Annotated in this window: 40 protein-coding genes and 2 riboswitches; of the genes, 13 read left to right on the forward strand and 27 right to left on the reverse strand. The window is 59.7% G+C overall.

Features of this window, described 5'->3' with window-relative positions; translation table 11 throughout:
* Window positions 1–80 precede the first annotated feature (80 nt).
* Window positions 81–1,424 carry a hypothetical protein gene (locus KI810_RS16225; RefSeq protein WP_214176614.1) on the reverse strand — a complete coding sequence of 448 codons (1,344 nt, stop codon included), beginning with the start codon at window positions 1,422–1,424 and terminating at the stop codon, window positions 81–83.
* Between the two features lie 236 nt (window positions 1,425–1,660).
* Here KI810_RS16225 and KI810_RS16230 point away from each other — a divergent pair, with 236 nt between their 5' ends.
* On the forward strand, window positions 1,661–3,427 hold the full coding sequence (locus KI810_RS16230) for a hypothetical protein (protein ID WP_214176615.1): 1,767 nt from the start codon (window positions 1,661–1,663) through the stop codon (window positions 3,425–3,427).
* 99 nt (window positions 3,428–3,526) lie between these two features.
* On the opposite strand, the gene KI810_RS16235 is transcribed toward KI810_RS16230, so the two are convergent.
* The 10 genes from KI810_RS16235 to trpE form a co-directional block, all read right to left on the reverse strand.
* Complete coding sequence (locus KI810_RS16235; RefSeq protein ID WP_214176616.1) at window positions 3,527–5,437, reverse strand: ABC-F family ATP-binding cassette domain-containing protein; 1,911 nt, start codon at window positions 5,435–5,437, stop codon at window positions 3,527–3,529.
* Window positions 5,437–5,934, reverse strand: coding sequence for an LEA/WHy family protein (locus tag KI810_RS16240; protein ID WP_343213518.1), 498 nt, complete (start codon window positions 5,932–5,934; stop codon window positions 5,437–5,439). The genes KI810_RS16235 and KI810_RS16240 overlap by 1 nt, the downstream gene beginning before the upstream one ends.
* Before the next feature lie 94 nt (window positions 5,935–6,028).
* Window positions 6,029–6,676: a transglycosylase SLT domain-containing protein gene (locus tag KI810_RS16245; RefSeq protein ID WP_214176618.1), complete on the reverse strand. Its 648-nt coding sequence runs from the start codon at window positions 6,674–6,676 to the stop codon at window positions 6,029–6,031.
* Between the two features lie 393 nt (window positions 6,677–7,069).
* Window positions 7,070–8,260 carry a tryptophan synthase subunit beta gene (gene trpB, locus KI810_RS16250; RefSeq protein WP_214176619.1) on the reverse strand — a complete coding sequence of 397 codons (1,191 nt, stop codon included), beginning with the start codon at window positions 8,258–8,260 and terminating at the stop codon, window positions 7,070–7,072.
* Entirely contained in the window at window positions 8,257–8,874 is a 618-nt protein-coding gene (locus KI810_RS16255) for a phosphoribosylanthranilate isomerase (protein ID WP_214176620.1), read from the reverse strand. Before KI810_RS16255 ends, trpB begins: the two co-directional genes overlap by 4 nt.
* Before the next feature lie 5 nt (window positions 8,875–8,879).
* Window positions 8,880–10,235, reverse strand: coding sequence for a TrpB-like pyridoxal phosphate-dependent enzyme (locus KI810_RS16260; protein ID WP_214176621.1), 1,356 nt, complete (start codon window positions 10,233–10,235; stop codon window positions 8,880–8,882).
* Window positions 10,236–10,302: 67 nt separating this feature from the next.
* Window positions 10,303–11,103, reverse strand: a complete 801-nt coding sequence (gene trpC / locus KI810_RS16265) for an indole-3-glycerol phosphate synthase TrpC (RefSeq protein WP_214176622.1) — start codon at window positions 11,101–11,103, stop codon at window positions 10,303–10,305.
* Window positions 11,104–11,166: 63 nt separating this feature from the next.
* Window positions 11,167–12,219 carry an anthranilate phosphoribosyltransferase gene (gene trpD, locus KI810_RS16270; protein WP_214176623.1) on the reverse strand — a complete coding sequence of 351 codons (1,053 nt, stop codon included), beginning with the start codon at window positions 12,217–12,219 and terminating at the stop codon, window positions 11,167–11,169.
* Window positions 12,220–12,273: 54 nt separating this feature from the next.
* On the reverse strand, window positions 12,274–12,846 hold the full coding sequence (locus KI810_RS16275; protein WP_214176624.1) for an anthranilate synthase component II: 573 nt from the start codon (window positions 12,844–12,846) through the stop codon (window positions 12,274–12,276).
* Window positions 12,847–13,022: 176 nt separating this feature from the next.
* Window positions 13,023–14,501, reverse strand: a complete 1,479-nt coding sequence (gene trpE, locus KI810_RS16280; RefSeq protein ID WP_214176625.1) for an anthranilate synthase component I — start codon at window positions 14,499–14,501, stop codon at window positions 13,023–13,025.
* Between the two features lie 267 nt (window positions 14,502–14,768).
* Between trpE and htpG the strand changes: the two genes are divergently transcribed.
* From htpG to KI810_RS16295, 3 genes are all read left to right on the forward strand, one after another.
* Window positions 14,769–16,721: a molecular chaperone HtpG gene (gene htpG / locus KI810_RS16285; protein WP_214176626.1), complete on the forward strand. Its 1,953-nt coding sequence runs from the start codon at window positions 14,769–14,771 to the stop codon at window positions 16,719–16,721.
* A gap of 152 nt (window positions 16,722–16,873) precedes the next feature.
* Window positions 16,874–16,950: riboswitch (cyclic di-GMP riboswitch) on the forward strand.
* 91 nt (window positions 16,951–17,041) lie between these two features.
* On the forward strand, window positions 17,042–17,887 hold the full coding sequence (locus KI810_RS16290) for a hypothetical protein (protein ID WP_214176627.1): 846 nt from the start codon (window positions 17,042–17,044) through the stop codon (window positions 17,885–17,887).
* A 117-nt stretch (window positions 17,888–18,004) separates the two neighbouring features.
* A riboswitch (cyclic di-GMP riboswitch) is annotated at window positions 18,005–18,081 on the forward strand.
* Between the two features lie 97 nt (window positions 18,082–18,178).
* Window positions 18,179–19,846 carry a c-type cytochrome gene (locus KI810_RS16295; RefSeq protein ID WP_246525773.1) on the forward strand — a complete coding sequence of 556 codons (1,668 nt, stop codon included), beginning with the start codon at window positions 18,179–18,181 and terminating at the stop codon, window positions 19,844–19,846.
* Between the two features lie 310 nt (window positions 19,847–20,156).
* Here KI810_RS16295 and KI810_RS16300 read toward each other — a convergent pair whose 3' ends face one another.
* From KI810_RS16300 to KI810_RS16350, 11 genes are all read right to left on the reverse strand, one after another.
* Window positions 20,157–20,663: a rubrerythrin family protein gene (locus KI810_RS16300; RefSeq protein WP_214176628.1), complete on the reverse strand. Its 507-nt coding sequence runs from the start codon at window positions 20,661–20,663 to the stop codon at window positions 20,157–20,159.
* Between the two features lie 42 nt (window positions 20,664–20,705).
* Window positions 20,706–20,900, reverse strand: a complete 195-nt coding sequence (locus KI810_RS16305; protein ID WP_214176629.1) for a GSU3473 family protein — start codon at window positions 20,898–20,900, stop codon at window positions 20,706–20,708.
* A 99-nt stretch (window positions 20,901–20,999) separates the two neighbouring features.
* Entirely contained in the window at window positions 21,000–21,899 is a 900-nt protein-coding gene (locus tag KI810_RS16310; RefSeq protein WP_214176630.1) for a cation diffusion facilitator family transporter, read from the reverse strand.
* A gap of 1 nt (window position 21,900) precedes the next feature.
* Window positions 21,901–23,622, reverse strand: coding sequence for a single-stranded-DNA-specific exonuclease RecJ (recJ, locus tag KI810_RS16315; RefSeq protein WP_214176631.1), 1,722 nt, complete (start codon window positions 23,620–23,622; stop codon window positions 21,901–21,903).
* A 59-nt stretch (window positions 23,623–23,681) separates the two neighbouring features.
* Window positions 23,682–24,242 (reverse strand): tetratricopeptide repeat protein, encoded by a 561-nt coding sequence (locus KI810_RS16320; protein ID WP_214176632.1) that lies wholly within the window; start codon window positions 24,240–24,242, stop codon window positions 23,682–23,684.
* A gap of 15 nt (window positions 24,243–24,257) precedes the next feature.
* On the reverse strand, window positions 24,258–25,169 hold the full coding sequence (secF, locus tag KI810_RS16325) for a protein translocase subunit SecF (RefSeq protein WP_214176633.1): 912 nt from the start codon (window positions 25,167–25,169) through the stop codon (window positions 24,258–24,260).
* Between the two features lie 11 nt (window positions 25,170–25,180).
* Complete coding sequence (secD, locus tag KI810_RS16330; protein WP_214176634.1) at window positions 25,181–26,782, reverse strand: protein translocase subunit SecD; 1,602 nt, start codon at window positions 26,780–26,782, stop codon at window positions 25,181–25,183.
* 123 nt (window positions 26,783–26,905) lie between these two features.
* Window positions 26,906–27,226: a preprotein translocase subunit YajC gene (gene yajC / locus KI810_RS16335; RefSeq protein WP_214176651.1), complete on the reverse strand. Its 321-nt coding sequence runs from the start codon at window positions 27,224–27,226 to the stop codon at window positions 26,906–26,908.
* A gap of 96 nt (window positions 27,227–27,322) precedes the next feature.
* On the reverse strand, window positions 27,323–28,438 hold the full coding sequence (tgt, locus tag KI810_RS16340; protein ID WP_214176635.1) for a tRNA guanosine(34) transglycosylase Tgt: 1,116 nt from the start codon (window positions 28,436–28,438) through the stop codon (window positions 27,323–27,325).
* Between the two features lie 85 nt (window positions 28,439–28,523).
* Window positions 28,524–29,555: a tRNA preQ1(34) S-adenosylmethionine ribosyltransferase-isomerase QueA gene (gene queA, locus KI810_RS16345; protein ID WP_214176636.1), complete on the reverse strand. Its 1,032-nt coding sequence runs from the start codon at window positions 29,553–29,555 to the stop codon at window positions 28,524–28,526.
* 2 nt (window positions 29,556–29,557) lie between these two features.
* A complete protein-coding gene (locus KI810_RS16350; protein WP_246525775.1) occupies window positions 29,558–30,670 on the reverse strand; it encodes a SpoIID/LytB domain-containing protein in 1,113 nt (370 codons plus the stop codon).
* 407 nt (window positions 30,671–31,077) lie between these two features.
* Between KI810_RS16350 and KI810_RS16355 the strand changes: the two genes are divergently transcribed.
* The 6 genes from KI810_RS16355 (at window position 31,078) to KI810_RS16380 (ending at window position 37,201) form a co-directional block, all read left to right on the forward strand.
* The gene (locus KI810_RS16355) at window positions 31,078–33,186 is read left to right on the forward strand and encodes a GAF and HD-GYP domain-containing protein (RefSeq protein WP_214176637.1); all 2,109 of its coding nucleotides are present in this window, start codon (window positions 31,078–31,080) and stop codon (window positions 33,184–33,186) included.
* Window positions 33,187–33,322: 136 nt separating this feature from the next.
* Entirely contained in the window at window positions 33,323–34,285 is a 963-nt protein-coding gene (locus KI810_RS16360; protein WP_214176638.1) for an ABC transporter ATP-binding protein, read from the forward strand.
* Window positions 34,282–35,262 carry an ABC transporter ATP-binding protein gene (locus tag KI810_RS16365; RefSeq protein ID WP_214176639.1) on the forward strand — a complete coding sequence of 327 codons (981 nt, stop codon included), beginning with the start codon at window positions 34,282–34,284 and terminating at the stop codon, window positions 35,260–35,262. The genes KI810_RS16360 and KI810_RS16365 overlap by 4 nt, the downstream gene beginning before the upstream one ends.
* Window positions 35,263–35,335: 73 nt before the next feature.
* Complete coding sequence (locus KI810_RS16370; RefSeq protein ID WP_214176640.1) at window positions 35,336–35,620, forward strand: ArsR/SmtB family transcription factor; 285 nt, start codon at window positions 35,336–35,338, stop codon at window positions 35,618–35,620.
* A 95-nt stretch (window positions 35,621–35,715) separates the two neighbouring features.
* Entirely contained in the window at window positions 35,716–36,891 is a 1,176-nt protein-coding gene (locus tag KI810_RS16375) for a class I SAM-dependent rRNA methyltransferase (protein ID WP_214176641.1), read from the forward strand.
* 25 nt (window positions 36,892–36,916) lie between these two features.
* On the forward strand, window positions 36,917–37,201 hold the full coding sequence (locus KI810_RS16380) for a GIY-YIG nuclease family protein (protein ID WP_214176642.1): 285 nt from the start codon (window positions 36,917–36,919) through the stop codon (window positions 37,199–37,201).
* Here KI810_RS16380 and KI810_RS16385 read toward each other — a convergent pair.
* From KI810_RS16385 to KI810_RS16405, 5 genes are all read right to left on the reverse strand, one after another.
* Window positions 37,177–37,989, reverse strand: coding sequence for a methyltransferase domain-containing protein (locus tag KI810_RS16385; protein ID WP_214176643.1), 813 nt, complete (start codon window positions 37,987–37,989; stop codon window positions 37,177–37,179). The genes KI810_RS16380 and KI810_RS16385 overlap by 25 nt on opposite strands.
* Window positions 37,976–38,797, reverse strand: coding sequence for an alpha/beta fold hydrolase (locus tag KI810_RS16390; RefSeq protein WP_214176644.1), 822 nt, complete (start codon window positions 38,795–38,797; stop codon window positions 37,976–37,978). Before KI810_RS16390 ends, KI810_RS16385 begins: the two co-directional genes overlap by 14 nt.
* Before the next feature lie 18 nt (window positions 38,798–38,815).
* Window positions 38,816–39,988 carry an 8-amino-7-oxononanoate synthase gene (bioF, locus tag KI810_RS16395; RefSeq protein WP_214176645.1) on the reverse strand — a complete coding sequence of 391 codons (1,173 nt, stop codon included), beginning with the start codon at window positions 39,986–39,988 and terminating at the stop codon, window positions 38,816–38,818.
* Window positions 39,989–40,192: 204 nt separating this feature from the next.
* Window positions 40,193–41,794 carry a PilT/PilU family type 4a pilus ATPase gene (locus KI810_RS16400; protein ID WP_214176646.1) on the reverse strand — a complete coding sequence of 534 codons (1,602 nt, stop codon included), beginning with the start codon at window positions 41,792–41,794 and terminating at the stop codon, window positions 40,193–40,195.
* Window positions 41,795–41,864: 70 nt separating this feature from the next.
* Entirely contained in the window at window positions 41,865–43,010 is a 1,146-nt protein-coding gene (locus KI810_RS16405) for a metallophosphoesterase (RefSeq protein WP_214176647.1), read from the reverse strand.
* Window positions 43,011–43,087: 77 nt separating this feature from the next.
* Here KI810_RS16405 and KI810_RS16410 point away from each other — a divergent pair, with 77 nt between their 5' ends.
* From KI810_RS16410 to KI810_RS16420, 3 genes are all read left to right on the forward strand, one after another.
* Window positions 43,088–43,774: a metallophosphoesterase family protein gene (locus KI810_RS16410; RefSeq protein ID WP_343213519.1), complete on the forward strand. Its 687-nt coding sequence runs from the start codon at window positions 43,088–43,090 to the stop codon at window positions 43,772–43,774.
* 149 nt (window positions 43,775–43,923) lie between these two features.
* Entirely contained in the window at window positions 43,924–45,183 is a 1,260-nt protein-coding gene (locus KI810_RS16415; protein WP_214176648.1) for a CxxxxCH/CxxCH domain-containing protein, read from the forward strand.
* Between the two features lie 102 nt (window positions 45,184–45,285).
* Window positions 45,286–46,581: a 4Fe-4S dicluster domain-containing protein gene (locus tag KI810_RS16420; RefSeq protein WP_214176649.1), complete on the forward strand. Its 1,296-nt coding sequence runs from the start codon at window positions 45,286–45,288 to the stop codon at window positions 46,579–46,581.
* Window positions 46,582–46,691: the final 110 nt, after the last annotated feature.

The following is a 46,691-nucleotide window of genomic DNA, read 5'->3' on the forward strand; positions in this document are numbered from 1 at the left end:
GCAACTTTAAATCGTGATAACTTACTGTTTTCAAACATGCTTCTAGCCTATCAGATGATTTCTGATGGTCTAGAGCCTTTTCAAAAACAGAAAGTTGCGCCCAAGAGGGCAATTCTTTTGATTATTGCAGCATCCTCATAGCGATATTCAAGTGAGAGCTTCACATTCTGAATGGGGGTATAGACAATGGCCGGCACATAACTACGCGTTATTCCCTGGCCGTCATCCAGGTATTCATAGCGAAATAGCGCTGCCGCGTTGATCGGCGACCCCATATAATATTCCGCTTCAGAACCGATAACAACAGAATTCCTTTCAGACGCGGTAGAAGTGTAATCGGGGTTTTCATCCCAGCCGTGAACGCCGCTCACCTTGAGTCTCAGGCGTTTGTACTGGAGGTCCATGTCACCGCCGGCGCGATAAAAGCGATTCTTGATGGGCGAGGCAGTGTCATCCGGAGTATTGCGCCCCACATACCCGAAACCGCCGAATGTCACCGCCAGGTAATCAAAGATGCTCTCATTATCCAAGTCCATTTCCGGTTCGTTCCCCAAGAGGTCGGAACCACCGATCTTCAATGAGATGTGACCGTACCCCTCTTTTCTGTCCTGCCCGTCCCGGTCAACAATGCCGCCGGCCACAAACAATCTCTTCCAGAGGATGGCATTGGCTTCGATGGCATCCTGGCTGGATGTCTGGGTAAAGCGGAATGGGTAGAAGCCTGCAACACCATAGCTCAGCGGAGCCAGCGTTGAGGCGGTAGTTATCTTGTTGTTAGATTTCCAGAGATTGAGCTTCGGCTCAAAACGGCCGAATTTTATATTGAACGGGGTATCGAGGACGTTTCTCCATTGGAGAAAAAGTTCGTGCAGCTTGTCGACGTCGGCCTCCCGTTCTGCATGGGAAGTCAGAAAATATGAGGCATAAAAGCCGAACATGTCCCTGAAGGCCCCCCCTGCGTTGAGGGCTAAGGTACGTGTGTCAAAGTCGAACTTGTGATCGTCCCCAGCATCATTATTGAAGACAATATTCTGGGTAGCCCTGAAGGAAACGGGAATAAGTTCGGGAATACCGGCAAGCCAGAGCGCTTCATTCCCCTTGTCCTTCGGCTCCTCTCCTTTTGACTTTTCTCCGCCAGTCGCAGCCTGAGCCTTCAGCTTTGCCAGCAGTTCAGGGTCGCCTACCCCGGCAATGTCATTACCTGCAACCGGCTCCTTAGCTATAGGCTCGGACTTCTTGACATAACTGTTTTTCTGGAATGCCTCACCGTATTCATTGAGTTCAGGATATATGGTATGACATGTGGAACACTCGGTTTTATGCTGGCGGGTGAATGCTGGTATTGCATTGGCATTTTTGACGTTAACCGGTATGAATGCCGCTGCGATGAATAGAAACAAAACGACTTTGATTTGGTTGCGCATATCCCCCCCTGCAACATTAGCAAAAAAACAATTAACCAACAAAGGCATTTAAAGACGCATGTTTCACCCAGAAACGGTCATCCACTTTTACAATATTGCATAGGTTAAGTCAACAACCAGCATACAACTGAAAGAAAAATATTTACTAAAACAGTAAGATACCCTATATTCCACGGGGAATAATCCTGATTAGATGCAATTGTACCGTGAAGTCATTGATTAAAGGAGGCGAATGAATGAGACTTGGTTACCTGTTGCCGCTGTTTTTAGTATTGCTGACGACTTCTCTTTCAGGCTGCGGCAATGACACATCCGTAAGCCAGACAAAATCAAACTTCGCCGCCTCCGAAACCTGCATCACGTGTCATTCCGCCCAAAAGACAGTTTCACCGGTAACCCTCGCCAGCGTCACCGACGAATGGTATTCTTCCCTTCACAACATAAAAAAGGGCGCAAGCTGCATAGACTGTCACGGCAGCGGCAACGGCCACCCAAGCACCTGCGGTAGCTGTCACGGCGGGGCAACGACTGTCGGACTTGAGTTTCACAATCCTGTCGCCGCGGGTCGCTGCTACAACTGTCATGGCGTCGACGCCACTGTCTTCCCTCTCGGAAAGGGGAAAAGACACTTCGACATCTATACCACGAGCAATGCCGTTGGCACCAAAGTTCCCACAGCCACGTACGTGGGAACGCAAAATACCTGCAGCAATTGCCACGCCCCTCACAAGAACGACCTTTTGCCGCAGCACCGTGAGTGGGCAGAGTCCGGCCACGGCAAAGTCGATGCCGACCCATGGATTCACTATACCTTCAACACGCGGAATACGTGTAACAGATGCCACACGACAACGGGCTTCCTCAAATACATAAAAACGGGCAACGACTCCGCCTGGGCAACCAAAGGCGAACAGGAGATGCTGCGTTGCAACGGTTGCCATAGCGATTACCGTTGGGCCCGCATCCCGTCCATTGACTTCAGAACTCCCTACACCCCGTCTCTCCAGGCATCAAGCGGTTTCCCGACCGATATCGGCGACACCAAACTCTGTATCCCTTGCCATGCCGGGTTGAACAGCGGCTACGCCATTGAAACGACTACCGCGGATCTGACCAAAACCAGTTTCGGCACCTTTAATTCACACTATATGGCTGCCGCCGGACTGATGTTTGTCAAAAACGGGTTTACCGGCTTTGCCGACCCGACAGCCATGAGCGGAACGCTTGCCACAAAAAATGGTGTCAGTAACACGCCGGTCACCTATGGAGAGTCCCTGACCTCGAGTGATGACGGCGGCGTACTCACGAGCACGCATCGCAAATTCGGCACTGCAGCCATGAAAACGGACTCACACCCAGGAGGACGCGATCTCGTAACGGGCGGCCCGTGTGTCACCTGCCACCTGTCCGGCAAGCACCATACTCTCAAAATAGATGCCTTCGCATTCAACAATATCTGCGTGAAATGCCACTCTAAGGAAGGCACGACTCTTCTGACTGCCGACAATTTCGGAACGGTATTCATCGAAGAGCAGGCGGCAATTTTCCAAAACGCAATCATGCTTGCACGAACACTACTCCACAATACCTATGGCATCGATTACGACAGCGCCAACTATCCTTACTTTTTCCCTGTCGGGGAAGCTCATGACAGAGATCATGGGTTCACCGACTGGACTCTTACGGGCACCCTGACCGGTTCAGACGCAAAAAAACTTCTGGGAGTCTGCTTCAACATCAATCTGCTCTCCAGAGATCCGGCCGCCTACGCCCATGCCCGCACCTACGCCCGCAGGCTCCTTTATGACTCGATTGACTTCCTCGACGACAGGACGATGAACCATTCGGTCAGTGCAACCATCGCCACAACAGACCCTGCCCACTTCACCAATGGGGGGACATCCGCACTCTCCTCTCCTTCTTTCAACTATCTGGTAAAGTTTAACGGGCCCAAAACTGACGGGACCAATGCTACCTTGGACACAAGCACAGAGCGGCCCTAAACTCCACGAGCTGAACTATGGACCACAAAAAATCCCGCCTCTTTCGAGGCGGGATTTTTTGTAGAGATGAGACATTACACACTCCGTTGTCACTTTTTTTCACCAAGGGAGTTCCTTCTTCATTTCCAGTTCTTCCCACCGTACATACTTTTCTCCCAGTTCCAGCTCGAGCTTCGTATATTCTGCCGAAAGCGCGGCAATGCCCCCTGGTGTCTCGGCGTATGCAATGGGATCAGCCAATTTTGACTCAAGGACACTCTTCTGCTGCTCAAGCTCATCAATCAGCGGTTCCAGTCTTTCCAGTTCGAGGCGCTCCCCATAGGTCAATCCCTTTTTCCCTTTAGAAGACACCAAAGGATTCGTCCTGACCGGTTTACGTTCATCCTTCTGGCTTGTACTTTTTTCCCCCTGACACTGCTCTTTAAGTTCACGATAGTGGGAGTAATTCCCCTCGTAAAACACCACCCGCCCCTCCCCTTCGAAGGCGAGGATGCCGGTGGCCACCTTGTCGAGGAAGAACCGGTCGTGGGTAACCATGAGCACGCAGCCGGGGAAATTGACCAGGGCATCGTCCAGGAGTTGCATGGTCGGTATGTCAAGGTCGTTGGTCGGCTCGTCCAGGATGAGCAGGTTGGCATCCGCCAGCATCAGCCGGGCCAGGATGAGCCGGCTCTTCTCTCCCCCCGACAGGGTCTTTATCTGCCGGCGGCGGTCCGAGGGGGCAAACAGGAAATCCTCCAGATAGCCGATCTTGTGGCGCTTCTCTCCCGCCACCTGGACATAGTCCCCCTCGCCAAGGAAATCGTAGATAGTCTGCTCCGGGTCCAGAACCTCCCGCTGCTGGTCGAAATAGGCGCTGCGGGTCTTTCGGCCGATGACCACTTCCCCCGCGCCAGGGGGCTCTTCACCGAGAATCATCCGGAGCAGGGTGGTCTTCCCGCAGCCATTGGGACCGATGATCCCGACCCGGTCCCCCCGCTTGAGACGGAAGGTGAGATCCTTCACGAGCGTCCGCGCTCCATAGGACTTGCCGACGTCGAGCAGTTCCAGAATGGTACCCCCCAGCCCTTCGTCGCTGGTAAACGCCAGACGCGTCTCCCGGACCGGTGCCACGGCAGCCTGTGACTCGATATCGTGAAACCGGTTGATGCGCGCCTTCTGCTTGGTGGTCCTTGCCTTTGCCCCCCGCTGCATCCAGGCGGTCTCGACCCGCAGGAGATTCAACAACCGTGACTGGCGCTGGGCCGCCTGCTGCAACAGCTCTCCCTTTTTCACCAGGTAGGCGCTGTACCCCCCCTCGTACGGGGTGATACGTCCGTCCTCCAGTTCCAGCATCCGGGCCGCCAGTTTGTCGAGAAAATAGCGGTCGTGGGTAATGAGCAGAACCGCTCCCGGGTAGGATTGAAGGTATTCCTGCAGCCACTGGGTGGTGTCCGCATCCAGGTGGTTGGTCGGCTCATCGAGCAGGAGCAGTTCGGGAGCCTCCAGGAGCAGGCGCGCCAAGGCAACCCTTCGCTTCGTTCCGCCGGAAAGGGTGCCAACGCGGGCTCCGCCATCCTTCAGGCCGAGATGCCCCATAATCTCAGCCACCCGGTGTTCCGTGTTCCAGCCACCGTGGTGCTCCATCCACGATGTCAACTCACCCTGTCGCGCCATCAAACGCTCCAGGTCGGGGGGGTGAGAGGCCAGCCGTCCGGTGAGCTGTTCGTATTCCGCCATGACACGCCGTATGTCAACGAGCCCCGCCTCGACCGCCTCGGCCACCGTCAGTTCCCCATCCAGTTCCGGTTCCTGGGGAAGATACCCGATACTTGCGCCGCGCCGGGTGGCGACAGTTCCTCGTTCCGCCGTATCATGGCCGGCAAGTATCTGCAGGAGGGTCGATTTCCCGCAGCCGTTCGCCCCGATCAGGCCGACCCGCTCATTTTCATCGATGGCAAAGGTGACATCGGCCAGTACCTGGCGCGCTCCGAAACTCTTGGCCACCCCCGTCACGTCGATCACGTTCATCAGCGCACCCCCCCGAGGAAATCGCTGAACTGCCTGATCAGTGCCGAAGGGCGATAGTTGCGGGGGATGGCAAACGTTCCGCTCCGGTCTAGGGGTAATGCAAGCGTCCCGACCGGCATGTTCAGGTCGAGATCGGCCTGGAGCCGGTAGGGAACATGGTCCATGTCGGGGCGACGGTTGAGTATCTCCAGCAGGTCGCCATAGGCAATCTTCACCGGAATACGCACCTCCGTTGTTTTTTCGGGTGCGAAAACCACGGCCTGCCGGGCATCACCCGCAGCCAGGGGAAGGGATGCTATCTGCAGGGTGTAACGGTATCCCCGGAGATCAATCCGGTAGGGATTGGGGTTGGATACGCCAAGGGCCACCTCCAGCATGGCGCCGGCGCCGTCGAGGCCGACCAGGGAAACATCCTTCACCGTCACCTCCGGGTTCTTCACGAACAGTGAACAACCGGTAAGCAACATAAAGGATACGAACAACAGACGTTTCAACACCTGCTCCTTTCGTGTACCACAGAAAAATAGGCGAACCCCCGGGGGCTCGCCTACCATATCACGTTCTGCTCTCACGTTTAACAGATTTCGCCGGTCAGGACGGGGTGTCGACCTTTTGATTCGGCATCTCGGCCCGTTTTTCCCCCTGGCCGGCCAACTCGTCCAGTATCTCCCGGCGGAACTGGCGCCGTTTCACCTCGTAGGCATCGGCGTCAGGGCCGACACCGCAGTAGAGCTTCTTTGCCCGCACCAGGTTCCCCTTGGCCATCGCCATCTTGCTGGCAAGCTCGCGGACCGCCGCCTCGGCGCACTTCTCGTCATTCTCCATGTCGTCGGGGGAATAGCCGTGGCTCTTGGCCCGGTAGGGCATGAGCTGCCAGACGCCAAGAGCCCCTTTCCGGGAAACCGATTTTCCCGAAAGACCGTGTCCGCCGGTCTCCGCGAGGGCGATCTCGGCAATGTCCATCGGCATGAACGGCGTGCCAAGGGTCTTCAGGTAACAGAGTGCGGCGAGCCAGCGGGCCCGCTGCGGATCGGTACGACGGGCAAAGGCGGCGGCGATGGCCGGCACCTGCCGTTGCCGTTCCTCCAGATTGATTCCTTTTTCCATCACTCGGCGAATCTCCCGGTCCAGCTCCGAATCCCCCGCGCTGCTCTGCAACTGGGTCTGGCGCATGTGTGACTGATCACAGGAAACCCCGAGTAGCAGCGTCGCTGCCATGATTATCATTGTTTTTTTCATAAGAGTTTTTGTCGGTTGTCTCAGCTTTGCCGGATGGTTCTGGTAACCCTCAGTGTTTTCGGTAACGTCTCCGGCCTAACCTCCTTTCTTTTGATGTAGAAGCCTCAAACAACTCCGTCCAGCATCGAGACGTGGCTTCTCCATAACATAGCGGTATTACTGCAAAACACACTCCTTCGAAAACCAGCCACATTCATATAAATAAATTCTAACCAAAAAACGCCAAAAGGACCCGTTGGGGCCCTTTTCTTTTCCCTGTTAATCTCGCAGGTTGGTGAACTTTACACTACAACGACGTGCCTGTCAAACATTAAATTATGTTTTGCATTAAAATTCAACAAGTTAGGCCGCTTTTGCATGGCCGTATCGCCGCATTTGCGACCAGGAAGCGGGTTATAATTTGACTCCCATGGCATCGGCCACGGTATGGATATCCTTGTCTCCCCGGCCGGAGAGACAGACCACGATGGTCTGGTCTTTTGACAGAGTGGGGGCCAGCTTGACCACGTGAGCAATGGCGTGGGAGGACTCCAGTGCCGGCAGAATCCCCTCCTCCCGGGTCAGGAGTTGAAACGCCTCCATGGCCTCGTCATCGGTGACCGCTACGTATTCCGCCCGGCCGCTCTCCTTGAGCCAGGCGTGCTCCGGACCGACTCCCGGATAATCGAGACCGGCCGAGATGGAGTGGGCGTGGGCGATCTGGCCGTCACCATCCTGGAGCAGGTAGGTCTTGTTGCCGTGCAGTACACCAACGCTCCCGGCACAGAGGGGTGCGGCGTGCCGGCCGGAAGGGATGCCATAGCCTGCGGCCTCTACGCCGATCATCCGCACCTGGCTATCGTTGAGAAACGGATAGAAAAGTCCGAGAGCATTGCTCCCCCCCCCCACGGCCGCCACCAGGCAATCGGGAAGCCGTCCTTCGGCCTTGGCGTGCTGGCTCTTGGCCTCCCGACCGATGACCGCCTGGAAATCGCGCACCATCATGGGATAGGGATGGGGGCCGGCGACGGTACCGATAACGTAAAACGTCCGCTCAACGTGGGTGACCCAGTTCCTGAGCGCTTCGTTCATGGCGTCCTTGAGGGTGGCGGTGCCGGCGGTGACCGGGGTTACCGTGGCACCAAGCAGTTTCATCCGGAAAACGTTGAGGGACTGGCGGTGTATATCCTCCTCCCCCATGAAGACCTCGCACTCCATGCCGAACAGGGCCGCAATGGTGGCGGTCGCCACGCCATGCTGACCGGCGCCGGTCTCGGCGATAACCCGCCGCTTTCCCATCCTCTTGGCAAGGAGCCCCTGGCCGATGGTGTTGTTCACCTTGTGGGCACCGGTGTGGTTCAGATCCTCCCGCTTGAGGTATATCCGCGCTCCCCCCAGCTTTTCCGTCAGCTTTGCGGCGAAATAGAGGGGATTGGGCCGTCCCACATACTGACGCAGGTAGTAGGCGAACTCCTCCTTGAACTCCTTGTCGTTCTTATAGTGAGCATAGGCCTGCTCCAGTTCGTAGAGGGCCGGCATAAGCGTCTCGGATACGTAGCGGCCGCCGAACTGGCCGAAATGGCCCTGCTTGTCGGGATACTTCAACGTGATGCCTCCTTCGCCCTGCGGATAAATTCCCTCACCCTTGCCGGATCCTTTTTCCCCGGTGAAGTTTCCACCCCGCTCGACACATCCACGGCGAAGGGCTCCACCGCCGCCACCGCTTCGGCGACATTATCGGGAGTGAGCCCGCCGGCGAGGATGACCGGGCCGAAAGACTTCGCCATTTTCGCCACATCCCAATTGAAGGTGAGACCGGTCCCGCCATAGGCTGACGGGGAGTAGGCGTCGAGGAGATGGGCCGAGACACGGTAGTTCCTGATCGGGTCGAGGCTGGCGATCTCCTTGATGCGGAACGCCTTGATGACGCGACGCTCGACCAGACCACAGAATTCGGGGGGTTCGTCGCCGTGGAGCTGGACGATGTCGAGCCCGCACTCCCTGGCCATCGCGTTGATGCGGGCAGCCGCCTCGTTCACGAACAACCCCACCGTCTGCACGAAGGGGTGGAGCGAACGGATGATCTCCGCAGCCTTCTCCGGCGTCACGTAGCGGGGGGACTCGGGATAGAAGACGAACCCGAGGGCATCGGCCCCCGCCTCCACCGCCACGAGCGCATCATCCAGATTCGTTATGCCGCAGATCTTGACCCTGACCATTGTGCTCACAGAGAAACTTTGGGCAGCCGCTCCAGCGCCTCCCTGATCTTCTCCTCCGGATACTCGTAATCCTCCAGGTTTCCCGACAGGTAGGCATCGTAGGCCCCCATGTCCAGCTGGCCATGGCCGGAGAGGCCGAAGAGGATGGTCCGCTCCTTCCCCTCTTCCTTCGCGAGCATCGCCTCGTCAATGGCCGCCCTGACAGCGTGGGAGGACTCGGGCGCGGGGACGATTCCCTCGCTCCGGGCAAAGAGCACTGCCCCTTCGAAGCAGGCATTCTGCTTGTAGCTCTTCGCCTCGATGGCGCCGGCGGCGTAAAGCTGGGAGACCAGCGGCGATTCGCCGTGGTAACGGAGCCCCCCCGCATGGATCCCCGGCGGCATGAAATCGTGCCCCAGGGTGTACATCATGGCAATGGGAGCCATCTTGGCCGTGTCGCCGTAGTCAAAAGCGTAGATTCCCTTGGTGAGGGTCGGGCAGGAAGCGGGCTCCACCGCAAGGCAGCGAACCTGCTTTCCCGTGGCCCGGTCGGCGATGAAGGGGAAGGCAAGACCGGCAAAGTTGGAACCGCCGCCGCAGCAGGCAATGACCACGTCCGGATAGTCGCCGGCGATCTTCAGCTGCTCCTTCGCCTCTAGGCCGATGACGGTCTGGTGGAGGCAGACGTGGTTCAGCACGCTCCCCAGGGCGTAGTTGGTATCGTCGTGGGTCGCGGCATCCTCCACCGCCTCGGAAATGGCAATCCCCAGGCTCCCCAGGTTGTCCGGGTCATGGGCCAGGATGGAGCGCCCCGCGTTGGTGAACTCGGAGGGGGACGGAATGACGTTCGCTCCCCAGAGCTGCATCATGCTCTTGCGGTACGGCTTCTGGGTGCAGGAGACCTTCACCATGTAGACCGTACACTCCAGGCCGAACATGGAGCAGGCCAGGGCGAGGGAACTCCCCCACTGCCCGGCGCCGGTCTCGGTGGCAAGCCGGCGGATACCGGCTTTTTTGTTGAAGTACGCCTGGGGTATGGCGGAGTTGGGCTTGTGGGAGCCGGCCGGCGAGACCCCTTCGAACTTGTAGTAGATCTTCGCCGGCGTACCGAGGGCTTGCTCCAGGCGGCGCGCCCGGAACAGGGGGGCCGGCCGCCAGAGCCGGTAGATGTCCCGCACCTCGTCGGGGATATCGATCCAGCGCTGGTTCGAAACCTCCTGCTCGACAATGGCCATGGGAAAGATGGGAAGGAGGTCATCGGGGGTCACCGGCTGCAGGGTGCGGGGGTTGATGACGGGATGAAGCGGCCCCGGCATGTCGGGAATGATGTTGTACCACTGCCGCGGAATCTGCTCTTCGGTAAGCGTGATCTTGGTGTCCATCATTTCTCCTTTTCAAGTGGGTGCGGAAGTCTGAAGCGCGGAAGAGCGCCATCCATGCTTCCGCTCTCTAATCTAAAAGTTCTCGCAACTTCGCCCCCACATCCCCTTCCCGCATGAGAGCCTCGCCGATCAGGAAGGCCCCCGCACCGGCCCGCTCCATACGCTCGATATCGGCCCGACTGTTGATGCCGCTCTCGGAAACGACGAGCCGTTCTGCCGGAATGGAGCGGAGAAGCCGTTCCGTGGTTCCCAGGTCGATAACGAAGGTCCGGAGATTGCGGTTGTTGATGCCGATCAGTTCGCAGTCGGTCTGGAGTGCCCGTTCCAGCTCCGTTTCGTCGTGGACCTCCAGGAGGACATCGAGGGAGAGCTCACGTGCCAGGGCGCTGAAGTCCCGCAGCTGATGGAGGTCAAGCATGGCAGCAATGAGGAGAATGGCGTCGGCGCCGGCAGCCCGGGCCTCATAGACCTGGTACGGGTCGAAGATGAAATCCTTGCGCAGAAGCGGCAAACCGACCTGTTCCCGGATGAGCGAAAGGAACCGGAGGTGACCGAGGAAAAAGTGCTCCTCGGTCAGGACCGACAGGCAGGCTGCACCGTTATCCCTGTAAGTCTCGGCGATCTCCAGCGGATCGAAATCGGGCCGGATCAACCCCTTGGAGGGGGACCCCTTTTTCACCTCGGCAATGATTGCAGTAGACCCCGAGTCGCGACAGGCGCGGAGCGCACGAATGAACCCCCGAGGGGTGTCCTCCAGTGCGTCAACTGCGGCTCTGACTTCCGACAGCGGCCGGGCCGCCATGGCGGCAGCCAGTTTACCACGGTTGTGGTCGACGATCTTCTTCAGAATATCGGGAGTTTCAGACATGTAAACCCAATCCGTAGGGGCGGGGTTACCCCGCCCAGGGCACGGCAAACGTGCCCCTACATATTATTCGTTCGTCAGCGCCACCAGCTTTTCCAGTTGCCCCATGGCCCTGCCCGAATCGAGCGCTTCGGCAGCCATATCGAGACCTTCGGGAATGGAGGCTGCCTTTCCTGCTGCCACCAGGCCATAGGCCGCGTTGAGGAGGACGATATCCCGCTTCGCCCCCTTCATCCCTGCCAGAAGCTCACGGACGATGACAGCATTGCCGACCGCGTTCCCCCCTTTGAGTTCCGCCATGGAGCAGCGCTTGAGGCCGAAATCCTCCGGCTTCACCAGGGTCACGGTCACCTTGTCGGGAGTCACCTCGGCAACCCGCGTCTCAGTGGTGAGAGTGATCTCGTCCATGCCGTCCTGGCCGTACACCACGAAGCCGTGCCGGCACCCCAGCCCCTGGAGGACATAGGCGAGTTTTTCCACCAGGTCGTCCCGGTAAACGCCGAGCACCTGGCAGGGGGCGCCAGCGGGGTTGGTAAGGGGGCCGAGGATATTGAAGATGGTCCGGATGCCGATCTCCTTGCGCGGACCGATGGCATGTTTCATGGCGCCGTGGAGGGCCGGGGCGAACAGGAAACCGATGCCGATCTGGCTGATGCAGTGTTCCACTGTTTGCGGGGTGACATCCAGGTTCACCCCGAGGGCTTCAAGCACATCGGCGCTACCGCAGGATGAGGACACGGCACGGTTGCCGTGCTTTGCCACCCGCACCCCGCATGCGGAAACCACGAAAGAGACCGTGGTAGAAACGTTGAAGGTGTTGGTCCCGTCTCCCCCCGTACCGACAACGTCCAGGATGGTTTCCTGATCGATGTTGATGTCGTCCCGGTCGATATCCAGGACATTTCTCCCGACCCGGATGGGGGTCGCCCGGTCGCGCATGACCCGGGCCGCGCCGGTTATCTCCGGCACCGTCTCCCCCTTCATCCGGAGGGCGGTTATGAACGAGGCAATCTGGGCAGGCGTCGCCTCACCCGACATGATCTGGTCCATCACCTCGATCATCTCCGCCTCGGTCAGGTCAATCTGTTCCACCACTTTGGCTATGGCTTTTTTTATCATGGATTTCTCCTGTAGGGGCGCGGTTTCCGCGCCCTGGGCGGGGTTCCCCCGCCCCTACAACCGTGTCATTTCCAGAAAATTCCGGAGGATATCCATCCCCCCTTCCGTCAGGATCGACTCGGGATGGAACTGCACCCCCCAGAGGGGAAGCTCGCGGTGCCGGAGCCCCATGATCTCCCCTTCCTCCACCCAGGCGGTGATCTCCAGGGAGTCGGGCAACGTGGCGCGCTCTACGATAAGGGAGTGATAGCGGGTCGCCTGAAACGGGTTGGGGAGCCCCCGGAACAGCTCTTTGCCGTCGTGGTGGATGGCCGAGGTCTTGCCGTGCATCAGCGTGGCGCTCCGGACGACCCTGCCGCCGAAGGCGGCGCCGATGGACTGGTGTCCGAGGCAGACGCCGAGGATCGGCACCTTTCCCGCGAAGTACCGGATCGCCTCCACCGAGATACCCGCCTCCTCGGGAGAACAGGGGCCGGGAGAGATGACGAGCCGCGCGGGGTCGAGCGCCTCGATCTCCTCCAGGGTGATCCGGTCGTTGCGGTACACCCGCACGTCCTCCCCCAGCTGGCCGAAGTACTGGACGATGTTGTAGGTGAAGGAGTCGTAATTGTCGATCATCAAGAGCATTATGGTCTAACCTCGCAAACCTTTGACGCAACGACGCCAAGACGCAAAGATAAAAAAACAACCGAGCCTGTTCACTCCTGATTGACGCCATCAATGCATCGCATTGCGCAGACAAAAACTGAACCGGCCAGGGTTTGCCTTTCTTTGCGCCTCAGCGTCTCTGCGTCAAAAAGAATTTATTCCAGTCCTTTTTCGGCGATTTCTATCGCCTTAACCACCGCCATCGCCTTGTTCACCGTTTCCTGGTACTCGGCGGCCGGCACCGAGTCGGCGACGATCCCCGCCCCCGCCTGGAGGTGCACCTTGCAGCCGCGGATCACCAGGGTCCGGATGGCGATGGCGAGGTCCATGTTGCCCGAGAAGGAGAAATAGCCGGCCGCGCCGCCATACACCTCGCGCCGGACCGGCTCCAGTTCGTCGATGATCTCCATGGCCCTGACTTTTGGGGCACCGGAGAGTGTGCCGGCAGGAAAGGTGGCCCGCACCACGTCGAAGGCGTTCTTTCCCGCCGCCAGTTCCCCCTGCACGTTGGAAACGATGTGCATGACGTGGGAGTAGCGCTCGATCACCATCAGTTCCGAGACCCGGACGCTCCCGGTGGTGCAGACCCGCCCCAGGTCATTGCGGCCAAGATCCACGAGCATGACATGCTCGGCCCGTTCCTTGGGATCGGCCAGGAGATCTTCCCCCAGCTGTTCGTCCTCCTCCGGGGTTGCGCCCCGGGGACGGGTTCCGGCGATGGGGCGCAGTTCCACCCGGTTACCCTCCTTGCGCACCATGACCTCCGGCGATGCCCCCACCACCAGGGTATCGTCGAAACGGAGAAAGAACATGTAGGGGGAGGGATTGAGGGTCCGGAGCACCCGGTAGATATCGAGGGGATCCACCGTCAGTTCGCCGGAGAAACGCTGGGAGAGAACCACCTGGATGACGTCGCCGGCCCGGACATACTCCTTGGCCTTTTCCACCGCCGCCTCGAAATCGGCCTTCGCCACATTGGAGGCGAACGCGACCTTCCGGGTCGCGGGGACCGTCACCGACGGCGGGAGGGGCGCCTTCAGCTTGGCGATGAGGGCATCGATCTTGGCAACCGCCTCCCCGTAGGCAGCCTCCGGTTCTTTTCCCCCCTCCAGGTGGGCGTTGGATACCACCTTGATCTTCTGGCTCACGTTGTCGAAGATCAGGATGGTGTCGGTGATGACGAAATAGGAGTCCCAGGCGCCGATGACCGCGGGTCGTTCCGTGGTAAGCCGTTCGAAGTGGCGCACCATGTCGTACCCCAGGTACCCCACCGCCCCGCCGAAGAAACGGGGTATGCCGGGGATCTCAACCGGCGAGAAACGGGCCAGGTAGTCACGCACGAATCCCAGGGGATCTGCCACCTCTTCCCGGTGGAGCGGTTTGCCGGTCTCCAGCACCTCCACCGTCGTCCCGCGGCTCCGGATCACCACCTCCGGTGCGGCGCCGAGGAACGTGTAGCGCGCCCACTTCTCCCCCCCCTCGATACTCTCCAGCAGGAAAGCGTAGCGGCCGTCATCGATCTTGCGAAAGGCAGAAACAGGGGTGTCCAGGTCGGCCATGATCTCGCGGTAGACCGGGATCAGGTTCCCCTGAGCGGCACGTGCCTTGAATGTGGTTAAATCGGGGCGGTACATGGGGGCTCCAGGAGCAGGCAGAGGTAGAGGTAAAGGGTTGAGGTTGAGGTGGAAAGGGAGGAAACCGCAACCACGTCATCCATAAGGCTTTAAAGGCATTCAAGCTACCACAGTGGCCGGTTTGTGTCAACAAATGGGAGCGAATTCAGCCCCTTGTTGATCCGTATTCCATAAAAATCATGCCGGCACCCTTGAAAAAACGGGTCATGATGGTTATGTTATGCGGGCTGTGCATCATTTATTGTCAACAAAGGAGACGCGCGTTTCATGTCCAAAACCACCAAGCAGTTCCAGACCGAAGTTCAGCAACTTCTCGACCTGGTCATCCATTCCCTCTACTCCAACCGGGACATCTTCCTCCGGGAGCTGATCTCCAACGCCTCCGACGCCATCGACAAGGTCCGCTTCGAAGCCCACTCCAACGAGGCGCTCCTGGAGGGGAACGCCGACTGGCAGATCAGACTGATCCCCGACAAGGCCGCCGGCACCCTCACCATCCGTGACAACGGCATCGGCATGACGGCGGAGGAGGTGGAGACCAACATCGGCACCATCGCCCATTCCGGCACCCGCGCCTTCCTCAGGAACATCAAGGAGCAGAACCTGGCTGAACATCCGGAAATGATCGGCCAGTTCGGGGTCGGTTTCTACGCCTCCTTCATGGTGGCCGACCGGGTCACCCTCATCACCCGCAAGGGGGGTGACGGCACCCAGAACGGCTGCCGGTGGGAATCCGCCGGCGACGGCAGCTACACCATCGAGGAGTGCACCAAGGAAGGGCGCGGCACCGACATCGTCCTTCACCTGAAGGAAGAGATGAAGGAGTATCTGGACGAGTGGAAGATCCGCGCCATCGTCAAGAAATACTCGGATTACGTCCAGTACCCCGTCGTCATGGATATCACCCGGGAAGAGCCGGTCACCGGCGCGGACGGCAAGGTCATCGAAGGCGCCGGCACCATGGAGAAGACCACCACCGAGACCCTCAACTCCATGAAGGCGATCTGGACCCGGCCGAAGAGCGAGATCAGCGACGAGGAGTACGAGGAGTTCTACAAGCACATATCCCACGACTACGACAAGCCGTTCAAGACCATCCACTACGCCGCGGAAGGGGTAAGCGAGTTCCGGGCACTCCTCTATCTCCCCGCCCACAAACCGTTCGACCTCTTCATGCCGGACCGGAAACGGGGGGTGAATCTCTACGTCCGGCGCGTCTTCATCACCGACAACTGCGAGCACCTCATTCCCGACTACCTCCGCTTCGTCAAGGGGGTGGTGGATTCCAGCGACCTCCCCCTCAACGTCTCCCGCGAGATACTCCAGGAAGACGTGCAGATAAAGCGCATCGAGAAAAACCTCGTCGGGAAGATACTCTCGACCCTGGCGGAAACGAAGGAGAAGGAGCCGGAAGGGTATTTGGCGTTCTACAAGGAGTTCGGTCCGGTCCTGAAGGAGGGGATACACTTCGACCACGCCAACCGGGACAAGCTCCAGGAACTGGTGCTATTCGAGAGCAGCAGGACCGACGCAGGGCAGTTCGTCTCCCTCAAGGAGTACGTGGCCCGCATGCCCGAAGGGCAGAAGGAGATCTACTACATCACCGGCACCGCCCGCGAAGCGCTGGAGCAGTCCCCCCACCTGGAGATCTTCCGCAAGAAAGGGTACGAGGTCCTCTTCCTCACCGACCCGGTGGACGAATGGGTCGTCCAGCACCTGACCGAGTACGACGGCAAAAAGCTGAAGGGTGTGGACCGGGGAGACCTGGAACTGGACACTGAAGAGGAAAAGAAGGAAAAAGAGGCAAAAAAAGAGGAAGCGGTCAAGCAGTACAAGGACCTCCTCGGCTTCATCCAGGAGCGGCTCAGGGAGCAGGTCAAGGAGGTGCGCTTTTCCGGCCGCCTCACCGACAGCGCCTGCTGCCTGGTGGCCGACGACTACGGGCTCAATGCCAACATGGAGCGTATCCTCAAGGCAATGAATCAGGCAGTGCCGGAATCCAAGCGGATACTGGAACTGAACCCGGAACATCCCCTTCTCCAGGTCCTGGGCAGGCTGTACGAAAAAGACAAGGAAAGCGCCCGGCTGGCCGACTACTGCGAACTCCTCTATGACCAGGCGCTCCTGACCGAAGGGTCCCCCATAAAGGACCCCCTCCGCTTCACCCGGCTGGTGGCAGAACTGATGGTTGCCGAGGGGAAAGAGCTTGCCGGAAAGTGAGCGGAAGCACGTTTACGGATACATGGCCTGTAAAAGTCCAGCTGAAGCGACTGTAATAACGCCGCAAGGTATAAAAGAGAAAACCCGGACTTGACTTTCGAAAACAAAGCGGGTATGGTCTGAACGACTTTTGAAAAAAACCGGCAACAGATAGACGACAATACTAAACCATCCGCGAGGATGGGACGGAAAACCCACAGGGTCTCATCGAGACAGCCGGGCCGCCGAAATATCTCACCAGATATGGGGCGGCCCGGCTTTTTTTTGCTCTGCCAGGGCACTGACCAAATTCCGACTGGCACAGCTGAACGAGGTAACGCATGAACAGAAAAATCCAACACATGGCGGTCTTCATCGAATTTCTCGCCGGCTCCGGCCTGGCAATCTTTTTCCACTGGGTGCTCGACTACAAGGAAGCGGCCTACATCATCTTTGCCGTCGGCATTCTCTTGTCGCTCGTCACCTGGCTGCTCCGCGAGGAGATCGAAAAGACCCGGGAGGAGTTGCGGGAGCAATACCTGCAGGCACATGAAATACCGGAAGCCATCGCCCGCATCACCGACCCGGAATGCCAGACCAGGGCCAGCGAACTCATGACGGGAACGAAACGGACCCTCGCCCTGCTCCAGCAGGGATACATCCCCCTCGACGATACCGAGTTCTACCTGGAAGGGGCCAAACTCGCGGACCAGGCCACCCGCTCCATCAAAGCGGTCGATCCCCTCACCAGCGGCTGGGGAAGTCGCGGAGCCATGCTCAACTTTTACCAGTCCAACCTGCGCGCCCTTGACCGGGGAGTCCGGATCACCCGCATCTTCGTGGTGGGGAAGGACGAACTGATTGAACCTGACGTACAGAAAGTGCTTCTCGCCCAGTATAACGACGACATCGACGTGCGGATCGTCTATCGGGACGAACTCCCCGTCGCCAGCGACATCAGCGGCCGCGACACCAACAGCTCCTGCGACTTCGCCATCTACGACGACCAGTCGGTCACCGACGTCTTCATTCAGCCGGGAAAATATTTCGGCCGCAAGACCAGCCAGCAGGCGGAAGTGGAAAAATACCTCCGGCTCTACGAACTGATCGAGCATAGCGCCCAGACAATAAGCATTAATGACGAGCAGGTACTACTGGCGGGAGAAGCACTGGCAGTGGCATCGTGATCGGGCCCCAAAAAATATTTTCACTTTGGTAACAAATTTTATACATTTTTCTCTTGACGAAGAAGAATCGTTTGCTATAAAGTTCATTAAAAATCAGCATACGCAGTACATGCCGATACACGACAATACTAAACCATCCGCGAGGATGGGGCGGAAAGCCTACAGGGTCTCACCGAGACAGCCGGGTCGCCGAAATATCACACGATATTCGGTCCCGGCTTTTTTTGTACCCGCAACCGGGTACAGACACTGGGGAAAAAACCGGTTTCACCAAGCACAAGGAGGAAATGAATGCGAAAGACCATCACCAGACTGATAACTCTCGGCAGTGCAGTCGCAACCATCATGCTGGCAGGCTGTGGCAGCGGTGGAAGCGGCTCAGCGACAAGCACCGCCACCCTTTCAGGGGTGGCAGCCACCGGCGCCCCCATAGTCGGCACCGCCTACGTCAAAGACTCGTCGTCTCCGGCCCGCGAACTGTCCGCACCCACCGGCAGCGACGGCTCCTACAGCTTCAATGTCGAAGGGATGACACCTCCGTTCATCGTCAAGGTAACCTGGGGAACCCAGTCCCTCCTCTCCTTCGCCACCACCCACGGCACCGCCAACGTAACCCCCCTTACCCACGTCATCGTGGCCAACGCCGCCGGAGTCGCTGATCCCGCACCGCTCTACGCCGGCTTCACACCCGCAACCCAGCAGCAGATGGCCGCCAGCATCGCGGCTTCGACTGCCGCACTGCAGACTCGCCTCAAACCCCTGTTCGACCTTTACGGCGTGACCACCAACCCGCTTACCGGCACCTTCGTCGCCAATCATACCGGCCTGGACGCCATGCTGGATGCGGTTGCGGTCACCATCAGCAGCGGCAACATGGTGGTCACCAACAAAACCACCAACGCCACCATCTGCACGGCTCCGATACAGAACATGACCGCCGGCACCTTCACCATGGGGAACATGCCCACCGCCGGCCAGGTCCCTCCTGCCGCGACACTTGACGGCGTCGCCCTTTACGGCACGAAATGCGCCTCCTGCCACGGCATCCTGGCCAGCTCGAACAAAAAGGGTGCAACCGCAGCCCGGATCCAGACCGCCATCACCAACAACGTCGGCAGCATGGGGTTCCTCAGCTCCCTGACCCCCGCTGAAGTTCAGGCCATAGCCTCTGCCCTCGGGACGTCTGCACCTGCACCGACTCCCGCCCCGGCACCTGCGCCGACGCCTGCCCCGACCCCCGCGCCGGTTGACGGTGCGGCACTCTATGCCAACGAATGCGCCGGCTGTCACGGCGCCCTGGCATCCTCCACCAAACGGGGAATCACGCTGGCCCGCCTCCAGGCAGGCATCAGCAGTAATGCGGGCGGCATGGGATATCTCTCTTCGCTGACCGCCGCCGAACTGCAGGCAATCGTTAACGCCCTGGCCCCGACCACACCGACCCCGACCCCGACCCCGGCTCCCACGCCAACCCCGACTCCGACCCCCACACCGACACCAACTCCAGTTGACGGCGCATCACTCTATACCAGCGAATGCTCGGGCTGTCACGGCGCTCTGGCCAGCTCCGCAAAGAAAGGCGCGACAGCTGCCCAGATCCAGGTCCGCATGGCAGCCCCTCCCTATGCAAGCCGCGTCCTGACTTCCGCCGAGGTGCAGGCCATAGCCACCGCCCTGGCAGTCAGCACCCCGACACCGACCCCCACGCCGACGCCGACGCCAACCCCCGTACCGACCCCGACGTGCGGAAGCTGTCACGCCATTCCTCCCGCAACGGGCGAGCATTCGCTCCATGCCAGCAGGTATTCCTGCGCCACCTGCCACGGGACCGGTTACAGCAAAACGACTGTCAACGCGACAACCCACAGCAACGGTGTCCTCAATCTGGTCAGCACCATCGGCTGGAATGCTACGACAAGTTCCTGCGCCAACTCCTGCCACGGTTCCAAGACCTGGTAAGAACTTCGACGGCAGCGACAAAAAAAGGGGGCTCCTCCGGGAGCCCCCCCAGCATCAGCACATAGCGTAACATAGCAACACCTCCTTCGTGATTGGGGCCTGCTTCGGCAGGCCCATTTTTTTGTCTGTTAATCCGCTTCCGTAGGGGCAGGGTCACCCCGCCCTGGTGTTGGTTTGTCGGGTCCCTCCGCCCTGGTTCTGGTTTGCCATTCCTGAAATCGGGCGGGGTGACCCCGCCCCGCGTCAACCCAAAAACAGAAAGGGCGACCAACTGGCCGCCCTTCTCTTCCTGTACCCGATTTGTATCCCGCTAACTCATCCTGATGAACACGCTCCCCTTGGCGCCGCACACTTCACAGGTGTCGGGCGCCCCTTTTTCCACCGTGTGACCACAGACCGGACAGATATAGTAATCAAAGAGATCGGCCGCCGCCCCCAAAGTGTCGAGCGCTTTCTGGTAGAGGGCTGCGTGGACCTTCTCCACGGCGTTGGCGTACACGAAGGAGCGCCGCGCCAGATCGGACCTCTCCAGTTCGGCATCGGCGATCATCTGGGGATACATGTCCATGAATTCGTGGGTCTCGCCGGAGATAGCCTCCTGCAGGTTCTCCCGGGTACCCTTGACGCCGTCCAGCGCCCGCAGGTGGTTATGGGCATGGATGGTTTCCGCCTCGGCGGCAGCGCGGAACAGCTTGGCCACCTGGGGATATCCCTCCTTGTCGGCCTGCTTGGCAAAGGCCAGGTATTTGCGGTTTGCCTGGGATTCACCGGCAAACGCCTCCTTCAGATTGTTCTCCGATTTGGGTCCGTTCGACATTACTACCTCCTGTGGTTGTTGATGTAGTGCAATGCAGGCCGGCTATGCCGGCGAAGCCTTCCGCCTTTCGGGCCCATCATATCGCCCTTCACTTCTCCGAAGGGGGCCCCGTTTCACGTGGACCCAACCGGTGGAGCGGAAAAAGGCCACGACCTTCCCCTTGACGATCAATTCCTGGAGCAGGGAATCCGACACCATGCTGCTGCTGTTGTCACTGAAAAGCACCCGAATGTTCATCGCGCACCTCGTTTCACCGGTGTCCGGGACACAAGGAAATCAAGAGGGATAACCTGTTTAAGTATACCCCGGTCTGTCGGAAAGGCAATGGCGCTCCGTTCAGAGGCGGATCAGATCTTCGTGTTCTTCGTCGTGGGGGTTGATGTGGATCATGACGTCTCCCACGTTGTGAAACCGCTCGAAAATGAGCCTCTTTACCTCCGTGGCAATGTCATGGGAACGCTTGACCGTCATTTCCGGGTCCATATCGAGCTTGAGATCGACGATAAGGTACTGGCCGGAGCGCCGCCCCCGTATTTCGTGAACATGCTCGACCCCCGCGACCCCTTCGGCGAGGATCTTCATGTCGGCAATGACTTCAGCAGGAGGCTGACCATCCATCAGGTCATGGGCCGCCGAGCGAAAGGTCTCGAAACCGATGTGGAAGATGAAGAAGGAGGTGAGGCCCGCCGCCAGGGGGTCCATGACGGGAATGCCGAAGAAGGCGCCGCCAACCCCGACGAGGGTGGCGATGGAGGTAACCGCGTCCTTGCGGTGGTCCTTGGCGATAGCGATGACCGCCGGGCTCCCCAGGTTGCCGCCGACCCTGATGGAATAGCGGCAGAGCGCCTCCTTGATGATGATTGTCGCAAAAGCCGCCGCCACCGCCATCAACTCCGGTTCGCCGTAGCTGCGGTCCATGATCGTGTGGATGGCCTTGTAAAGAATCCCTCCGCCGGTCAGGAAGATGACCAGCGCGACGACGATGGCGGCAATACTTTCCGCCTTGCCGTGGCCGTAGGGGTGCTTTGCGTCGAACGGCTTGCGCCCGATCCTGAGGGCCAGCATGGTGGCCGAAATGGCCACGAAGTCGCAGGCGCTCTCCACACCGTCTGCAAAGACCGCCTCCGAGCGCCCGTAATAGCCCGCCAGAAGTTTCATCACCATGAGCAGGGCGTTGACCCAGAAACCGACCTTTATGACCTGGTCCGCCCGACTGAAACGTTCTTCCCGCTGCATTCTAACCCTCCGCCCCCCTGAAATCCTTCAGGCGCAACTGCATGCTTCTCTTCCCCTTCCAGACGTTGACCCCGAGGGTAAAGACGATATCCAGACCGTCACCCGGGTTCTCCCGTCCCCCCATGTTAAAGCCGATGGCATCGAACGTCTTCCCCCCCGCCGCGAGACGCATCTTGAGATGACGCTCCTTGAGAAGCCGCCGCTCAATAACCTTCGCACCCCGGAGCAGCAGGACCGGTTCGGGATTCCCCATGCCGAAGGGGGCAAGACTTTCCAGCGTCTCCGCGAGGGCGAGGGTGAGATCGTCCGGCCCCACCTCGGCATCCACGGCCAGTTCGGGAAGCAGGTCCTCAGCGGAAAGGAGTCCGTCCGCCACCATCTCGAAACCGGTCACGAATTTTTCCAGGGTCTCCTCGTCGATGGAGAGGCCGGCGGCATACTTGTGACCGCCGAATTTGACGAGATGATCGGCGCAGGCCTGGAGGGCATCGTGGAGATGGAAGCCGGGAATGCTCCGCCCCGATCCGCGACCGTTGCCGTCCTGCATGGCAATGAGTATGGTGGGGCGGTGGAACATATCCACCAGCCGGGAGGCGACAATGCCGATCACCCCGGGATGCCAGGCCTCGGACGCCAGGACGATGCTTTTTCTCCCGCTCTTTGCCGGCGCACCCTTCACCATCGCCAGGGCCTCGCGCAGTATCTGCTGTTCCAGCGCCTGTCGCTCCGTGTTGCTGGCGTCCAGGGATTCTGCCATGACCCGTGCCCGCTGCCGGTCGCCGCTGAGAAGGAGATCGACGCCGAGGGCGGCATCCTCCAGTCTGCCGGCGGCGTTGAGGCGGGGAGCGAGCCGGAATCCTACCGCTCCGCAGGTTACCGTGCCGTCCACGCCGGCAGCGGTTTTCAGCGCCTGGATCCCCGGCCGCGGCGAGGCTGTCAGTTCCCGCAGCCCGTAGGCGACAAAGATGCGGTTCTCGTCGGTGAGCGGCACGATGTCGGCAATGGTGCCCAGGGCGACCAGGTCCAGGTATTCCCGCAGGTTCGGCGCGGTGCGGTCGGCAAAATGGCCCATATCCCGCAGCCTGGTCCGGAGGGCGATGAGAAGGTTGAAGGCGACGCCGACCCCGGCCAGGGATTTGAAGGGGAAGGAGCAATGGGGCTGGTGGGGATTGATGACGGCGTGGGCCGGGGGGATCACCTCTCCCGGGGTATGGTGGTCGGTGATGATGAGATCGACACCCAACTGCCGGCAGAGTTCGGCCTCGGCCACTGCCGTGATGCCGCAGTCGACACTGACGATGACCCGCGCCCCCTGTTCGGCCACGCTGGCGATCCCCTCGGCGGAGAGGCCGTACCCATCTTCCAGCCGCAGGGGGATATGATAGAAGACCGTCGCCCCCAGGGTCCGGAAAAAACTGACGAGCAGCGCCACCGCCGTTATCCCGTCCACGTCGTAATCGCCATAGATGCAGATCGGCTCACCACCGGCAACCGCCGTAGCCAGCCTGGCGACAGCCGGCTCCATGCCCCGCAGGAGGAAGGGATCGTGGATGTCGGTGAGAGTCCCACCCAGGAAACGGCGGACTGCTTCGGGTTCTCCGATGCCACGATTGAGCAGGAGGCGGGCAACGAGGGGAGAAAGGCCGCACTCCCGGATCAGCCGTTCAGCGTGCGACTGTTCCGTTTCCCTTATTTTCCAGCGGCGCGTCGTAACCGGTTCCACGGCTGTTCACCCCCTTCCCGAAAACAAAAACCCCGCCTTTCGGCGGGGTCGCGAGTTTCCTATTTCCCCGACGGGGACCTGAACTGTTCCATCATCGCCTTGATCTGCTGGGCAGTGGGGCTGGTCGAGTCCATCTTCAGGTAACGTTCCCATACTTCCGCTGCCTTTGCAGGCTGCTTCAGGTCCTGGGCGTACACCACCCCCAGGTTGTAGAGACTCTGCAGGTGTTTCGGGTCGAGCTTCTGCGCCTTCTCGAAGTTGGCAATCGCCTTGTCGAACCACCCCATCTTCCGGTACATGACCCCCTGGTCGGTCAGGACGTTGGTATTGTTCGGGTCGAGTTCCAGCGCCTTTCCGTAGGCATTGATCGACTTCTGGGTCTGGTCGGTGTCGAAATAGTCATTCCCCAGCTGGATCCAGGCCTGGACGTTGCCAGGCTCCCGCGCCACAATCTTTTCTACTTCGGCAATCCGCTGCTGATAGTCGGCAGGAGCACCTCCACCCATGGGAACGCCGCCACCGACCGGCACCGCATCCTTCTTGCCACCGAAGAAAAGTATGCCCAGCAGCAGTCCGGCAACCAGGGCAATAACCGCAACGAGAATCTGCTCTTTTTTCACAAGGGCCCCCTTCTTCTAAGATTTAGCCTGTGCTGCTGCACGCTCTTCCCATAATGCAACAATCGGGCTGGCGACAAAGATGGATGAGTAGGTGGCCACCACGACCCCTACCACAAGAGCGAAGGCAAAATCGTGAATGACCTCGCCACCGAAGAGCAGGAGCGACACGGCTGCAAGGAAGGTGGTGATAGACGTGACGATGGTACGGGAAAGGACTTCGTTGATGCTCCTGTTGAAAATGGCCGGCATCGACTCCTTGAGGTTCTTGTGGAGATTTTCCCGGATCCGGTCAAAGACCACCACGGTGTCGGTGAGGGAATAGCCGGCAATGGTCAGCACCGCCGTAATGAGGAGGAGGTTGATCTCTTTCCCCAGCACAAAGAAAACGGCGATCATGGCAAGGACATCGTGAAGAGTGGAAAGGGTGGCGCCGACGCCGAACCTGAAATCGAACCGCCAGGCGATGTAGATGATGATGCCGAGCAGAGAGATCGCCACCGCGACGAGGGTGTCCTTCCGGAGTTTATCGCCGATGGAAGGACCGATTTCGGTGGACCCTTCCACGACGAAGGTGTTTCCCGGAATTTCCTTGGTAAAGACCTCGACGATGGTATCGGCCGCCTTGCCGGTCGCCAGGGTAGTCTTCCCCACCTTGACGAGCAGCTTGTTTCCTTCCTTGATCTCCTGCAGGTTTGCCTCGGCCAGATTATGTTTCGCCAGGGCAGCCCGTGCCTGTTCCATGGCGATCGGCTGGCTGAATTTGAGCTGGACCGACGTGCCGCCGGAGAAGTCGATCCCCATGTTGGCCGCGCCGCGACCGATCTGGATGATGCCGATGATGCCGATGATGGAGATGATGCCGGAGATGATGAAGGAAATCTTCTTCATCCCGATGAAATCTATCTTCGTTTTGCCAATGAGTTCCATGGAAGTCCTCCCTATATGCTCAGCTTCTTCACGTGCATGCGGCTGAGGAAGAAGTCAAACACCGCCCTGGTGGCCAGCAGCGATGTGAAGAGATTGATGATGATACCGAGGCTGAGGGAGACCGCGAACCCCTTTACCGGTCCGGTACCGAACTGGAACAGGACCGCCGCCGTAATGAGGGTGGTGACGTGGGAGTCCATGATGGTCAGGAACGCCTTGTCATACCCCGCATCTACCCCCGCCGCCGGTGTCTTCCCGAGCCGCAGTTCCTCCCGGATGCGTTCGAAGATGAGGACGTTGGAGTCGACGGACATCCCGACCAGAAGGACGATGGCGGCGATGCCGGGAAGGGTGAGGGTCGCACCGAGCGCAGCCAGCGCCCCCATGAGATAGATGATGTTGAGGACCATTCCGAAGTTGGCGACAAGGCCGGCAAGCTTGTAGTAGACGGCCATGAAGACGACAACGAGCATGACGCCGACAAGGCCGGCAATGAGCCCCTTGTGGATGGAATCCTGCCCAAGGGACGGGCCGACCGTCACGTTCTGGATGATCTTGACCGGCGCCGGCAGTGAACCGGCCCGCAGGACGATGGAAAGGTCAGCCGCCTCCTTTTCGGTAAAGGAGCCCGAGATCTGGGCGCTGCCGCCGGAGATCCGTTCCCGGATGACCGGTGCGGAATAGATGTTGTTGTCCAGGACGATGGCAAACCGTTTTCCCACGTTGGCAGCAGTGACCTGGTCGAACAGCCTGGCGCCGGTGGAGTTGAAGTCGATCGCCACGTAGGGCTGGTTGAACTGGGAATCGATCCGCACCTGGGCATCGGTAAGGAGGTCACCGGTGATCATCGCCTTTTTCTTCACCACCAGCGGGATTTCGGTGACTGCCCCGGTAGCGGGATCTGTCCTCTTCTCGACGAGGAGCTCGTCATCCTCGGGGATGGTCCCGGGAGTAGCGGTGGCCGCGTTGATATTCTCGTCCACCAGCTTGAACTCCAGCCGGGCAGTCCGGCCGATCAGTTCTATGGCCCGTTTCGGGTCCTTGATGCCGGGAAGCTGGACCACGACATGGTTGATCCCCTCCTGCTGAATGACCGGCTCCGAAACGCCGAACTGGTCAATCCTGTTGCGGATGGTCTCCAGGGCCTGCTGTACCGACTTGTCACGGCGATCCTGGGCAACCTTGTCGCTCATCCGGAGCGACATGTTGACGAAGCCCCCCTCGTCGTAGGTCGGCAGCTGTTCCATTTCGGGATATTTCTTCTTGACCAGGTTCTGGGCGTTTTCGGCCGTCGCCTTGTCGTAGAGGACGAGCTGCACCTTGTCGGAGCCGACCCGGCTGATATGCTTGAAGCGGAGATTCTGGGCGGAAAGGGAATCTTCAAGGTCGGTGGCGATGATGTCGAGAGTCCCTTCCACCGCCTTCTGGGTTTCCACCTCCATCACCAGGTGGGTCCCCCCCTGGAGATCAAGCCCCAGGTGGATCTTGTCCTTGGGGAGATACCCCTGCCACCAGGAAGGAAGGTTGCTGACCAGAGTCGGGGTCAGGTAGAGAAACGACAAGAGCAGGAAAACCAGAATCATGCTGACGCGCCAAGTTAAACCCTTGGACATTGAGGATGCTCCTTTCGGCATGGCATGTCCGGCACATTACCGGCAGCCTGGAATTACGGATGATTATACAGACAGAGCGCAATTCCTTGCGCCCCCTGCGCGGGCTGGCACAAGGGGTTGCGCTTACGCTCCCGGCTTGGTCACGCTGGCGATATGCCCTTTATTCACCTTGATATTGACGCCGGTGGCCACTTCCAGAGTAACCACCGTTTCATCGATGGCTGTCACCTTGCCGTGCATACCCCCCGCGGTCACCACCGCATCACCCTTCTTCAGCGCATCGAGCAGTGCCCGGTGCTCCTTGGCCTTTTTCTGCTGGGGGCGAATGAGGAGAAAATAGAAAATACCGAACATGAAAACAAGCGGCACCAGATTCATGATTGCCGACTGCCCGCCGGCAGCTCCTTCCGGTGGGGTACCCATCGCAAATGCCAGACCTAACATACCTACCATAGCTGAAACCTCCATAAATAACATTCAGTTTTTGTCGGGGCGATCCTCGTGATCGCCCCAGATCAGGGACGAATACAAGATTCGCCCCTACAGTGAAAACCTCTTTGCGTAAAATTCTTTCCTGAACTCCCCGAACCGGCCGGCACCGATGGCCTCACGCGCCTGGGTCATGAGATTGAGGTAGTAGTGCAGATTGTGCCAGGTATTGAGCCGCGAGGCAAGTATCTCTCCGGAACGGTACAGATGCCGGAGATATGCCCGACTGTAGTTTTTGCAGACGTAACAGCCGCATTCCGGGTCGAGGGGAGAGCGGTCCTCGGCATACGCCGCCCCCTTGATGTTAACCCTGCCGAAGGAGGTGAAGAGCATGCCGTTCCGGGCGTTGCGGGTCGGCATGACACAATCGAACATGTCGAAGCCGGCGTGAATGCCCTCTATCAGATCCTCCGGCGCACCGATTCCCATGACGTAGCGGGGCTGGTCAACCGGCAGAACGGGTGCGCAGTACCCCATCACCTCGTACATCAGTTCCTTCTCTTCCCCCACCGACAGCCCGCCGAGGGCATAGCCGTCGAAACCGATCTCCATGAGCTCCGCAGCACTCCGCTCCCGTAATTCGCGGTGCATTCCCCCCTGGACGATGCCGAACAGCGCCTGGTCGGTCCGAGCATGCGACTCCTTGCAGCGCCGGGCCCAGCGGGTGGTAAGTCCCAGGGATTTTTCCACGTAGGCGTATTCCGACGGATAGGGAGGGCACTCATCGAAGCACATGATGATGTCACCCCCGAGCGCTTCCTGGATAGCCATGGCATTCTCGGGGGAGATGAAGTGGTAGGAGCCGTCAAGGTGCGACTGGAACCGTACCCCGTCCTCGGTTATCTTGCGCAGTTCCCCCAGGCTGAAGACCTGGAAGCCACCGCTGTCGGTCAGAATCGGCCCCGGCCAGTGCATGAACTCGTGCAGGCCGCCAAGACGTCCGACCAGTTCGTGCCCCGGCCGGATATAGAGGTGATAGGTGTTGGCCAGGATAATCTGGGCGCCCACTTCCCGAAGTTCCTCCGGGGTCATCGCCTTGACCGTCGCCTGGGTTCCCACCGGCATGAAGATCGGCGTCGCGATGGTGCCGTGGGGGGTTGTCAAAGAGCCGAGCCGGGCCGCTGTCGTCCCGTCCTGCTTTATAACCTTGAAATCTATAGCGGGCAAAATATTCCTGACAGAGTGTAAATGTTGAGTTGCATGTTTTGAGCTTCTCAATTCAAAATTCAAAACTCAAAATTCAAAACTGCTTTTACCATATCATCATGGCGTCGCCGTAGCTGAAAAACCTGAACTTACGCCGCACCGCCTCCGCGTAGGACTCCAGCAGCAGGTCCCTGCCGGCAAAGGCACTGACCAGCATGAGCAGGGTCGATTTCGGCAGATGAAAGTTGGTGATCAGGGCATCGACGACCTTGAAGGTGTAACCGGGCCGGATGAAAATATCCGCTTCACCCGCTCCTGCAATGACCGTCCCGTCATCAGCAGCCGCCTGCTCCAGCGCCCGTGTGGTCGTGGTACCAAGAGCCACCACCCTTCCCCCATCCCTCTTTCGCCGGGCAACCGCCTCCGCCGTCCCGGCCGGGATGAAGTACTCCTCCCGATGCATCCGGTGGTCGTCCAGCTTTTCCACACGGACCGGCATAAAGGTGCCGAGGCCCACGTGAAGGGTTATCGGCGCTACTTCGACCCCTCCGGCCACCAGGGCGGCCAAAAGTTCGGGAGTCATATGCAGACCCGCCGTGGGTGCGGCTACGGCACCCTTAGTTGTGGCGAATACGGTCTGATAACGTTCCCGGTCATGCTCTTCCGCAACCCGCCGAATGTAGGGGGGAAGCGGCATGCTGCCATGCCGCTCCAGCCAGGTGGCAAAATCCCCGCCGGGCGAAAAGGCGACCTGCCAGCAGTCGTCGCCGGTACGACTCTCGACCCTGGCAGTCATGCCGTCTGCCAGGAGAAGGACCGTTCCCGGTCCGGGCGACTTGGAAGCCCGGATCAGGCAGTGCCAGCGCTCACCGTCTCCGGGCAAACGCCGCACCAGGAAGACCTCCACCCGGCCGCCACTCTCTTTCCTGCCGAGAAGCCTGGCCGGTATCACTCGCGTGTCGTTCACCACGAGCAGATCGCCGGGACGGAACAAGCGGGCCACTTCGGAAAAGACCGTTTCGCCGATCTTCCCTGTGGACCGCTCCAGGGTCATCAACCGGGCCGCATCCCGCCGGGCCGCAGGAACCTGGGCAATCAGCTCGGGGGGGAGGTGATAATCGAACTCTTCCAGCTCCATGATCAGTCGCCGGAGATCCTGGCCAGCCGCGTCCCGGGGTAGTAATAACTCAGTATCTCCCGGTAGTCAAATCCATCGCTCGCCCGTTGCTTGGCTCCCCATTGGCAGAGCCCCACTCCGTGTCCGTAACCCGCACCGCTGAACAGGGCATTTTCGCCCGCAATCCTCACCTCGAAGTTGGTGCTCTTGATAATCGTTGAACCGACGGCCATCCGGAATCTGGTTGCCGGTATGGTCTGCCTTCCGGTAGCTGTTACGAGCGTCAGATCCACCAGACGGCCGCTGGCGTTACGCCGCCCGAGCCGGATATCCTTGAGACCGGCCACCTGGAAGCCGCTGTTCTTGAGCTGCGACTCGATACGCCGGAGGGGGAGGGTCTGTTCCCATTTCAGCGACGGCGCCGTCTCGCAGTACGCACAGTCAACGCCCCGCAGGTAGGGAAGTGGAAACCCCCAGACATTCTCGGAAGCCTCCGTATGGCCACCACAGTTGGAATGGTAAAAGGCCTGGATGACACCGCCATCGTAGGACAGGACCTCCCCGGCGGTTTCCTGTACCCCCCGGGCGGCCCGGCTGTCTTCGATGTCGCATCCTTCGTACACCTGATCAAGGACACTCGACTCCAGGTGGTAGGGGGCGTTTTTCCGGGCCTGGCGCTGGTATACCGCGTAGGAACGTGCGATTACAGCCTGTGCCTTGACGGCCTCCATCGGCCACTGCGACGATATCTCGCAGTTAATGAGGCCGACAAGGTACTCGTCGAGGGGGAGTTCGTTAACGACCAGGAGTCCCTTGTCGGAAGGGGTGATTTCAATGGTTCCCCGGTACCCTTTGCCGTTGATGAGCAAGAACGCGGGGGCTGATGCCACCAGCTTGCGGACTGTTCTGCCGTTCACCGCCAGTCCGTCCCTGACCCTTTTGACCTGCAGCGGCAGATTGAGGCGGAGAGGCTCCCCATCATCGGCGAGGGCAAGAACACCGGTGCCATCAAGCGAAACGGCATCACTCCCCTTCTGCAATGCAACCCGGATGAGGTCGGTTTGAAGGGGCTCTCCCCGCCCGACCCCGCCGTGAAAAAAGCAGATGCAAAAGAGTATGGCAATTAGTAATTTCAAGTAGTACAATCCTTATTCAAAACTGGTCGATAGAATCACAATTCCGGTCGCAAAGTCAACGATTTTATCGCCTTGTCCCGCTCCCCACAAAGCTCCGAGTTGGCAAGCCAATTGCAGTGACAGAAGACTGTACCGGCCGGGCGCGAACCGCAGGGTGCAATTGGATGGAGTTTTCTTGCGGGTTTTCGGCGAAATGACGTAAACACCCATGTCAGCGCATAGCCAACGACATTGGCCTCCTGCACAGCGTACAACCACGACTGAGCACCCCGCTGACGTTCAACAGCTTTATTAGCGTACGAGCATTAGCCGCAGGTTAAGGAACCAGTTCTAATCGCTATATGACTTGATATCCCCGGCTAAATGGAGTAGAAAACCGAAAGCGCCCTTTACACAAAGCAGGTGACATGAAATCACTGAAAGTCAAAATACTCGGCCTCATCACGATAATCGTCGTCACGATTCTCGTCATTGCCGCCTTCCTGAGCTTCCGGCAGAATGCGGAATTGATCAGGAACCTTGCCGACCACAATACCACGGTCATCATCGAAACCATCAAAAGCAGTGTCATCAACGCCATGCGTTCCGGTCATTCGGAAGAGGTCCGGGAGCTCTTCAAGAAGATCCGTTCCTCAAATTTCATAACCGATATCCGTGTCGTCTCCGAATCGGGGGTCATTATCAACTCCGCCGAGGAGGAGGAGATCGGCCAGATGCTCCCCGCCTCCGACCTGAAACTGATCCGCAAGGGGACGTTCCCCCTCAAGGAATACAACTCCACAAAGAAGGTGTACGATTCCTACACCCGCATCATGAATACGCCCGACTGCTACGGTTGCCACCCCTCGACCCAGAGTGTCCTGGGGATTATGGAGATCGAACTGTCTCTTGCCAATCTTGACGCCCTCGTCGCCAAAGAACGAAAAACCGTCACCGCATCCACGTTCATCATAATCTGCCTCATCATCATTACCATCTCCCTGTTCCTTATCCATTACGTCGATCGCCCTATCCAGCAGCTGATTTCCTCCATGCAGAAGGTCGAGGGGGGAGATTTCGACTGCACGACCACCATTTCCAGCAGCAAGGAGATGAGCCTGCTGTCGGACAAGTTCAACCGAATGGTGGAACGGTTGAAAGGAATGGTGGAGTCGGCCATAAGCCATGAACGCGAACTGGCCCGGGCACAGGAAAAGCTCGCCCACCACCGGGAAATCCACACGATGAACCATCGGCTGGAAGACCAGCTGAAGGAGATAGAAAACCTCAACGTCTCACTGGAAGAACGGATCGAAGAAATCGAGGAGGCGAACTACAAGATCGCCGACCTTGCAGGAGAACTGGAAGACAAGAACACCAACCTGGAAAAGGCGGTCACCAGGCTCTCCACCCTCTACAAAGTCGGCCTGGCCATCAATTCCACCATGGAATCGAAGCCACTCTTCGACTTGGTGGTAAAGACCACCATGGATACCCTGGAGGCACAGATAGGCTACATCATGCTTCATGACCGCCAGCGGAACGTTCTCAAGGTAACTACCCTGCTCGGCCATGATACCTTCTCCCCGGAAAAGGGAGAGTTGGAAATGAAGCCCTCCAGCGTCTCCGCCTGGGTCATCAACAACGGCAAACCCCGGCTGATTACCGACATCCATGAAACCCCGGAATTCGACCGGATGAGCGCCATGGGGTACGAACGAAAAACGCTCATCTGCGCCCCCCTGAAAACCAAGGACGAAACCATCGGCACCATCACCGTCGTCAACAAGATCGACAACTCGGTCTTCACCAATGAAGATCTTGACCTCCTCACCACCATCGCTGCCCAGGCAAGCATTGCCATCAAGAATGTCCAGCTCTACGAAGAGCAGCAGAAAACCTACATGAACACCATCCATGCCCTGGTTTCCGCTATTGAAGCCAGTGACAGCTACACCCGTGGCCATTCGGAACGGGTAACCCGCTACTGCATGGAACTCGCGAAGAAACTGGACATGCCACCCGAGCGGCTCAAAATCATCGAGCGGGCTGCCGTTCTCCACGACATCGGCAAGATCGGCATCGACCTGAGCCTTCTCCACAAGGAAGGGCGGCTCACCCCGGAGGACATCCGGGAACTGCAGCAGCATCCGGTTATCGGCATGAAAATACTGGAGCCGATCGAATTCCTGAGCGACGTCCGCCTCTGCATCGGCCAGCACCACGAGCGCTTCGACGGCAAGGGCTATCCCAACAACGTGTCAGCCGACCAGCTTCTGCTGGAATCACGCATGCTTGCCATCGCCGATTCATTTGACGCCATGACCTCCGACCGTCCCTACCGCAAGGCGCTCTCTCTGGATGTCGCCATCAAGGAACTGGTGGACAACGCCGGCACCCAGTTCGACCCCGACCTGGTCCAGCCGTTCGTCGAAGTTCTCCGGAGCGGGAAGTTCAGCTTCGCCGCAATTTCAGCAAACGATGGCACCCAGGAATACGGGCAACCACGGGTTCCCATCTGCATCTCCGCTGCCTAGACACGTAACCTGTCCCCCCTCTCCTCCCCAAAGGATTTGCCCCTCCCCTCATTTCGTGGTATAACGTTGCCAACCCGAAACCCTGCTCCTACCACGTTCATCCGCAGGTCCATCACCCACCCCCAGGAGCGAGCGCTTGCCCCCCCTTCTCAACGTCACCGGCCTTGCCACCCATTTCCACCTCGGAACATCGACCCTGAAAGCGGTCGATGGCGTCGATTTCTCCCTCAACGAAGGTGAAACCCTTGCCATCGTCGGCGAATCGGGGTGCGGCAAAAGCATGACCGCCTGCTCCCTCATGCGGCTGGTTCCACCTCCGGGGAATATTGTCAGCGGCAGTATCGTTTTTGGCGGCACCGACCTGCTGCTTCTGTCCGACAAGGAGATGCGCGATATACGCGGCAACAGCATTTCCATGATTTTTCAGGAGCCCATGACCTCCCTCAATCCGGTCCTTACCGTCGGAAACCAGATCGGGGAAGTCCTTCGGCTGCACCGCAACCTCACCCGGCGGGAAGCGCTCGCGGAGACGGTCAGATTGCTCGGCCTGGTAGGCATTCCGGCACCGGAACAGCGTGTGGAAGACTACCCCCACCAGCTCTCGGGCGGAATGCGGCAACGGATCGTGATCGCCATGGCCCTTGCCTGCCAGCCCAGGCTTCTCATTGCCGATGAACCGACCACCGCCCTTGACGTCACCATCCAGGCCCAGATCCTGGAACTGATCGATCGGCTGCAACGGGAAAACGGCATGGCTCTCCTTCTCATCACCCACGACCTGGGGATCGTTGCCGAACGGGCCGACCGGACCGCCATCATGTACGCAGGAAAAATCGTGGAGACGGCACCGACTGCCGAACTGTTCCAGAACCCCCTCCACCCCTATACGTGCGGGCTCCTCGCATCCCTCCCCCAGAACGCCGTTCCGGGAGAACCGCTCGCCACCATTCCTGGCCATGTCCCCAACCTGGCGGATGAGCAGCAGGGATGCGGTTTCTGCCCCCGCTGCCCGGCCAAGACCTGGGAGTGCCGGCAATCCACCCCACCCCTCAAGGAGGCCAGCAGCAACCACCTGGTCCGCTGCTGGAAGTTCCCATGACCGCTCCCCTCCTTGAAGCAAGAAACCTTGCCAAATATTTTCCTGTTGCCTCCGGCCCTTTTGCACCCCGCCAGACGTTAAACGCAGTCGACGGACTGGACCTGAGCCTTGCAGCCGGCGAGGCGGTCGGACTGGCAGGGGAATCGGGCTGCGGCAAGTCCACCGTCGCCCGGCTCCTCCTTGGCCTTACTCCCCCGACAAAGGGTGAAGTGCTGTTCGAGGGGGGCAACCTGGCGGAGATGGGCAAACGTGATCTCGCCTCCTTCCGCAGGGCCGCCCAGCTCATTTTCCAGGACCCTTTTTCCTCCCTCAACCCGCGTCAACGCGTGGGGGACATCATCGGCGAACCCCTCGTCGTCCATGGCTATGCTTCCGGTTCGGAACTGCGTGAACGGGTGGCACGCCTCATGGAAAAAGTCGGCCTTGCAGAGGAGCACTTTTTCCGCTATCCCCACGAATTTTCCGGCGGCCAGCGGCAGCGGATCGGCATTGCCCGTGCGCTTGCCGTGGAACCGCGCCTGCTCGTCGCCGACGAACCGGTATCGGCCCTCGACCTCTCTGTCCAGGCCCAGATCATCAACCTGCTCCAGGAACTGAAGCGGGAACTGAACCTGGCCTTCCTCTTCATTGCCCACGACCTGTCGGTGGTGCGGCACCTCTGCGACCGGATCGCCATCATGTACCTGGGGCGCATCGTCGAAACCGGCCCCCGCGACGCGGTGTTCGAGCGGTTTCTTCACCCCTACACGGAAGCACTCCTGTCAGCCGTCCCCCACATCCACCCCCCGACCGGTAACAAGCGGATCATCCTGCCGGGCGACCCCCCCTCACCCCTGTCCCCCCCTCCAGGATGCCCGTTCCACACCCGCTGCCCCTACGCAGAAGGAGTATGCAGCAGCACCACCCCCCTGCTGACGGAACGGGACCCCGGACACCTTGCCGCCTGCCATTTCAGCATGAAGCTCTACCGTTCATAAGCAGCTTCTTATTGACAGTCAGTTCGGAAAATTATATATATATGGATATCTTCTCGCAAAAGGGGGTGGTCCGATGGGATCCGAGGAATTCGACAAAAGCAGAAACTTTGATAACGAGGCTGAAATCCTCAAGGTCCTCGGCCATCCCGTCCGGCTGAAGATCGTGGCCGGGCTCTGCACCAAGGAATGTAATGTAAAACACATCTGGGAATGCCTCGGGCTTCCCCAGGCCACGGTGTCACAGCACCTGGCGCTCCTCAAGAACAAGCGGATCATCGAAGGGAAACGAGATGGGGTCGAAGTCCATTACACCGTGGTCCACCCCCTGGCCAGGAAACTCATCGAACTCCTCAGCTGACCGGCATTACTTCAGGACTGCATTATCATCGATCCCCTCCCGAGCGAGGGGATTTTCATTTCAGCTGCGATCCACGACGAAAGAGACGGGAGCCCATGCTCAAGATCATACTGGGAAAAGGTGAAGACAGGCGGATCCGGAGCGGTCATCCGTGGGTCTTCAGCAACGAAATTCGCGGACTGGAGGGAGACAGCCAGCCGGGACGCGCTGCGGAGATTTACGACGCTGGCGGCGGCTTCGTCGGCACCGGCTACTACAACCCCCGCTCACTCATCGCCGCCCGGCTCCTCAGCCGGGAACGGACCGACATCGATGCCACGGCATTCTTCCGGGAGCGCCTGGAAAAGGCCCTCGCCTGCCGCCGGGAACTCTACCCGGAAATGACGACCTACCGGCTGGTCCATGGCGAGGGGGATTTCCTCCCTGGGCTGGTAGTGGACCGGTACGGCGACCACCTGGCAGTGCAGTTTCTCACCTGCGGCATGGACGTGCGGCGGGAGCTCGTCACCACGGCTCTGGTGGGAATCCTGGCGCCGAAGGGGATCATTGCCCGGAACGATGTGGCGGTGCGGGGGCTCGAGGGGCTGACGGAAACCGTCGAACTCCTTTACGGGGAGATACCCGAGATTATCGAAATGGAGGAACACGGCCTCCGCTTCCGGGTCAACCTCCGGGAGGGGCAGAAGACCGGCCATTTTCTCGACCAGAAGGAGAATCACCGGCTGCTGGAACGACTTGCCTTCAGCAGGGAGGTGCTCGACTGCTTCAGTTATTCGGGAAGCTGGGGAGTGCATGCGGCAGCGTACGGTGCCTCCCGGACAACCTGCCTCGACATCTCGGAGCGGGCAATCACCCTGGCACGGGAGAACGGTGAGTTGAACGGCATGGCGGATCGGATGGCCTTCGAGGCGGTGGACGTATTCGACCGGCTCCGGAGCCTGAAAACGGAAGGGCGCAGCTTCGACGTCATCGTCCTCGACCCACCCGCCTTCGTCAAGAGCAGGAAGACCCTCAAAGAGGCGGAAAAGGGATATCTCACCATCAACCGTCGGGCCATGGAACTACTGAAACCGGGAGGACATCTCATTACCTGCTCCTGTTCCTACCACATGGGGAGGGAGCTGTTCCACGACCTCCTTAAGACCGCGGCCTTCCAGGCGCGACGGGAGATGCGGCTGGTGGAGGTCCGCTCCCAGGCCCCCGACCATCCGGTGTTGCTGGCGGTGCCGGAAACCGAGTATCTCAAGTGCTTCGTGCTGCAGGCGGTCTGATGCACTTGCGGACAGACTCCCGACAATGACCTGGCAGGTCTACATCATCCTCTGTTCCGACAACACGCTCTACACGGGGATTACGACGGACATTGACCGGCGACTTCGGGAACATGCCGCGGGTACGGGTGCGAAGTATTTCCGGGGACGAAGGCCGGAGAAACTCTTCTATCTGGAGGGTGGACACGACCGGAGCAGTGCGGGGAGGCGGGAAATCGAGATCAAAAAGATGAAGCACGCCGAAAAATGCCTTCTGGGGGCTTCATGCAGCAACGAAGCCGCTTGTCACTCCTTGCGGCACACGCCGTAGATCACCTCGTAGGTAGCCGGGACAACGCCATCCGTAGCATATTCCCGCCGGTAGATATCCATCATCTCCAGCATGACCCGCCGCTCGGCAAGACCGCGCCCCTTGACCGGCGCGGCATTGCCGGCACCTACCCGCTTGATGGCCCGCAGAAGGGGAGGTACATCGGCATGCTGCTCCACCTCAAGTTCGGAACTGGTGCGCGGAACGGCGAAACCGGCCGCCGTCAGGGCGGCGTGAACCTGCTCCCGCGAGTGAAACGTGTGGGTTCGGGATTCTTCCGTGTGGCAGACGGCAGTATGGGCCTGCCGGTAGGAACTGCGCAACTCATACAGGGTCTTTTCCCCGAAGAGGGCGAAACAGAAGAGCCCCCCCGGCCGGAGCACCCGCAATGCCTCCATGAATGCAGGAACCGGCTCCTCCAGCCACTGGTACGTGGATGTGGAAACCACCAGATCGAACGCCGCATCCCGGAACGGCAGCCGTTCAGCGTCCCCCGCCAGCACCCCCACCCTGTCAGAGTCATCGAAGCCTCCCCTGGCCGTCCGGCACATGCCGAGGGCCAGGTCGAGCCCAGCCAGTCGGGCAGTCGGATACAGACCGTGCAGGGCGCGCAGAAGCATGCCGGAGCCGGTTCCGATATCGAGCAGATATGCGGGAGTCAGCGACTCATCCCTGAGAATATCCGTCAATCGAGCAACCACCCGCTTCTGCACGTCGGCGTACGCTTCGTACTCCGCCGCGTGGCGATGGAACGAGCTGCGGACCCGCTGTCGATCAATCCCGACCATGGAGAGTCTCCAGAAAGGCGGCAAGAAGTCGGTTACACTCCTCGGGACGTGAGAGAAACGGCGCATGCCCTGCTCCTGCCATCTCAACGAGACGGGCATGGGGGAGATGATTCGCCATGTAACGGGAAGCCGCCGGCAGACATATTGTATCCGCTCCGCCATGGATAAGCAGGACCGGCAGGTCGATGGCCTGGAGCGTGTCCCGCAGGTCGGCGGTGGAGAGGATGTCGAGGGTGGCGAGCGCCACACGGGGCTCCGGCAGCCTGCCGGGGATGACGATCTCCCGGGCAAGGCGGTTTTCCTGCTCGCGGGAGAGCTCGCCGGCGGCGAACATCCTCCGGAAGAACCCCCCCATGGTCTTCTGAAAATCCCGTCTGATCCCTGCCCCCATCCCCCGCGGTTCGGCAGGGGGAAGACCGTAATCGTAACCGTCGGCCAGAGTGAAGCGGGGAGTGCCGCCAATCAGGACAAGCCCCGCAAGCCGTTGCCGCAGGTGAGGAAAGGCGGCAAGCGCCACCTGGGCGCCGAGGGACCAGCCGAGGAGAACCGCGTCCGTCAGGTCGAGTTCATCAAAGAGGGCAGCGATGTCATCCGTCAGGTCGGCAAGGCCATAGCCGGATGCAGGTGAACTGGAGCGGCCGTGGCCGCGCAGATCGACGGTGACGAGCCGGCAACTCTCCGCCAAGGGCTCCTGAAACCGCCAGAAGGCTCCTGATGCGGCCCAGCCGTGGACGAGCACCAGCGGCCGACCGGTACCGGACACTTCGTAATGGATGGACACCCCGGTCGGGGTTTCACACTGCGGCATGAAATAACCCTTTACCCATCACACTACCCCAAGCTCCCGCCCTACCCTGCCGATGGCCGCCACCGCCCGCTCCAGGTCATTTTCCCCATGGGTCGCCATGAGCGTGCAGCGAAGCCGGCAGCTGCCGGCGGGGACGGTGGGGGGGCGGATACCCTGCACGAAGAACCCTTCGGCCAGGAGTCGCCGGGAGAACTCCATGGTCGGCTCAGCATCCCCGACGAAGAGCGGCACGATCTGGGTTTCGCTCCCCATGGTATCGAAGCCGGCATCCCGGAGAGAGTTCCTGAACAGTTCGCTATTACGGGCAAGCCGGCAACGAAGGTTGGCACCCGCCGGGGAGTCCACCAGATCGAGGGCGGCCAGGGACGCCGCCAGCACCGCCGGCGGGAGGGCCGTGGAAAAGATGAAACTCCGCGCCCGGTTGACGAGGAGTTCGACGAGTTCCCGGGAACCCGCGACGTATGCACCGCAACTCCCCAGCCCCTTCCCCAGCGTCCCCATCTGGATATCGACCTCCCCCGGCACTCCGCAGAGTTCGGCGCTCCCCCGTCCGGTCGGACCGAGGACCCCCGTGCCGTGGGCGTCATCCACCATGAGGAGGGCGCCGTACTTCCGCCTGAGGGCCGCCAGTTCCGCGAGGGGAGCCAGATCACCGTCCATGCTGAAAACGCCGTCGGTGACGATGAGTCGCCGGCCAGCAACGTCCGTCTCCGCAAGCAGCCGGCCCAGGGCAGCCATGTCGTTGTGGGGGTAACGGACGAACCTGGCCCGGGAAAGGAGTGCCCCATCCACGATGCTTGCGTGGTTGAGCCGGTCGGAGAAGATCACGTCCCCCTTGCCGACCAGAGCGGGGATGATGCCGGTATTGGCCGCATAACCGGAATTGAAGACCAGCGCCGACTCCGTCCCCTTGAAGGCTGCCAGGCGTTTCTCCAGGGCATCATGCAGCTCCATGGTACCGGACACCAGGCGGGAGGCGCCACTGGAGACCCCGTACCGCTCAACCGCCCGGATCGACGCCTCCTTGAGCGCTGGATGGTCAGCCAGCCCCAGATAGTTGTTGGAACAGAGGAGCAGCACTTCCCGTCCGTCGAGCAGCACCCGCCCAGCCTGGGGCCCTCCTACGACCCGCAGGCTCCTGAACAGCCCCTGCTGCCGCAACCCTTCCAGTTCTTCACGAAAACCGTTCACCGTAACACCCCTTTCCCGCCCGACACCTCCTTCTTGTAGCACAACCCCGCCCCAATCGTCAACCAACCATAAACTGCGGGTTAACAATGAGAACAATGTCGGTAAGCTTATGGCTTGTTCGGGGGAAAGAATTGCAGGAAAGAGCAAGGGGGCTTCATACAGCGAAGCCCCCTTGAATATGCCCGCAATGGAGGTGGAAAGACGTTAGCGGCCCGGTCTGCGCGCCGCAATTTCCTGGAAGAAGTTCTGGTTCTCACACAGTTTCAACCCTTCATCCTGGCTGATCTTCCCCTCCCGGCACAGCTGGGCAAGGGTGAAGTCGAGGGGCAGAAAGTCCTCCGCCCCCTGCTGGAACATGTTCCTGATCTGATGGGTCTTCCCTTCGCGGATGAAGGAGCGGACCCGGCTGCTGTTGACGAGTTTTTCGACGGCGAGGACTACCCCCTTGCCGTCCTTCGTCGGCACCAGCCGCTGGTTGAGGACCAGAAGAAGGCTTTCCGCCAGCTGGGCCCTGATCAGCTGCTGCTGGTTGGGGGCAAAGATGTCGATGATCCGTTCGATGGTGGCGGTGGCGGTGGGGGCATGGAGGGTGGTCATGACCAGGTGGCCGGTTCCGGCGGCCTGGATGGCAATGGCGGCACTGGCGGGATCGCGCATCTCCCCCACCACGATTACGTCGGGCGCCTGCCGAAAAACCCGTTTCAGCCCCTCGTGGAAAGAGTCCGTGTCGATCCCCACCTCCCGCTGGTTCACATTGCTCTTCTTGTGGCGATGGTGGTATTCGATCGGCTCCTCGATGGTGACGATGTTCACCTGCCGGTGGGAATTTATCAGGTCGAGGAGGGCGGCGAGAGTGGTGGTCTTGCCGTTGCCGGTCGGGCCGCTGACGAGAATCAGGCCGTGGGGACGGAGGGCAAACTCTCCCAGCCAGGGAGGAAGGCCGAGTTCGGCGAGGGTCGGTATCTCCTCGACGATGGTCCGGATGGCGAGGGCGACGGAACTCCTCTGGCGGTAGATGTTGGCCCGGAAACGGCATATGTCGGGATAAGTGAAGGCAAAATCGAGTTCATTGGTTCGCTCGAACTCCTCCCGTTGACTGGGGGTCATAATCTCCCGCGCGTAGGCGGCTGTCTGGTCGGGGGTGAGCGCCGGATGGGGAAGCCGCACCAGTTGTCCATGCCTTTTCAGGGTATGGGGAGCGCCAGCTGAGAGAAGGAGGTCTGATCCCTTCTCTTCCACAAGCATACGGCATAGGTCGTGAAGCGACGGCAACCCGCCTGTTGCGCTCGTTACCGCCACGGAGCCTGCCGGCCGTTGCAATTCCATGCCCCGCAACGGCTTACCGTTCACCGGGCTTTTTTCAAGATGCCGGAGGGCTGCCTGCAACTGGGTGTCGGGAACGACAATGGGCTGGACACTGCGGCCGAAAAAGAACTCCAGCTCGTTGATGGCCGTCACATCGCTGGGGTCGGCCATGGCCAGAAACACGCTCTTCGGACCGACCGCGATCGGTAGCACCTGAAACTGCTGCATCTTTTCCAGGGGAAGGATGCCGAGAACGTTGGGCGATATCTCCAGCTCGTACAGGTCGGCCGAATTCACCTGGTGCTTTTCCTTGAGCGCCGCAACCAGGGAAGGAACGGTAAGAACCCCCAGGTCGAGGAGCAGGGAACCGATCCTCCCCCCCTTCTGCTTCTGTAGGTTGAGAGCCTGGTCCAGTTGCTCCTGGCTTATGACTCCAGCCTGACAGAGCAGCTCACCCAGCTTGAGTTCCGGCTTTGCACTCTTGTCACCCGTCTGCTCCATGTCCCCCTCCCTCTTTACACGGCAATGCCCATTCTTAACATGCACCAATGGTGAAGTAAACAGTATTTATTCACTCACCGGACGCCGGGTGCAGTTCGATCACGGTCACTTCCGGCGGAGCAAGGAACCGCAGAGGCGGCCCCCAGGTGCCGGTCCCCCGGCTCACATACAGGGACGAATCGTTGCCGAGCCTGGTAAGGCCTGCCTTGACGGGATAGAAAAGATAGGTAACGAGATTGAAAGGGAAAATCTGCCCCTTGTGGACATGACCCGAGAGCTGCAGGTCAAATCGGTCCATGCTGGTCTGTTCGGCGGTCGGCCGATGCTTGAGGAGAATGGTGAACCTGTCGCGGGGGAGTGACGCGAGAAGATGGGTTTCAGCAGTCGCCCCTTTCCCCTCGACCCGACTGTACGCGGGATCATCAACCCCGGCCAGGGTCAGCCAAGCGGTGACGGGCTTGATATCCCCCCGCAGCAGGGTGAAGCCGGCCCGGTTCTCGAATGCCAGCGCCTGGTCGATGCCGGCATAGAATTCATGGTTACCCGTGACCGCATATTTGCCATAGGGGGGCGTGATCTGCCGAAACTGCTCGGCAAGCCCGGCAAGACCATTGATCTGGCCATCCACCAGGTCGCCGGTGACAACAAGAAGATCAGGATTTGCCTCTCTGACAAGGGCCAGCATCCTTGCCAACCGCTCTTCCCTGACGATCAGCCCGAGATGAACGTCGGACATCTGCACGACGACAAACTTCCCCACCTCCCGGGGTATCCTGGGGCTTCGTAGCACGACCCGGTCGGCACGGATATCCCTTGCCTCGAAGTAGCCGTAGAGAGATGTCGCCACCCCCCAGACGAGGGGGAGATAGAATGCTGCCCGAGGGGAAAGGACCAGCCTTCCCGGCTCGAAGTGCCACACCTTCACCGCCAGGAAGAGAACAAGACGATAGCAGTCGACGGCCATGGCGGCGGAGAAGAAGAGGAAGAGAAATCCCATCCAGCCGTAGCCGACGTAGGCCGTGAGGCGCGCCGCCGTTTCGTAACCGTGCCGCTCGGTGGAACGGACCAGAAGCGGGGCTATCACCATCGCAGCGAGAAAGAGGGCGAGCAGGGTACCTGCCAGGGGACCGAAGCCGATGGCCTGCCGCGCCTTGAAGAAGGTGTAGAGATGGACACCGCCATACACCAGGAAAAACGTTACCAGGAACAGGTTCATGATACCCCCCAAACACCGCCATGGGGCGGAGGAGTCACCACAATACCATAGAGACGGTTACACGCGAAGGGGGTATTGTGTATAATATCGCCATGAGCTCCCGACGTTTCGTCATTCCCGATATCCATGGATGCGCCCTCACCCTGCGATGCCTGGTAGAAAAGGTAATTCGCCTCGACCCAACTGACACCCTCTACCTGCTGGGGGACTATATCGACCGCGGGCCGAGCAGCCGCGAGGTGCTTGAACTGATCCGCACCTGGATCAACAGCGGGTTTGCCATCCATCCTTTGAGGGGAAATCACGAAGAGATGCTGTTGAATGCCTGCCGCGACCGGGACTCGTTCCGTCTCTGGATGCTCAACGGCGGAGGCGCCACATTGGCAAGTTACGGCGTTGAGGATGCCTGCGAGATACCCCTTCCCCACCGCACGATGCTTGACGCTCTCCCCGCATACCTGGAACTGGACGATGTGGTCCTCGTCCACGCCGGCCTGAATTTCGACCTCGATGACCCCTTCAGCGACCGGGATGCCATGCTCTGGGTCCGCCCCACCAGAACCGACAGCGTGAAGCTCGGTGGACGCAGGCTGATCTGCGGTCACACCCCGAAAACCCGCCACGAGATCCAGGCGAGCCTGGCAACCGGCCTCATAACCCTCGACAACGGCTGTGTCTATGCGGGGAAACCCGGCCTGGGGAGCCTGGCGGCCCTTGAGCTCAATACCCTCACCCTGCTGTTCCAGGAGAATATCGACATCTAAAGAGATGCAGGTGCGCGCCGAAAGCAGGTGGAGGTGAAGTTATCGGGGAGTGATCACCCGTCGTGGGCTAAACTGGCTCTGCCATATTTTGGTGGTAGAATGTACGGACCGACAGCTCATGATACCATTGCACGCGAAGGAAACCGACCATGATCACGCGCCGTTACCTGCTTTTCACTCTTCTGCTCGGAATGTTCTCCACCCACAAGTCCCTTGCCCAGAACGAAACGCCGTCATCTCAGCCACCATCAGCAGTCGCTGCCGTGACCTTCCCCCTGGGGACCGCCACCCCCTCAGAGGTGTGCGGCGCCTGCCACAAGGCCATATACCGTGAATTCGCCCTGGGATTCGGCAGCGATATCCGCAATCGCGGTGTTGCGCTGAAATCCCCCCACGAGCAGAGGCTCGACCTTCCCGCCAATGTTTCATCCACCACTACCGCCCACGCCATGGCCGGTGTCGATCCCTTCCCCATTCACGCCCGGGAGGCCGAGGAAGAAGGAAAGTCCTGCAACGTCTGCCACTTCCCCGAAGCCTTCGAGATTCCGGACATGGACGTGGCGGAAGTTTTCAAACCCGCACCCCGCCCGAAAGACCAGGAAGCGGGCGGGTTGACGTGTGCCAGCTGTCACCTCACCCCCGACGGGAAAATTCGCGGCCCGTACAATCTGCGTGCCCCCCATAACAATTTTCCCGATGTCCGGATGAAAACCTCCCTCATGTGCGCCTACTGCCACAGCCTCGGTAAACGGGTAGTGGGAAAGCAGACCCAGACATTCCTTGAATGGCGGGACGATTTCTGGAAACAGGGACTGGGGAGCCAGAACTGCCAGGACTGCCACATGCCCCGCACCACAAGGAAACTGGCGGAAAACAGCGACGTGCCGGAACGGGTGGTGGCACGCCACCTCTGGACCGGTGGACGGTCGGTACAACGCCTGCAGAATGCCCTGAGTCAGGTCATTGTCCAGCCAACGGCGGGAGCGGCATCGTTCGAATTTCGCCTCATCAATATCGGCGCCGGCCACTCCGTGCCGACCGGATCAAACCGCCGCGCCATCTATCTGCAGGTGTACGCCAAGCATAAACGCGGCAAAGTCGTGGAGCAGCACGAATGGCTGTTCGCTCCCTGGTACAGCGCCCGACCCGACGACCGAAAATACCTGGAAGACGACAGACAACGCCCCGACGCCAAAGCCGCCATGCAGGCAGACGCCCAGGGCCCCCACGAGCAGATCATCCGTGCCGGCGAAGAACGGGTACTGAGCTGGTCTCCCAAGCTCAGACCGGGCAGTTACTCGATCCAGGCCCGTCTGGTCTACGACCTCAACCGTTACAACGATCGAAAAATCACGAACGACCAGACCTTGATCAGTACGACAACACTGAACGTGTCGGTAGGTAAATAACCTGCCGGGTCACTTGATGCCGAGAGAGCCCGTACCTTATCGATACGGTTCTTTGGAGAATTTCCTACGAAACCGACCACCTCGCGCGCGACGGGAGACGCCATGTCACACCACATGCCGAAAACCGGTTACCGGCAACTGGTGGATCGCCTCAACAGATTCCCCCAGGGAGCGTTCCCTTCTCCGCTCCTCTATGACATCCTCGCACTCCTCGTCAGCGAACGGGAGGCAGAGCTCGTATCCCGTCTTCCGCTCATGCCTTTCACTGCCAAGCGGGCTGCCGGGGTATGGCTCATGACGGAGAGCAAAGCCAGGACACTGCTGGACGGGCTTGCCTACCGCGCACTTCTCCTCGATCTCACGAAGGGAGATGAGACCTTCTACGTCCTCCCTCCTCCCATGGCAGGATTTTTCGAATTCGCCCTCATGCGCGTCCGAACAGACATCGACCAGCAGGCGCTGAGCGAACTCTTCTACCAGTACCTCAACGTCGAAGAGGATTTCATCCGCGACCTGTTTGTCCGTGGGGAGACGAAACTGGGAAGGATATTCGTACACGAACCGGCCCTTTCGTCAGAAAATGCCAGCCATGTGCTGGAATACGAGCGGGCGAGCGAGGTGATCCGTACTGCACAACGGATCGGCGTGGGAAGATGCTACTGTCGCCATAAGATGTCCCATGTCGGAAAGGCATGTTCGGCGCCGCAGGAAATCTGCATGACCTTCAATCTGGTTGCTGAGCCGCTCATCCGTCATGGCCATGCCCGGCAGGCCGGGTCACGCGAGGCCCTCGACCTCCTCCAGCAGGCACGCGACAGGCAGCTCGTTCAGTTCGGGGACAATGTACGGGAGGGGGTCAACTTCATCTGTCATTGCTGCCGCTGCTGCTGTGACGCACTGCTCGCCGCCAAGCGCTTCGCCAATCTTCACCCGGTGCACACCACAAACTTTGCCCCGATTGTACAGGCGGAGCAGTGCATGGCATGTGGCAGATGCGCCGCCGCCTGCCCGGTGGAGGCGATGCAGCACACAGCAACCACGGGCATAGAGCGAACCGGCATCAACACTCCACAAATAGACATGGACCGCTGCCTTGGCTGTGGTCTCTGCGTCAAAGCATGCCGTTTCGGGGCACTCATCCTGGAATCACGCGCCAAGAGGGTCCTCACACCGGTCAACACTGCCCATCGCGTGGTTCTCATGGCAATCGAACGCAACTGCCTGCAAAATCTCATCTTCGACAATCAGGCACTGAGGAGCCATCGGGCAATGGCGGCAATTCTCGGGGTGATTCTCAGACTCCCCCCGCTTAAACAGTACCTGGCAAGCAAACAGATGAATTCTCATTACCTCGAAAGGCTTCTCCAGTCGGTCCATCTTCCGGCTGGCATCCGGTAATTAGTGTATGTATGCCTTGGCAGTTGCTATCACCAGAAACAAAAAAAAGCCCCACCATAAAGAATGGTGGGGCTTTTTGATAAAATTCCCGGCGGCGACCTACTCTCCCA

The sequence above is a fragment of the Geomobilimonas luticola genome, assembly GCF_018476905.1.
GTDB lineage: Bacteria > Desulfobacterota > Desulfuromonadia > Geobacterales > Geobacteraceae > Geomobilimonas > Geomobilimonas luticola.

What these genes read in the sequence shown, in the direction of transcription:
- KI810_RS16225 (WP_214176614.1), bottom strand. Translation starts at nt 1,424, where the DNA reads ATGCGCAACCAAATCAAAGTCGTTTTGTTTCTATTCATCGCAGCGGCA.
- KI810_RS16230 (WP_214176615.1), top strand. Translation starts at nt 1,661, where the DNA reads ATGAGACTTGGTTACCTGTTGCCGCTGTTTTTAGTATTGCTGACGACT.
- KI810_RS16235 (WP_214176616.1), bottom strand. Translation starts at nt 5,437, where the DNA reads ATGAACGTGATCGACGTGACGGGGGTGGCCAAGAGTTTCGGAGCGCGC.
- KI810_RS16245 (WP_214176618.1), bottom strand. Translation starts at nt 6,676, where the DNA reads ATGAAAAAAACAATGATAATCATGGCAGCGACGCTGCTACTCGGGGTT.
- KI810_RS16255 (WP_214176620.1), bottom strand. Translation starts at nt 8,874, where the DNA reads ATGGTCAGGGTCAAGATCTGCGGCATAACGAATCTGGATGATGCGCTC.
- KI810_RS16260 (WP_214176621.1), bottom strand. Translation starts at nt 10,235, where the DNA reads ATGGACACCAAGATCACGCTTACCGAAGAGCAGATTCCGCGGCAGTGG.
- trpC (WP_214176622.1), bottom strand. Translation starts at nt 11,103, where the DNA reads ATGTCTGAAACTCCCGATATTCTGAAGAAGATCGTCGACCACAACCGT.
- trpD (WP_214176623.1), bottom strand. Translation starts at nt 12,219, where the DNA reads ATGATAAAAAAAGCCATAGCCAAAGTGGTGGAACAGATTGACCTGACC.
- KI810_RS16275 (WP_214176624.1), bottom strand. Translation starts at nt 12,846, where the DNA reads ATGCTCTTGATGATCGACAATTACGACTCCTTCACCTACAACATCGTC.
- trpE (WP_214176625.1), bottom strand. Translation starts at nt 14,501, where the DNA reads ATGTACCGCCCCGATTTAACCACATTCAAGGCACGTGCCGCTCAGGGG.
- htpG (WP_214176626.1), top strand. Translation starts at nt 14,769, where the DNA reads ATGTCCAAAACCACCAAGCAGTTCCAGACCGAAGTTCAGCAACTTCTC.
- KI810_RS16290 (WP_214176627.1), top strand. Translation starts at nt 17,042, where the DNA reads ATGAACAGAAAAATCCAACACATGGCGGTCTTCATCGAATTTCTCGCC.
- KI810_RS16295 (WP_246525773.1), top strand. Translation starts at nt 18,179, where the DNA reads ATGCGAAAGACCATCACCAGACTGATAACTCTCGGCAGTGCAGTCGCA.
- KI810_RS16300 (WP_214176628.1), bottom strand. Translation starts at nt 20,663, where the DNA reads ATGTCGAACGGACCCAAATCGGAGAACAATCTGAAGGAGGCGTTTGCC.
- KI810_RS16305 (WP_214176629.1), bottom strand. Translation starts at nt 20,900, where the DNA reads ATGAACATTCGGGTGCTTTTCAGTGACAACAGCAGCAGCATGGTGTCG.
- KI810_RS16310 (WP_214176630.1), bottom strand. Translation starts at nt 21,899, where the DNA reads ATGCAGCGGGAAGAACGTTTCAGTCGGGCGGACCAGGTCATAAAGGTC.
- secF (WP_214176633.1), bottom strand. Translation starts at nt 25,169, where the DNA reads ATGGAACTCATTGGCAAAACGAAGATAGATTTCATCGGGATGAAGAAG.
- secD (WP_214176634.1), bottom strand. Translation starts at nt 26,782, where the DNA reads ATGTCCAAGGGTTTAACTTGGCGCGTCAGCATGATTCTGGTTTTCCTG.
- yajC (WP_214176651.1), bottom strand. Translation starts at nt 27,226, where the DNA reads ATGTTAGGTCTGGCATTTGCGATGGGTACCCCACCGGAAGGAGCTGCC.
- queA (WP_214176636.1), bottom strand. Translation starts at nt 29,555, where the DNA reads ATGGAGCTGGAAGAGTTCGATTATCACCTCCCCCCCGAGCTGATTGCC.
- KI810_RS16355 (WP_214176637.1), top strand. Translation starts at nt 31,078, where the DNA reads ATGAAATCACTGAAAGTCAAAATACTCGGCCTCATCACGATAATCGTC.
- KI810_RS16365 (WP_214176639.1), top strand. Translation starts at nt 34,282, where the DNA reads ATGACCGCTCCCCTCCTTGAAGCAAGAAACCTTGCCAAATATTTTCCT.
- KI810_RS16370 (WP_214176640.1), top strand. Translation starts at nt 35,336, where the DNA reads ATGGGATCCGAGGAATTCGACAAAAGCAGAAACTTTGATAACGAGGCT.
- KI810_RS16375 (WP_214176641.1), top strand. Translation starts at nt 35,716, where the DNA reads ATGCTCAAGATCATACTGGGAAAAGGTGAAGACAGGCGGATCCGGAGC.
- KI810_RS16380 (WP_214176642.1), top strand. Translation starts at nt 36,917, where the DNA reads ATGACCTGGCAGGTCTACATCATCCTCTGTTCCGACAACACGCTCTAC.
- KI810_RS16385 (WP_214176643.1), bottom strand. Translation starts at nt 37,989, where the DNA reads ATGGTCGGGATTGATCGACAGCGGGTCCGCAGCTCGTTCCATCGCCAC.
- KI810_RS16390 (WP_214176644.1), bottom strand. Translation starts at nt 38,797, where the DNA reads ATGCCGCAGTGTGAAACCCCGACCGGGGTGTCCATCCATTACGAAGTG.
- KI810_RS16400 (WP_214176646.1), bottom strand. Translation starts at nt 41,794, where the DNA reads ATGGAGCAGACGGGTGACAAGAGTGCAAAGCCGGAACTCAAGCTGGGT.
- KI810_RS16405 (WP_214176647.1), bottom strand. Translation starts at nt 43,010, where the DNA reads ATGAACCTGTTCCTGGTAACGTTTTTCCTGGTGTATGGCGGTGTCCAT.
- KI810_RS16415 (WP_214176648.1), top strand. Translation starts at nt 43,924, where the DNA reads ATGATCACGCGCCGTTACCTGCTTTTCACTCTTCTGCTCGGAATGTTC.
- KI810_RS16420 (WP_214176649.1), top strand. Translation starts at nt 45,286, where the DNA reads ATGTCACACCACATGCCGAAAACCGGTTACCGGCAACTGGTGGATCGC.